The organism is Campylobacter corcagiensis (assembly GCF_013201645.1).
GTDB lineage: Bacteria > Campylobacterota > Campylobacteria > Campylobacterales > Campylobacteraceae > Campylobacter_B > Campylobacter_B corcagiensis.
On the sequence record NZ_CP053842.1, the window covers coordinates 458292 to 515962 of the forward strand.

A 57671-nucleotide genomic window follows, 5' to 3' on the forward strand; every position below is an offset into this window, starting at 1 on the left:
AAGAAAAGTTTCAACCAATTTTATATTTATAAAATCATCATCAATTACAAGTACATTCATTTTTTCATCCTAAATATATTTTTTAGCTAATTTTTCTAGCTCTGATTTGCTGATCTTGTTTTCGATCACCTGAGTTGCTCTACCTTCAAATAAGGATGCTTCTTCGCTCTTGGCAAAAACAACTATATTTGTTGTTTCTTTAACAGAGTTTCTTATTTCATCTATATTAAAGTTAGGAACTTTAGAGTCAACTAGTATTAAACTGTAGTCATTAGCTGCTATAAGTTCTTTTAGTTCAGATATAGTTGAAGCTGTATCAACGCTACTAGTAATCTGCCTAAGTATAGTGCCAAATATCTTATTTTCTAAGCTACTTTTTTTAGATATTAAGATATCTTTTTGTGCTAAATTTTTAGACATTTCTATATTTGGGTTAGCTTCTATTTTTGGTTCTATAGTTGCTTCTACCATAGGTTTTTTAGCAACATCTTTTTTAACCACCTTAGGTCTTTGAACGACAACTTGTTTTTTAACAGTAACTGGTTTTTTAACCTTTTTAATAACCGTTTTAGGAACTTTTTTAATGACCTTTCTTTTAACTTTTTGTTTTGTCATTGCTGGCTTATCGCCACTAACCATCTTCTCAGGTATAAACATAGCTAACATATCGCCAAGAATCTCTTTTTTGATAGGTTTTGTGCAATACTCATCAAGACCTTGAGACATAAATCTCTCTCTATCACCCTTAAGAGCATTGGCTGTAACTGCAACTATTGGAACATGTTTATTACCTGTTTCGGCTTCCCATTGTTTAATTTGTTTAGTTGCTTCCACTCCATCCATAACAGGCATTGCGATATCCATAAATATAATATCAAAGTCTTTTTCTTTTCTTTGTTCAAGAGCTAATTGACCATTTTCAACTATTGTTAGGGTTAGACCAAAACTACTTAGGGTGTGTTTAATTAGTTTTTGGTTAATCTCATTGTCTTCAGCTACTAACACGTTTGCATTGTAGGTAACCTGTCCAGGTTTAGCTGTTATTGTAGTAGTAGATGGAACCTCTATCTCTTCTTCTATCTCTACTTCTTGATCTTCATACTCAGTAACTTCCTCATCAACTTCAACATATTCAGTAACCTCTTGCTCTACAATCTCATCAACCATTATAGTTTCTTCTTCTTGACTATCTTGAGGCTCATCAATAGTATCCATTGTAACAGATGGTGTGTTGTCTAAAATAATCCTATTATCTATTGTATCATCTTCTAAAGCAATGCTACTATCTGGAGTGATTGTATCATCTAAAGCTACAGTATCATCAAGAGTTATAGTTTCTAACTCTTCAGGCTCAGCTAGGGCTATTTCATCATCTAATTTTATTGTAGAATAAGGCTCCTCTTTTGGTGCTTCTACTACAGGCTCTTGAGTTGCTTTCTCAGTTATCTTTAGTCCAGTATCAGGCTCTTTTATTTCCTCAACTATCTCTTTAGATACAGGCTCCTCTTCTAAAATCACCTCCTCTTCTTTAGGTATTAAAGTTTCCTCAGCTGGTTGTTGATGTGATTTTTGTTGAAGTATAGCTCTTAAATCGCTTATTGAATCGCTATTTGTTTCTACTTTTGGGGCTTCTTTTACTGCTGGTTTTGGTGTATCAGCTACTGCGTTGTTTATTTGTGCAGGTTGAACCTGTTTTATATTTCCCTGCTTTGAAATTCTATCAACTAGTTTGATAATTTTAGAAGAGTTAACAGGTTTTGCCATAGTAAATATATTTTCACTATTTTCTATATTTAGGGCCTGCAGCTCTCTTAGATCAGCAATTATTACCGTTGGTATAATTCCACTTCTTTCAACTAGTGGATAGTTCTTAAGTCTTACAAGCGTTATATCAAATTTATCAGCTGAAATTTGAGAATCATTTGGCAGCATTGTAAGATCTGCTTCCATGTATGTTAGATAGCTCTTTATTATTTGGTTAAAAGCACTATTGCTATCGTCAGTAACTAGAGCAAATCTTTTTCCTTTAATTGGGGCATATATCGCGTGTCCATTAAGTTTTTTGGTCTCTTTAAATGATAGTGTAAAGAAGAACTCTGTGCCTTCTCCAACATTTGATGTAACTTCAAGTTGTCCACCCATCATAGATACATATTTAGATGAAATTGTAAGACCTAGACCCGTACCACCATACTGCCTTGTAACGGTTGAATCAGCTTGTGAGAATGCACTAAAAATTTTACCCAGTTTATCTTTTTCAATACCAACACCAGTATCTTTTACGCTAAAGTGAATAATAGCTTCGCCTTCTATATCAGATGGTTTTCTTCTAATATCAACAAGAATACTCTGTCCTTCCGGTGTAAATTTAACAGCATTGCTTAGAAGGTTAATTATAACTTCTTTGATTTTAGTAATATCGCCATATAGATGGTTAACAAGACTTGGATCGATATATGATAAAAACTCAATACTCTTTTCACTTGCTTTAGCAGCATAAACTTCTATGGCGCCCTCAAAGTCATTAATTGGTTCAAATAATATATCTTCAAGCTCAACTTTGTTGCTCTCAATCTTAGAAACATCAAGAATGTTATTAATAATTGTTAAAAGGTTTTCAGAGCTTTTTTCTATTGTCTCTACATAGTCTCTTTTTTCATCATCAAGTTCTGTATTTTTAAGAAGTTCTGTAAAGCCTATAATACCATTTAATGGTGTTCTGATTTCGTGTGACATATTTGCAAGGAAGATAGATTTAGCTTTATTTGCCTCTTCAGCACTTTCCTTTTGTGTAGCAATAACGTCAATCGCATCTTGAATAACAGAGTAAGCTCTTGTAATACCATCGCTTGTGTTAAGATCGATATCAAGGTTTTGACCAGAAATTTGACCAATTCCACCAAGAACACTATCAAGTTCTTTAATATTTTGTTGAAAATTCCTAATGATTCTTGAAGCAACAACAAATAACAGTATTGCAATTATAGTTACTAAAGCAGCAATACCAAGTTGTCTTTGGATAACGCTTTTATATTCATTTGTTATATTAGCAAGTTCTGCATCGATAATTTTTGTAAGCTCACCAGATAGTTTAACTTTATCACTAGCCACAGCAAACCACTCCATAACACTTGCTGTAAAATCACCAGTAATAGCTTCTTGTTGCAACTTAACATTTAAAAAGTTAGAATTTGTGATAATGTATTGAGAGTCTGGGTTATTTAAAAGAGCTAATACTTTACTTTTTGCTTCAGACTCTGGAAGAGTAGTAAATGATGGTAAACTACTCTTAGCACTAATCTTATACCACTGCTCCATATTTGCTGGTGGAACAGCTCCACCTTTTGATAGTGCCATAAGAACGTAATCACGCTCGTAAGCTGACGCCTGGTCTGAGTCATGGGATAATATAAGGTTGGAGGCGATGGCAGCGATTTGAGGAGTTGTTGAGTATGATTGTAAATTTTGTAGATATTGTGAATATAGATTATCTATCTTTAAAAAATACTCTTCAAAAATTTGATCAAATGGAACGCTAATGCTGTCAATATTTGCCCTTACTTGACCTATTTGATTAGCAAGAGTTTGAATTTGTAAAATTTCGCTTGGAAATTCGTTTTTAGATATAAAAGATAGCATTTTATCTACAAAGCCTCCACGGCTACTGTAGTTTGCAATATAACTATTTAGATTTTTTATCTCTGAATCTGTTTTTTCTCTTTGAATTTTTAGAATTTCTTGGATATTAAATCTTCCTTCACTTGAAGCATATATGGAACTAATGCCTCTTTCGCTTCCAAGTTGACGAACAAATTCTTGTGCAGCTTTGTTTATCTCAAGTCTTGTGGTAAGTTCGTTAGCATCTTGATAGCTTTTTAAAGAGCTATAAAAATACAGTGAAACAACTAGTATGATTATAAAAATCGGTATATATGCTATAAGCTTTAGCAATGTAGTGGTAGTTAACCTCATGACGCATTCCTTTTATCTATAATTTTTTTAATTTCTGTAATAATACCTTGATACTCTCTAAAATTTGCTGAAATTTCAGAAATTTGAGAATTTTCAAGTTTGTATACACTTCTAGCTAGTGGTTTTATACCTAGACTTTTAGAAGTATCTTTTATTTTATCTAATATATTTGAGTATGATGATCTATCACCAAAGACCAGTGATTCGTGTAAAAATTCACTATTTTCATCTGTGTATTTGACAAGTTCATCTAGCATCTGTAAAAAACTATCCTCTTTTACACCAAGCTTATTGATGGTATATAAAAACCACTCCATGTCAACACTATCCTTGTTTGCGTTATTATGAAAGCTCTCTTCTTCAAGTCTTTTTACTTCTGAGCTGAAAGATTGCCTAAAGATGTTTGATATCAAAAAAGAATTGCTATATTTTCTATCTAAAGTTAGTGTTTGTAAGGCTTTTGGAAGCTCTTTTTTATAGCTAGGTGATAAAAAAACAACATAGTAATTTTCTATTTTTTCTACATACATCTGTGCTTTTATAACTTTATTATCTCTATCTCTTAGTTCGACATTTAAAGGTTTTTTACTATTTAACATAGACTCTATGTAAAAAGTTTCATCTCCTTTTTTGTTTACAAAAAGATCAGATATATCGCTATAAGATGAACAAAAACTACCAAAGCTCGGATAACCTACTAAATCTAGAACGCTCTTAGACATACCTAAGAGTTCAAAATTTGAGCTGTAAAGTAACATCTTATCCTTTCTATAAGAAATTTACGCCATATTTTACCATATATTTTTAGAATTTGTTGTTAAAAAGTTTATTTGTGGCTGTTTTTCCTATTAAATTTCTAATTTCTTCAGGCTCTGCGCTGTGAATTTTATCAAAAGTTCCATAAAAATTTAATAGTTTCTTAATCTTTCCTTCGCTAAGACCTAGTTTTAAAAGCTTTGATTTTTCTAAATCTGCTTTTGTTTTGCTTTTTCTATGAAAACTTATGGCAAAGCGGTGTGCTTCATCGCGAAGTTTTTGAAAAAACTGTAGTTTCTTATCATCAGGATTTAGGTTAAATACACCGTTTTTAGTATAAATTTTATCTTTAGCACTGCCTTTTGCTCTATAAGCTTTTGCATCAACTTTTTCTTTTGAGATCGCTATAACATCGCTATTTGCACCACTACTTTCAATGATGCTTATTGCTAAATCAAGAAGTGCTTTTCCCCCATCTATAACCCATAAATCTGGCGGACTTAACTTTGTAAAACGCTTAGCTCTTAGCGTTAAAAACTCACTCATTTGATCATAATCATTCTTTGATTTAAGGTAAGCATGGCGATAATTTTGCTTTAAAAAACCACTTTCATTATAAGCAATCATCGCTCCAACAATGGCTTCTCCCATCATATGAGAGTTATCAAAAGCTTCTATATTTACAGGTAAATTTGATAGATTAAAGTACTCTTTTATCTCGGCTAAAAGGCTAAAATCATGAGTTTTGATGTGTTTTAGTATATTAATTTCTGCGTTTTTCATTGCAATTTCACAAATTTTTCTTTTTTCACCTATTTTAGGGGTGATTATCTCAAATTTCTTATCGTGACGATTAGTTAAAATTTCAGTTAAAACATCGCTATCATCAATAGCGTGATAAGTATAAATTTTTGATGAAGCAACGGGCGAATTTAGAGGAAAAGCATCTAAAATAACTTGCCTATAAATTTCATTAATTTCACTAAAATCATTAGTTTTAGAGTTTGTTATCCTAAAATTTGAATTTGAAATTTTACCATCTCTAACGCTAAATCTAACCGCACAAATAAAGCCCTTTAAAACATTTATAGCAATAACTTCAAAGTCTTCAAGCCTAGCTAAATCAACTTCAACTTTAACATCAATCTCTTTTAGAAGCGTTATATTATCCCTAACTTTAGCAGCTTGCTCAAAATTCTCACTATTAGCAAGAGCAAACATCTTTTTTTCTAAATTTGGTACGAGAGTTGTTGGATTTTTAAGGGCTTTTATTGCGTTATTAACTATCTGTTTATAATCATCAGATGAAATTTTATTTTCACAAGGAGCAAGGCAGCGACTGATTTGATAGTAAAGACAGGCTTTTTTATCTTTGATGCAGTTTTTTCGCTGAACTAGAGGAAATTCTGTATATAAAATCTCTAAAATTTCTCTCCCACCTCTAAAATAAGGTCCAAAATATTTAATGTTAGAGCCTTTTATTACCTTTCTGGTAAGTTCAAAACGCGGAAATTCATCGTTTAAATTTATGTAAATATATGGATATGTTTTATCATCACGAAGCAAGATGTTGTATTTTGGGTTAAGCTGTTTGATAAAGGAATTTTCAAGTATTAAAGCATCACTTTCGCTTTTTGTAACTATATACTCAAGATGAACTGCCTCGTTTAGCATTTTTGAAATTCTAGAACTAACTCTAGGGCTTGAGCCAAATTCTGGTGTAAAACTAAAGTAGCTTTTAATGCGGTTTTTTAAATTTTTAGCTTTTCCAACATATAAAAGTTTACCGCTACTGTCAAAATACTGATAAACTCCTGGTAAATTTGGAAGAGTTTTTACCTCATTTTCTAGCAATTATTAGCTCCCTTATCTCTTCAAAAAGCTTAGAATTTTCCTCGTTTTTGATATTGTTTTGAAATTTGCCATCACTTTTTTCAATGTATGGCTGAATTTGAAGGCTCAATTTAACTCTTTGCTTAAATTTCTCCTTTTTCTTCATATATTCGGTTGCTACAAAGAATTTTATATCTGAAATTTCGCTTAAATTTGAGTTTGGTCTAAATTTTACAAAAGTTTTTAATAACTCTTTGATGATTTTTATGTTACTATCTTTTTTTAGTTCTAAAAGACCAAGTGGATGCTTACAAGCTATCATTAAAAGGTTATCTTTTTTATATATAAAAGCGATAACTTGTTTATGAGTAGGACTAAATAGCCCAAGCAGGTCTTGAAGATCAGCATTTTGACAATATAAAGGAAGATTATGAATTTCTCTAATGATATCTTTGGTGCTTTTCATAAAGTAATTATAGCAGTTTTACTCTTAATTTTTGTTGTAGGTTGTGGATATAAAGGACCGCCTGTTTATACTCCAAGAGATGTAAACACAACTACTTCTAGATAAATTTTAGTTAAATTTGATATAATAAGCGAAATTTTTTAAGGACGGATATGAAAACAGCAGACATCATTATACTTGATTTTGGATCACAATACACTCAGCTTATCGCAAGACGCTTAAGAGAACAAGGCGTTTACGCAGAGCTTTTACCATATAATGTTTCTATTGATACTATAAAGACAAAAAGCCCAAAAGGCATTATTTTAAGTGGTGGGCCAGCTAGCGTTTATGCAAAAGATGCTTATCTTCCTGATGAGGGGATTTTTGATCTAAATTTGCCAATTTTAGGAATTTGTTATGGCATGCAGTTAATCGCCCAGCATTTCAATGGCGAAGTAGTTCCAGCAAATGAAAAAGAGTATGGTAAGGCTACTTTAAATTTAGTCGGTAAAAGTGAGCTTTTTGCTGATACTTCGGATTCTCAAACTGTTTGGATGAGCCACTCTGATAAGGTAGAAAAACTTCCAGAAAATTTTAAAGAGCTTGCAAATTCTGAGAATTCGCCATTTTGTGCTTTTGGCGATGAAGAGCTTAAAATTTATGCTTTACAGTTTCACCCAGAAGTTGCACACACTGAATTTGGCGATAAAATTTTAAAGAATTTTGCTAAGCATATTTGTGGTTGTGAAAGCACTTGGAACATGGGAAGTTTTGCTAAAAACGAGTGCGAGAAAATAAAATCGCAAGTTGGAAATGATAAAATTTTATGTGCTGTAAGTGGCGGGGTGGATAGTTCGGTTGTTGCGGCACTTTTAGCTCACGCTGTACCTGAGAATTTAATCGTAGTTTTTGTTGATAACGGACTTTTAAGAGAAGGTGAAGCAAAACAAGTAAGCGATACTTTTAAGACAAAACTTGGAATAAATTTAATAAGCATAGATGCAAGTGAGATTTTCCTTACGCTTTTAAAAGGTGTAATTGATCCTGAGAAAAAAAGAAAAATAATAGGCAATACTTTTATAAGAATTTTTGAAAAAGTTGCTGCGAAGTTTGAGGATGTAAAATACCTCGCTCAAGGAACGCTTTATAGTGATGTTATAGAAAGTAGTAGTTTTGGAGGGGCTAGTAAGACTATAAAAAGTCATCACAATGTTGGCGGACTTCCTGAAAATATGAAATTTGAGCTAATTGAGCCACTGCGTGAAATTTTTAAAGATGAAGTTAGGGCTTTGGGACTTGAGCTTGGATTAAGTCGTGATTTAGTTTTTCGCCATCCTTTTCCAGGACCAGGTCTAGCAATTAGAATAATGGGCGAAGTTACAAATGAAAGACTTGAGTTACTAAGAAAAGCTGATGTTGTTTTAAGGCAAGAGCTTAAATCAAGTGGTTGGTATGAGAAAACTTGGCAGGCATTTTGCGTTTTATTAAATGTAAGCTCAGTTGGTGTTATGGGCGATAATAGAACTTATGAAAATGCCGTGTGTGTAAGAGTTGTGGATGCAAGCGATGGAATGACGGCAAGTTTTTCAAGGTTGCCTTATGATTTACTAGAAAATGTAAGTCGCAGAATTATCAACGAGGTTGATGGTATAAACAGAGTTGTTTATGACATTTCAAGCAAGCCACCTGCAACGATTGAGTGGGAATAAGCTTTATAAATGAGTGAAATTTATCTAATCTCTCACACGCCAGATGAAAGCGTTAAAAACTTAAAGGTGTGTGAGATTGAGTTTTGTAAATTTAGTGTGGATTTAAGCAAATTTGAAGCTTTGGTAATAACTTCAAAAAACTCTATAAAAGCTTTAAAATTTAACCAAATTCCATTAGCAAATTTAGAAGTTTTTAGTATAGGCGAAGGCACCACAAAAGAGGCTTTAAATTTTGGATTTAAAGGTATTTATACCGCTAAAAACTCTCACGGAAATGAGTTTGCTTATGAAATTTTACCATTTCTTAAAAACAAAAAAACTCTATTTTTAAAAGCAAAAAAAACAGTTTCTGATGTTGCTGGAATTTTAGCTACTAATGGCATAAATTTAACGCTAGTAGTAGCATATGAAAACACCTTTTTGGATTTAGATAGCTCACTTAAACCACCTTTAAAAAGCACTCTTATCTTTACTTCGCCATCAAATGTTGAAGGGTTTTTAAGAAATTTTAGCATCGATGAGAGCTATAAACTTATAGCTATTGGAAATGCTACCGCAAAACTTCTAGAAAAATACCAAAATCTAACCATCTCAAAGACTCAAAATATTAAAGAGTGCATAAAACTTGCTAAAATTTAGCCTAAAAGCTAAAAAATCTTCTCATACACTAAGTAGTTTAAGCAAATTTAGGTATAATTCTAAAAGCCTGAGTGATTTGGTAGCGTCATTATGATGGTCCAACACATTTAGTAAGGCGGTGATGTGGGCTTCTGGTGAGACGTGGCTTAAGTTGCGACCTAAAGGAAGTCTCTAACTGCAAGATTGGCTTTATTAGGGCCGATTCAAACACGCACCGCTCACTCGGGTCTTAACTTATAAAATTTGGAGCTTTTTTTGAACATTTTGATAATAGGAAATGGTGGAAGAGAGTACGCGATTGGACGCAAACTTAGAAGCGAAAATAGCGTAAACAAGCTTTATTTTGCACCAGGAAATGGTGCAACGCTCAATCTAGGTGAAAATTTAGATATCAAAGATTATAATAAATTAGCGTATTTTGCTAAACAAAATATGGTTGATTTAACTATCGTAGGTCCTGAAGCACCTTTAACTGATGGTGTTGTAGATATATTTAAAGCTAACGGTCTTGTTGTCTTTGGTCCTACAAAACAAGCAGCGAAATTAGAAAGCAGTAAGGCTTTTATGAAGGATTTCTTAGCTAAAAATAGTATAAAAACAGCTTCTTATTTAAGTAGTAGTAATATAGAAGAAATTTCAAATTTTATAGATAAAATTTCAAGCGATAAGATTGTTGTAAAAGCTGATGGACTTTGTGGTGGTAAGGGAGTTATTATAGCTACTAGCAAAGATGAAGCTAAAAAGGCAGCAAAAGATATGTTAAGTGGAGCTAGTTTTGGAGAAGCTGGATCAACTGTGGTTGTAGAGGAGTTTTTAGATGGTTTTGAGCTAAGTTTTTTTGCGATTTGTGATGGTAAGAATTTTGTAAGTTTACCAGTAGCACAAGATCATAAAAAGCTTCTTGATAAAGACGAGGGACCAAACACTGGCGGGATGGGAGCTTACGCACCAACACCACTTGCTAGTAAAGAATTGATTGAAAAAATAGAAAATGATATCGTAAAGCCAACATTAAAAGGAATGCAAGATGAAAATACTCCATTTTGCGGAGTGCTTTTCGTAGGCGTTATGGTTGTTGATAATGAGCCTTATGTCTTGGAGTTTAACACTAGATTTGGCGATCCAGAGTGTGAGGTTATAATGCCTTTGATTGATGATAATTTAGGTGAAATTTTGTTTGATGCGGCAAACGGTAGGTTAAAAAATATCCAAATAAAAAATAAATTTGCTGTTGGTGTTGTTATTGCTAGTAAAAATTATCCATATAAAAGCTCTTTAAAAGTTCCTATAAAAGTAAGAGAAATTCCAGTGAAATCTCATATATGCTATGCTGGAGTAAGTCATAGTGGAGTGGAAATTTTTGCTGATGGTGGTAGAGTTTTAGTTTGTGTTGGCGTTGGAAAAGATGTCAAAGAGGCTAGAGATAATGCATATAAACTCTGTGAAAATGTAGAGTTTGAAGGTATGCAATATAGAAAAGATATAGCTTATCAGGCACTTAGATGAATTTTGATGATATAAAGCTTGCAAGTATCCAAAAAAGATCGTTTGCTTTTTTAATAGATGAAATTTTGCTAAGTTTTTTACTTGTTTTGGCTTATTCGGCTCAAATCACACAAGTAGCAGGAGATAAGGAGGCACTAGTCTTAGTTATGGCTAGTATGAGTCTTCCATATATGATTTTAAAATTTTTATATCATACTCTTTTTATTTATACTTATGGTGCAACACTTGGAAAACTAGCTGTTAAAATAAGGTGCGTGAATTATCAAAATCAAAGACCAAATTTTAACTCCTCATTACTAAGATCAGTAGTTAGAATTTTAAGTGAAGCGGTATTTTATATCGGCTTTTTATGGGCTCTTTTTAACCCAGCTCTTCAAACATGGCATGATAAATTAGCTAAAACTTTGGTGGTAGATGTTGCTTAAGAATATACTATTTTTATTAATTTTTGTAGGATTTTTATATGCTAAGGTGCAGCATGTTGAGCTTTTGGCTGATGAAGCACATAGAGAAGGTGATATCGTAAAAGCTACTGGAAATGTCATTATGTACTCTCAGGAGTATCTAATAACAGCCGATGAAGCCACTTATGATCAAAAAAATGAAATTGCTGAATTTTTTGGTAATGTCAACGCTCTTAGGGGTCCAAATGAGACATCTAAAACAAACTATCTCAAACTAGATCTTAAAAACGAGAAAAATTTCGCTACAGAAAATTTTATGATGGATAAAGATAGTGAACTTTGGATGCAAAATAATCAAAGTTGTAGTGATGTTAAGTATTATAGAACCAAAGGCTCAGTCGTATCGAGTTGTAATATTCAAAATCCTGATTGGAAGATAAAATATAGCAGCGGAAAGCTAAACAAAGATAGCAAATTTTTACATCTTTACAATCCACTCTTTTTTATAGGAAATGTACCTGTTTTGTATCTTCCTTACTTTGGAATTCCTACTGATGATACAAGAAGAACTGGACTTTTATTTCCTGAAGCAGGTTATATTGATAAGCAAGGACTTTATTATAAACAGCCTATTTATTTTGCTCCTTATAATAGCTGGGATTTAGAACTTCAGCCACAAATTAGAACTCGTCGTGGAGTGGGACTATACTCTATTTTTAGGTTTGCTGATTCGCCTTTTTCATATGGAGAAATTCGCGGAGGAGTTTTTGATAACTATAAATCCGATCAACAAAGACTTGAGTATAAAAATGAAAAGCATACAGGATTTGAGTTTGAGTATGATAGAAGTAAGCTTTTAGGGTATTTTATAGATACTAAATTTAAAGAATATCTTTGGATTGATTTTATTAAACTAAGAGATGTTGAGTATTTTGATTTGATTACAAAGGGTGGGGGGGATAATGCTGATTCTCTTCAGACTTCAAAGTTAAACTACTATTTAACGACAGATGAGCATTATATGGGGCTTTACTCAAGATACTATATAGACACATATAAGCTAAATGGCGACAACTATTTTCAAAACGACGATACAGTTCAAAAACTTCCAACTCTTCAATATCATAAATTTACAAATAGTGCATTTTTAGATAATCTTCTTTACTCTTTTGACACTAAAGCTACTAATTATACAAGGGGTGATGGCGTTACAGCTAGGCAGTTTGAGTTTAATATGCCACTAAGTTTTTCAATGCCACTTCTAAATGACTGGATAAATTTTAAATTTACAGAAGGAATCTATGCTACAAACATAAACTATAGTGATAACTTTATCTATAAAGATGGAAATTTTTATGAAGATAAGAGTAGTAACTATGTAAATAACTATCATCAAATTTCACTTGGAAGCGATATTGCGAAGCCATATGAGAGCTTTTTTCATACGATGAGTTTTGAAGCTAGCTATTTGATTCCTGGGTATCAAAGTGGTGGTGTTGAAAAAAGACTTTTTAAAAATCATCAATATGAGTATGATAAAGGTAGAAATAGAGTTAATAAATGGGCTTTAGAAAATATTCTTAATAACTACTACTATGAAGATAACTTTTTAGGTGAGCTTGGAAAAGAGTATACACAAGAAAATCTTTCTTTAAAATTTACTCAGTATCTATTTGATAAAGATGGCAATAAAAGAGTAAGGCATAGTGTAAGGCAAAGATATGATTTTGATGATGATGAGCTTGGAAATTTGATCCACAGGCTTGATTTATATTTTAAAAATGGTTTAAGTTTGGGAAATAAATTTGAGTATAACCATGAAGAAAATAATATGGAGAAATTTCAAAGCTATGCAAGATATGCAAAAGAAAACTTTAATGTGGGTGTAACTCATACTTATGAACACACTAAAAGAAATAAAGCTACTATAAATAAAGAGAACTATTCTATACTAAATTTTGCAGTTAAACTACCTAATTATTATAAGCTTTTTGCTGCTTGGGAGTATGATTGGGAGCTTGAGTATAATAAAATGTGGAGAGTAGGGCTTACTAAAAATCGAAAATGTTGGAACTATACAATAGTTTATCAAGAAGATATTGAACCAAAAACTAGAAGTAGAGATAATTTTGAAAAAGCCAGTAAAGAAAGAGGAATATATTTCTTTGTAAATTTCTATCCTTTTGGTGGAGTAAGAGCAGCTAGATCTTACGATACAGACTATGCAGCGGCAGGCAATTAGTGTTAAAAAAAGATAACCTTATGTTTGAAGACCAACAAGATGCAGCTTTAAAGCTATATGAGATTTTACCAACAGATGAGATTATATCCACAAAGCCACTTATTATAGCTTCATCACTAGTTGCTGTGCCTTTAGTAGATATAATAGCTTCAAGGCTAAATTTAAACTATGAAGTTATGTTTACTGAGAAAATCTACTCGCCAGTTAATAAAGAGTGTTTAATTGCTATGGTTAGCGAAACAAAAGAGTTAGTTTTTATAGAAGAACTTGTAAAATCTTTTGATATTAGTTTAGACTATATTTATGGTGAAGCAGATAGAAAGTATGAAGAGGGAGTTTTAAAAAAAATTTATAAATACCGAAAGGGTGCTTTGCTTCAAAGTTTTGAAGGCAGGGATATTTTGCTAGTTGATGAAGGGTGCGAGACTGGTATAACAGCCATGGTTTGCTTAAAATCCATCATTAGTTTAAATCCAAGATCAGTTAGTTATGCTACACCGCTAATTGCTAGCGATACAGCAGAAATTTTAAAAACAGTCGCAGATCAGATATTTTGTGTTAGAACTATAGCAGATTTTGTTGGGGTTGATTTTTATTACAAAAACAAAGTAGAACCAACACCAGAACTTGTTCTTAACACACTTGAGGCAAGTCCACACTATCTGCCACTTATAAAAGAAGGAGAGATATGCAGTACCGAGTCGAAATCAACAACCAAGTAGAAATTTATGATATAAATTATGTAGCAAAACAAGCAGCTGGCGCTGTTTTATTAAGGGTAAAAAACACTGTTGTCTTAGCTACAGTTTCAAGAGATGATGTAAAAGCAGATGGGGATTTTTTGCCTTTAACTGTTCAATATGTAGAAAAAGCCTACGCAGCTGGGAAAATTCCAGGCGGATATATTAAGCGTGAGACAAAACCAGGGGACTTTGAAACCTTAACTTCAAGAATAATTGATAGAAGCTTAAGACCACTTTTTCCAAAAGGATATACATATCCAACTCAAATAGTAGTATTTGTACTTTCAGCTGATGCGGAAGTTGATCTTCAAGTTGTAAGTTTAAATGCTGCTAGTATGGCACTTTTTTTGAGTGATATTCCTGTTGATGAACCAGTTTGTGGTGTAAGAGTTGGAAGGCTAAATGATGAGTTTATAATAAACCCAACTAATAGTGAACTTGAAAAAAGCACTCTTGATCTTTATGTAGCAGGTGTTAGAGATGAACTACTTATGATAGAGATGAGAAGTATTCCAAGCCTAAACCAAACTAGTAAAATTTCAAACCCAATTGATAGCTTAAATGAAATTCCACAAAAGCAAAATATGAACGAATTTGATGAAGAACTTATGCTTGAAGCTATTGAATTTGCAAAAAATGCTATTGAAAAAGGAAGCAAAGCTTACTATGAGACATTTAAAGATTATATAAAACCTCACGCTAAAATCGAGCTAAATGAAGAGTTTAAAGACGATGATTTAGCTAATTTTATAAAAGAAAATTATCTTGAAAAGACTAAGTTAGCTATAAATAGCATGGCAAAAAGCGAAAGAGCAAGTGAGCTAAATTTAATAGTTAAAGAGATTTTACAAAGTAGTGAAGCTATAGATAAAGAGTGGGAAGAAGCGTTAGTTTTTGATACTCTTAATAAATTTAAAAGAAAGATCGTTAGAGAGCAGATCATATTTGATAAAGTTAGAGCTGATGGTAGGGGTTTAAAAGATGTTAGACCAATAAGCATTGATACAAATATCTTACCAATGGCACATGGAAGTTGTCTTTTTACAAGGGGTCAAACTCAAGCTTTGGTGGTGGCAACTTTAGGTGGTGAGAGCGATGCTCAACTTAGTGAGAGCTTAACTGAAAAGGGCGTAGTTAGCGAAAGATTTATGGTTAATTATAACTTTCCAGGATTTAGCGTTGGCGAAGCAAGCCCACTAAGAAGTCCAGGTAGAAGAGAGTTAGGTCATGGAAATTTAGCTAAAAGAGCCCTTACTCCAAGTGTTGATATAAATAATCCTGAAGTTATTAGATTAGTTAGTGAAATTTTAGAGAGTAATGGTTCAAGTTCTATGGCTACAGTTTGTGGTGGATCTTTAGCTTTAAGAGCTGCTGGAGTTAATACTTATAAGCTTATAGCAGGTGTTGCTATGGGGCTTGTTTTTGAAGGTGATAAGCATGCTGTTTTAACTGATATAATGGGACTAGAAGATCACGATGGAGATATGGACTTTAAAGTTGCTGGTAGCAGAGATGGCATCACTGCACTTCAAATGGATATCAAACTTGGCGGCATTAGTTTAGAGGTTTTAAAAGAGGCTCTTTATCAAGCAAAAGAAGCAAGAGAGCATATTCTTTTTATAATGGAAGAAGCGGATATAAAAATAAGGGTAAATGAGTCAATACTTCCAAAAACTGAGATTTTCTTAGTCGATTCAAATCGTATAGTTGATATCATTGGTCAAGGCGGAAAAACCATAAAAGAGATAATAGATAACTTTGGTGTTACAATAGACCTTGATAGAGATAAAGGTGAAGTTAAGATTATAGGAGAAAATTCTCAAAAGGTTGAAGGCGCAAAAGCTACTATCTTAGATATTGTAAACACTCCAAAAGGTGGCTTTAAGAAAAATGGTAAAAAAGAGCATAAAGATGTAAATTTTGAAGAGAATGAAATTTTTGAAAGTGAGATTAAAAATATAACCAAATTCGGAGCATTTATTCCTTTAAGGGACGGAGTAGATGGGCTACTGCATATATCTAAATTTAGAGGTCAGTTAAAAGAGGGAGATAAGGTAAAAGTAAAGGTAGTTGAGCAAAAAGGTAACAGAATTTCACTTGAGCTAATAGATTAGGCTAAAATAAGCTTATTATTAGTTAATGTAAGTAAAATCTAGTAACATCAATAAAAGGATAAATAATGGTTGAAGCAAAACTACAGGTTAAAAAACTGTTTTTTCCAATAGGTGGTGGCGAAGAGCTTGAGGAGAGAATCCACGCAGCTTTGCTTGTTAATAAATTCTTTGGCACTCATATGAGTATCATGTCGTGCCAACTTGATCCTGAGACTGTTTATAATGTTAGAATGACGCTTCGTGGTGGAATTATGCTAAATGAGTTTTTAGAAAGTGCAAAAGAAGAGCTTGAAACAGAGCAGAAGCATATAACTCATATAGTAAAAGATGAGTGCGCTAAGCTTGGTATTGAGTATAACGAAGATCAACATACTCCAAATAGTGCATTTGTAAGAAATATGCTAGGCACTAGATCTGAGCTGGTTGAGAAGCACTCAAAATACACAGATGCTGTTGTGGCAGCAGTTCCACCAAATGGCGTTATAACAGGGACTTTTGAGGCTGCTGTTGTAAAAAGTGGAAAGCCAGCGATTGTTATTCCAAGAAAGATGAAGGAATTTAAACTTGATAAAATTCTTGTCTCTCTTACAGGAAGTACCTCAAGTTCAAGAGCTTTAAGTAATGCTTTACCAGCTATTATGAATGCAAAAGAAGTTCATTGCATCACGGCTGAACACTACTTACAAGAAGATATTGCCGAAACAAAGGGAAGGATTTTAAACTATCTTGATCTGCACGGTATAAAAGCAGATCTTGAGCTTTTAAGAACTGAGGGTAAAATTCCAGGTCAAGTTCTACTTGAAAAGGCTAAAGAATTTGGAGCAGATGCTATTGTTGCTGGGATTGATACAGATAGTGGCTTAAGGGAGATATTCTTAGGTGGTGGATCAAAGTATTTCCTAGCAAATACACAAATTCCTATACTTTTATAGTTAAATTTGGTGGCAAATGCCACCAAATTTTTAGTTTTTAACCCAAAAATTCTTCTAAAATCTCTATCTGTTTTAAAACACTTGAGTTTGCAGTTCCGCCATAAGAATTTCTAGTCTCTTTTGAATTCTCAAGGCTTAGTACTTTGGTATTATCTATGTTTTTATCTATTTTTGAGAGTTCATCTAAACTCATTTGGCTTAAGTCTAAGCCCATTTCTTCAGCTTTTGCCACGCACTCTCCAACGATGTGGTGAGCTTTTCTAAAAGGAGTTCCTTTTTTGCTAACCAAATAATCAGCCAAATCAGTTGCTGTAAGGTGACCTTTTTGGCAAGCTTTTAACATATTTGAGCTATTAAATTTGGTAGTTTTTAGCATCTCATTTAAAATAACAAGACTATTTTTAGCACTATTAACACTATCAAAAACGCCTTCTTTATCTTCTTGTGTATCTTTATTGTAAGCTAAAGGAAGGGACTTCATAACCGTTAAAAGCCCAACTAAATTTCCATAAACTCTACCAGTTTTACCTCGTATTAGCTCAGCAACATCTGGATTTTTCTTTTGTGGCATTATGCTTGAACCAGTTGAGAATTTATCACTCATCGTAACAAACCCAAACTCACTACTGCTCCACAAAACTAGCTCTTCGGATATTCTTGAAGTATGCATAAATAAAACGCTTATGTTAAATAGAATTTCTAATGCAAAATCACGATCACTTACGCTATCCATTGCATTAAAAGTTGGAGCTTTAAAACCAAGTTCTAAAGCTGTAAATTCACGGTCTATATTGTGTGGCGTTCCAGCAAGAGCAGCTGAACCAAGTGGGCTAAAGTTATTTCTTTCAAAACTTGATATAAATCTCTCATAATCACGCATAAACATAAAAGAGTAAGCCATTAAATGATAAGCTAAGCTTACAGGTTGAGCATGTTGAAGGTGAGTAAATCCAGGCATTAAGGTGTTTAAGTGATCTTTGGCGATATTAGTTAGTGTTTTCATAAGCTCTTTAATAAGAGTAGAAATTTCTAAATTTGCACTCATAACGTATTGCCTAAAATCAACCGCGACTTGATCATTTCTGCTTCTTGCTGTGTGGAGTTTTCCGCCTATATCTTTGCCTATTATCTCACTAAGCCTACTTTCAATCGCCATATGAATATCTTCATCGCTTATTTTAAACTCAAAACTACCACTATCAATCTCGCTAGAAATTTGTTCTAAACCTTTACAAATTTGATCTTTTTCATAATTTGATAAAATTCCTTGCTTTGCTAGCATTTTAGCATGAGCAATTGAGCCTTTTATGTCAAATTTATATAAATTTTTATCAAAGCCAATAGAAGCATTAAACTCTTCTAAAAGCTTGCTTGCTTCTTGAGTAAATCTTCCACCCCAAAGTTTTTTATTCTCTGTCATATCTCATCCTTATCTTCTACTTTTTAAAAGGATAATTATAGCTAAAAACGCAATTACTACGCCAAGAATTATAAATTTAAAGTCAAAAGCACTAGCAGTTGGAGATGTTTGTGTAAGAATAAGATCTATTTTTTTATTAGAATCTGTTTTTATAGTTAGTTTTGAGCCTTTTATGCCACTTAGTTTTACTCTTATTGTGTTTGTATCTGTGGTTAAAACTTCAGGTTTATTCATAAAGCGATAACTCATCTCATATCTATTAAAAATATCATTACAATCATTAGGATAGAAAAAAATTTCATACCAAATATCAGGTTTTAAGGCTAATCTTTCGCCACCTTTTACGACAAAGTAAGGAACATCTGGAGTTATGGTTTTAAATTTCCAAGATATCTCTTTATCTTCGTTTCCATCTTTGTAACTAAATTTAGCCTCATACTCGGTATCAAATTTAAACGGACTAAGAATAAAATTTGCAAATTGATACTCATTAAAGCGTCTGTTTGGATCGTTTGCTGAAGTTAAAATTTTACTATTTTTAAGTTCTACGCCATTTTCAAAAATTTTAAAACTTTTCATATTGACTTTAGTTTTAGAGTTGGTAAAATCAATACTTACAGGATTTGCTGTGATTTTACACTCAGGCATGGGATCAGGAATTTCTTTGCTAAAAAATGGCTTTGAATACTGACTATTTGGATAGTAGACAAATTTTGTGTAGTTTAAATTTTTATAGCTATCAAATTTAGCCTCTGAAATTCTAAGAGCCTTATCTTTACAAAAATCTCCATAAAATTTTCCATATCCACCATCACTAATGCCGCTTTTACAAAATCTCTCAAGCTTAGAATTTCCCATATTGTAGACAAAATTTCTATTTTTGTCATCACTCCACTCGCCCCAGCCAATCTCATCAATGGTTGCATCTAAAAAGCCAAAACGGTGATAAATCGCACTCATTAAATTTGTTATTGATGATATCTCATCATTTGCATTGATTGCGATATTTTCGCTAACTGGCGAGTTATATCCTACAAAAAACCCTCTATCAGTTGGCGAAACGCCTGTGAAATTTGATGCTCCTTGAGTTTGAAAATGAGCCTCAGAGTTGTTTATGACTGTGTATTTTGCGTGGTTTAAAGATGATGCGTTTAAGATTTGGTTTATTTTTAGTGTATTTAAATTTGACCCACTTCTAATGCTATTTAGATATCTTATGGGATCTGTGTAGGTTATTGTTGTGGCTGGGTTTTTAGCTTGTGTTAAATTTGTGGTATCACTACACGATACCACAAAAAAACTTACTAAAAAAAGATTAAATAGCTGGACCAGCTTTTGCAAACTCAATTCCTTCAGGTACATCTTCATATCTTTTGAAATTTTCTACAAAGCGTTTTGCAAGGTTAGCTTTTAAATTTTTATATCTTTCTTTATCGCTCCAAGCATTTATGGGGTTTAAAAGGTTTGTCTCAACTCCTTTTAGGGTTTTAGGTATGGCTAAGTTAAATGTATCAAAATTTTCAAATTCGCACTCTTTGATACTTCCATCAAGTATTGCATTTATGCAAGCTCTTGTTGCTTTTATACTCATTCTTTTACCAACTCCATACTCTCCACCGCTCCAACCGGTATTAACTAAATAAACATTTGAGCCATGTTTGTCAATCTTTTGACCTAAAAGTCTAGCATAAACTGTAGGGTGAAGTGGTAAAAATGCCTCTCCAAAGCACGCACTAAATGTAGCAACAGGCTCAGTTATCCCACGCTCAGTTCCTGCAACTTTGGCTGTATATCCACTTAAGAAAAAGTACATTGCTTGTTCTTTTGTAAGTTTTGAAACAGGAGGAAGTACTCCAAAAGCATCAGCTGTTAAAAAGATTATATTTTTAGGATGACCACCTTTTGAATCAGGAACTCTGTTTTCGATGTGCTCTAAAGGGTAGCTTACGCGGGTATTTTCAGTTTTGCTTCCATCATCATAATCAACAACTCCATTTTCATCTGCGACTACATTTTCTAAAAGAGCATCTCTTTTTATAGCATTATAAATTTCAGGTTCATTTTCTTTGCTTAAATTTATGGTTTTTGCGTAGCAGCCACCTTCGAAGTTAAATATCCCTTCATCGTCCCAGCCATGCTCATCATCGCCAATCAAAGCTCTGTTTGGATCTGTTGAAAGAGTTGTTTTGCCAGTACCACTTAGCCCAAAAAATAGCGCCGTATCGCCGTCTTTTCCTAAATTTGCAGAACAATGCATAGAAAGCTTATTTTCAAGCGGAAGCCAGTAGTTCATCATTGAAAAAATTCCTTTTTTCATCTCTCCGCCATACCATGTTCCACCAATTACAGCAACATTGTCTTCAATGTTAAATATAACAAAAACTTCGCTATTTAGCCCATCTTCTTTCCACTCTTCATTTACGCATTTACAAGCATTATAAACTACAAAATCAGGCTTAAAGTCTTTAAGTTCACTTTGGTTTGGTCTTATAAACATATTTTTAACAAAGTGTGCTTGCCACGCTACTTCTGTGACAAATCTAACGCTTTTTTGACTAGCTTTGCTTGAGCCACAATATGCATCTTGTATGTAGATGTCTTTGCCGCTAAGTTGGTTTTTAGCTTTTTTTAGAAGTTTATCAAAAAGCTCTTTTGAGATCGGTTTATTTATATTTCCCCATGCTATATATTTTTGACTTGGGTCTTGCTTTACGAAGTACTTATCCTTAGGGCTTCTACCAGTAAAAATACCTGTATCAACCATAAATGTACCATTGCTACTAACCCTTCCTTCACCATTTTTAACCTCGTGATTAAAAAGTTCATCATAACTTAGGTTGTAATAGACATTTTTAATATCTCTTAAACCTAGTTTATCAATTTCGTTTATCATAACCTATCCTTAATAATTTTCATAAAATCAAATAATCATCATTATATCTTAATTAAAATATGAAAATATTTAAAAAAAGAATTTTTATCCAAATTTAAGCTAAATTTGTAAATTTAAGTTAGGATTTCAAAAATTTTTAAAAAAAGGATATAAATGAAAAAAATTTTAGCTATTTTATGTGTCGCTTTGGTTTCACTGCTAAATGCTCAGGTTTTAAGGGGTGTTCACTATGAAATTTTACCATTTAGTGTAAATGCTCCAGAAAAATCAGTCATAAAAGTTTCAAGGTATAATTGCCAGTTTTGTTATAAATATGACGAACTTGTGGTTGATAAGGTTATTTCACAACTTAGTGAGTTTGAGTATATTCCATACCATAGTGCTTATGGGGCCCAGTTTGGCAAGCTTGCAAGTAGTGTTTTGGCTGTAATGATAGCAAAAGATAAGGAAGATAATGTTAGCCTTATAGATGAAAAATCATCTTACCATACTACAAATATGGCAATTTACAAAGCTTATCACAGCGATAGAAATGACTTTGGTGGAGATTCTACGAAAAAGAAAAATGTAAATAAATTTTTAAAAATAGCACTAAAGCCAACTGGTATGAGTATAAAAGAGTATGAAGAGCGTTTACAAACTCCAAAAGTAAAAGAAATTTTAGATATTTGGGGAGTTGATGAAAGTGGTATGGCAGCAAAACTAGCAAATATCCAAGGAGTTCCAAGCTTTATAGTTGATGGAAAGTATATTATAAATCCAAGAGCTATACAAAATCCTACTCAGTTTGCACAGATGATAAAAGAGATATCAGATTTGGATTGAAATTTAAATTTTAAACAAATTAAAAGTTTAGTTTGTGTAAAATTGTATGTTTAAAATTTAGTAGGGGTATTGATCCGAAAGATTTTAAAAAATTTATTTTTAAAGGATAACTTATGAAAAAAGTTATGTTTCTTATGTTTGCTTTGGCAACACTTTCATTTGGTGCTGAGGACGGTGCTTTAGGTTCATACACAACTATAGCTTCTTACTCGCTTTTAGCTGCTGCTATTGTTTTAGGTATTGCTGCTTTTGGTGGTGCTGTTGGTATGGGTAATGCTGCTTCTGCAACTATTACAGGTATTGCTAGAAACCCAAGTGTTGCAAGCAAGCTTTCAACTACAATGTATATCTCTTTGGCGATGATTGAAGCTCAAGTTATATATGCTCTTGTTATAGCATTTATTATGCTATTTGCAAACCCACTTATTACTGACGCTATATCAGCTGCAGCTAATTAATACTTTCCCTGCTTTTAGCAGGGCTTAAGCGATCATGGTGGAATTGGTAGACACGCTATCTTGAGGGGGTAGTGCCAGTAGGTGTGCGAGTTCAAATCTCGCTGATCGCACCATAATTATGCAATGAATTTAGATCAAAAACTTTCAAATAAAACATTTTTAACCTGTAAAGAGGCTTTAGAAATTTCAAATGAGATTAATGCAAATCCAAAAATAGTGGGCGAAAAAGCAACTTCAAAAAGCATAAAAATAACTGATTGTGAATTTGGAGAATTTGGTAAATTTAATTCTCTAAACGATACCCAAAATAGCATAGAAATTTTTGAAGCGATTAAGCCATATATTGATATCCACCAAAGAATAAACTGTGAAAAACTTTTAGAAATTTCTAAAATTTATAGCACCCAAAGTATTAGATCTTGCTTAAAGGAATTTGACATTAAAGTTAAAAACTGCTCTTTAGGACTTTTTAAAGAAAAAAGTGAAAAAAAGCTATTTTTAAAAGTTAAAACTTGGGTTGAAAATGAAAATGGCAAGGTTGTTTTTAGTAAAGAAAATAACGAATCTTTGGATATGATAGCAAAAAGCGGCTCTATTAAAAGAGCTTCTGAAATTTTAGATATTAATTATAAAAAATGCTGGACTCATCTTAAAATTTTTGAAAAGTCAATGGGTGAGAAAATTGCTCTTTCAAGAAGAGGAACTGGCGATGACTCTGGAACTAGGATAAATAAAAAAGCTCTGTCTTGGGTAGATAAATATAAAAAATTTCAAAAATCAGTTGATGAGTTTGCAAATAAAGAATTTGAAAGAATTTTCTTTGATGAAAAATAATTTGGACTAAAACTAGTCCAAATTTTAGGATTAAAACTCATCTTTAGCGTTGTGTCCTTCGCCATGCCCCCATGGAAGTTTTGCGCCAGCTAGTAGGTGTATATGAAGATGCATAACCTCTTGACCACCGCCTTCTCCACAGTTTGTTACAAGTCTATAGCCACTCTTATCAACGCCCATTTTAACAGCAACTTCTTGAATAAATTTTGTCATTTCGCTCATTAAATTTGGATCAACACTTTGGAAATTTTCATAAAATTTCTTTGGTACAATTAAGATATGAATTGGTGCTTTTGGATTTATATCATGAAATGCTAAAAAGTTATCATTTTCTAGGACCTTATTGCTTGGAAGTTCGCCATCTATTATCTTTTGAAAAACATTTTTCATATTTTACTCCTACAAAAATTTGAAATATTATAGCTAAAATTGCCAAATTTAGCTATATTTTATCTTGTTTTAACAAAAATTGATTAAAATATCAAGATTAATTTTCAAAGGATTTAAGTGAATGAAATATTAAAGAGTATAAGCTCGGCAAAAACGCTTAACGAGCTTGATAAAGTAAGAGTGAGCTTACTTGGTAAAAATGGCACAATTACGCAAGAATTTTCTAAACTAAAAAATCTTAGTGGTGATGAGAAAAAAGAGTTTGCAGCATCTTTAAATTCCAAAAGAGATGAGATCTCAAAGGCTTTAGAGCTTAAAAAAACAGAGCTTGAAATTCTAGAACTTAAAGAGCGTATGAGAGCTGAAGCTATTGATGTTACTATGTTTGATGAAAGTGGCAGTGTTGGAGCACTTCACCCAATAACTATAACGATGAATAAAATTATTGAGTACTTTTTATCTCAAAATTTTAGCATTGAAAATGGACCTTTAATAGAAGATGACTTTCACAACTTTGAAGCACTAAATTTACCAAAATACCATCCAGCAAGAGATATGCAAGATACATTTTACACAGATGATGCTAGACTTTTAAGAACCCATACAAGTCCAGTTCAAATTCGCACAATGGAAAATTCTAAACCACCTATTAGAATGATTGCACCAGGAGCTGTTTTTAGAAGGGATTTTGATCTAACTCATACGCCTATGTTTCACCAAGTCGAAGGTCTTGTGGTTGAAGAAGGAAACAAAGTAAGTTTTGCAAATTTAAAGTATATTTTAGAGGATTTTTTAAAGTATATGTTTGGCGATGTTAAGGTTAGATTTCGCCCAAGCTTCTTTCCTTTTACTGAACCATCAACAGAAGTTGATATAAGTTGCGTGTTTTGCGGTGGCAAAGGCTGTAGAGTGTGTTCTCAAACTGGCTGGTTGGAGGTTTTAGGAAGTGGAGTTGTAGATCCAAATGTATTTAAATTTGTTGGCTATAAAGATGTAAGTGGATATGCTTTTGGGTTAGGAGTTGAGCGTTTTGCGATGCTACTTCATGGGGTGCCTGATTTAAGGTCTATGTTTGAAGGAGATTTAAGAGTGTTGGAGCAGTTTAGATGATAATTACTAGAAAATGGCTAGAAGAGTGGATAGATATAAGTGAAATCAGTAGTCAAAAAATCGTAAACACATTAAATTCCATCGGCCTTGAAGTTGATAGTCTTACAGAAGTTAAAATTCCTAGTAAGGTTGTAGTTGGATATGTTAAGAGTAAGAAAAAACATGAAAATGCTGAAAAACTTAGCGTTTGTGAAGTTGATGTTGGAAGTGAGGTTTTACAAATTGTTTGTGGTGCAAAAAATGTTCAAACAGGACAGTTTGTAGCTGTTGCGTTAATCGGTGCTGAACTTCCTGGCGGACTCAAGATAAAAAAGGCAAAGCTTAGAGGTGTTGAAAGTAACGGAATGATATGCTCATCAGTAGAACTAGGACTTCCTAAGATAAATGATGGAATTATGGTTCTTGATGATAGTATTGGCAAATCAGTTTTAGGTAAAGAACTTAGTGAATATGAGTTTTTCAGCGATGATATTATAGAGATAGAACTTACACCAAATAGGGGTGATTGCTTAAGTATTTATGGTGTTGCTAGGGATTTAAGTGCTGCTTTAGACCTTCATCTTAGAAGCATTAGTTACAGCGAAGGCGATGCACTTTTAGGTATTGGCAGACTTCTTAGCATACACTCAAGTGAAAATACAAAAAGCTTTTTTCAGTTTAGGGCATTTTCTATAAAACAAAAGCCAAATTTAAAGCTTTCAACAAAAATCAGAGTTGGATATGCTGGTATAATGCAAAAAAATGATCTTGATACTCTTTTAGCTTACGCAACTTACGCAACAGGCGTTCTTTTAAGAGCATATGATGCTAACAAACTTAACGGTGATAGGATAACTTTAAGTATAAAAGATGATGAGTATGGTAACTCATCTGTTTTTGATGGTGAAAATTTCTTATCTATGGCTGGAATTTTGCAAAGTGATTATGCAAGAGTTGATGATGATTCAAAAACTATGATAATAGAAGCAAGCTATACAGATCCTAAAACTATATCAGTAGCAATGAATGATAATAAAGAGCTAAAAGTTGGCGAACATGTTTACCGTTCAAGTCGTGGTAGCGAGCCAAATTTAGAGCTTGGTCAGAACTATTTTTTCAACATTATTTCAGGTATTGATGGACTTAGCCCGTATAGCGGTTCACAGCAAGTTAGCCCGCGAAAAGATCCAAAGACGGTTAGCTTTGGTATTGATCAAATAAATGCTATTGTTGGTAGAAAAATAGATAGAAACGAAGTTGTTAAAATACTTAAAAAACTAGGCTTTGAAGTTGGCATAGAACAAGATCTCATAAACACAAAAGTGCCAGCTTTTAGGCATGACATTGAAAATTGCTCCGATATAGCTGAAGAGATTGTTAGAATGATAGGAATAGATAATATTCCATCAAAACCTCTAAATTTCAGTGAAAAAAACCGCCTAAATGAGAGCTATAAAAATTTTATACATAAAAGAGATCTTAAATTTAGAGCTGTGGGAGCTGAATTTTTTGAGTGTATACACTATGTTTTTGATAGCTCATCTGAACTTAAAAATTTAGGATTTAAAGAGTGTAGTGTAAAAATAGTAAACCCTATCACAAGTGAACTTGACACTTTTAGACCAACTCTTATAAATCACCTTTTAAAATCAGCCGCTAGAAACTATAAAAATTCTAAAAAAAGCATAAAGCTTTTTGAAATTGGCAAAGTTTTTGATGAGAACGCAAATGAAAGTGAAAATTTGGCATTTTTAGCAAGTGGTTTGGTTGCTGAGGCAAGTATTTTAAACTCAGCTAAGCCAAAAGAGATTGATTTTATTAAATTTGCTACGATGATTAAGGATGCGATTGGAGCATTTAAGTGTGAGATTCCAGCTAAATTTATACCGTATTTAAGCGAATTTGAACAAGCTAATGTTATCGTGGATGGTAAGGTTATAGGTTATATTGGAAGAGTTAATTTAGAGCTTGAAAATTTGCTTGATCTTCCAAAAACTTATATTTGTGAGATTAAATTTGATGAGTTAAAACCAAAACATATAGTCGCAAAAGCCTTTTCTAAATTTCCAAGCGTAAGTAGGGATTTAAGCATTATCGCACCAAAAGATATGAGATATGCTACTATAAAAAGCGTACTTGAAAGTGTAAATATAGAAAATTTAAAGAAATTTAATGTAGTTGATATCTATACCGATGAAAAGCTAGGTGATAACAACAGCATAACTATAAATTTTACATTTCAAAGTGATGAAAAAACCCTAGAAGAGAGTGAAATTTCACCTGCCATGGATGAAATTCTAAAGGTTTTAAATGATAAGCTAGGTATTGGTATAAGATGAAAGTCTACCTTCATACACAGCCACTAAAATCTGAAATTTCAGATATAGCCCCTGATAAATCAGTATCTCATAGAAGTGCGATATTTTCACTGCTTAGCGATAAGCCATCACATATAAAAAACTATCTTTTAGCTGATGATACGCTTTCAACTTTAGAGATTTTAAAAACTCTTGGAGCAAAAGTAGAGCAAAATAAAGATGAAATTTCTATAGTTCCACCTACTAAATTTAACGAACCAAATAGAGTTTTAGATTGTGGAAATTCTGGAACAACAATGAGAATATTTACAGGGCTACTTTCTAGTAAAGATGGCTTTTTTGTTTTAAGTGGTGATAAATATCTAAATGAACGACCAATGAAAAGAGTTTGTGAGCCACTAAGAAGTATAGGGGCTAAGATAGATGGCAGAGCAGGTGGTGATAAAGCCCCACTTTCTATAAGAGGTGGGAATTTAGATTATTTTGAGTATGAAAGTAAAATCGCATCTGCTCAGGTAAAAACAGCTCTTATCTTAGCCGCTCTTAACTCAAAAGGGTGTAAGTACAGTGAGCCTGAGTTAAGCCGAGATCATAGTGAGAGAATTTTAAAAGGAATGGGAGCTGAAATTTCAAATGATGGTCTAAATTTGGTTGTATCTGCTTTAAAAAAACCACTTGAGCCATTAGAAATTTATGTGCCAAATGATCCAAGTTCTGGCTTTTTCTTCGCTGTTGGGGCTATGCTTATACCTGGATCAAAGATAGTTTTAAAAGATATGCTGATTAACAAAACAAGAGTTGAGGCTTATAATGTTTTAGCCAAAATGGGTGCAAAGATAGAATTTATCAAAAAAGATTCTAAGTATGAAGATATTGGCGATATCGTAGTTGAGTACTCAAAGTTAAAAGGCGTAGAAGTTACTCAAAACATATCATGGCTAATAGATGAAGCCCCAGCTTTAGCAGTAGCTTTTAGCGTAGCAGAAGGTAAAAGTGTTATAAGAAACGCTTCTGAACTAAGAGTAAAAGAGTGTGATAGAATATCAGTAACTGTTGAGGCTTTAAAAGCTTGTGGAGTTAATGCTAAAGAGCTTGATGATGGCTTTGAAATAGTTGGTGGAAATACTCTTAATCCAGCCATAATAGATTCTCATGGAGATCATAGAATTGCTATGAGTTTTGCTATTTTGGGATTAAAGTGCGGGATGATTATAGAAGGAAGTGAGTGTATAAATGTCTCTTTTCCAAATTTTGCTAATGTTTTAAAACGCTTAGGGGTGAGTGTTGAAGATTGAACTAGCTAGTAGCTATGGGTTTTGTTTTGGAGTAAAAAGAGCCATTAAAATAGCTGAAGGAAGCAGTGATAGCGCAACATATGGTGAGCTTATCCATAATGCTGATGAGATAAGTCGCTTAAAAGATAACTTTAATGTTAAAACTTTAACTACTATGAGTGAGTTAAAAGATGAAAATAATATTATCATACGAACTCACGGCATTACTAAAAATGATCTTAAGAGCTTACAGGATAGTGGAAAAAAGATAATTGATGCCACTTGTCCTTTTGTAACAAAACCTCAAAACATAGTTGAAAAAATGAGCTCTGAAGGGTATGATATTGTTATATTTGGAGATAAAAATCACCCTGAGATAAAAGGCGTGATGAGTTATTCAAAAAGGGCTGTTTTTGTTGTATTAAGTAGCGATGAGTTAAAAGGGGTTAAAATTTCTAAAAAAGTAGCTTTAATATCTCAAACTACTAAAAAAATCGAAGATTATCAAAAAATAGCGGCTTATCTTATGTCAAGATGCAATGAAGTTAGGGTTTTTAACACAATTTGTAATGCAACTTTAGAAAACCAAGAAGCAGCTAGAGAGCTTGCTAATAGAGCTGATGTGATGATAATAATAGGTGGTAAAAATTCATCAAACACAAAGCAACTTTACTTGATATGCAAACAGTACTGCTTTGATAGTTACCATGTAGAAAATGAAACTGAACTGAAAAAAGAGTGGTTTGTTGGGAAAAAACTGTGCGGAATCTCAGCTGGAGCAAGTACGCCTGATTGGATTATTCAAAATGTTGTAGATGAGATAGAGAAATTTGAAGTTAAAGATTAAGTTACAAACCCCAACAAATAGTGCTAATTTTTTATATTTTTAAAGCAAATTTAAAGCTAAAATTAGTTAGAATGTACCACAATTTTATTTTATACAAAGGACACAAATGGCTGAGGTGAACACTGAAGTTCAAAACGGAAGCGAGTTTGAAGATTTAGATTTTGAGACTCTGCTTGAGGAATCATTTAAAGCAAAAGAAGACGATGTTACTACAACAGGTGTGGTAGTAGCCATCAAGGGCGATGAGGTTTTTATCGATGTTGATAGAAAAATCGAAGGCGTTTTACAAGCTAGCGAGGTAACCGATAAGGACGGCAATCTTACAGTTAAAGAGGGCGATACAATTGAGGTTATTATAACTGGTAACAGGGGTGGAAAACCCATTCTTTCATATAAACAAGCTCAAAGAAAGATTAAAGTTTTAGAATTTATAGAAAATTACGATGAAAACTCAGATACAACTGTTAATGTAAAGATAATATCTAAAAATAGAGGCGGATATATCTGTGTAGATGAAGATGGTGTAGAGTATTTTATGCCAAGATCTCAGAGTGCTTTGAGGGATTCAAATAACATTATCGGAAGATCATATAAGGCTAAAATTTTTAAAATTGACAAAGAGAATAACTCTATTTTAATATCAAGAAAGAAAATTCTTGATGATGAAAGAAAGATAAAAAAAGAGTTGGTTTCTAAACTAGCTCAAAGTAGCGATATCATTGAAGGTGTTGTTAAAAAAATTACAACTTATGGTATGTTTGTAGATGTTGGTGGAGTAGATGGACTAGTTCACTACAGTGAGATAAGCTACAAAGGACCAGTTAATCCAAGTACCATGTTTAAAGAAGGCGATAAGGTTCCTGTAAAAGTTATAAGTTACGATGATGAGAAAAGACATCTTTCTTTATCTATAAAAGCAGCTCTGCCAGATCCATGGAAAGAGATAGCAGAAAATGGCTTAGAAGTTGGTGATGTTATTGAGGTTACTATTAATAATATCGAGCCGTATGGAGCGTTTGTTGATCTTGGAAATGATATAGAGGGCTTTTTACATATAAGTGAAATTTCTTGGGATAAAAATATTAAAAATCCAAAAGATTATATAAGTGAAGGTGAGCAGATAGCTGTTGAAGTTATTGAAATCGATACTAAAGAAAGACGCCTTAGAGTAAGTCTTAAAAATCTAAAAGAGAAGCCATTTGATGAGTTTAAAAAAGAATTTAAAGTTGGAGATGTAGCCGAAGGTGAAGTCACAACACTTACAAATTTTGGTGCATTTATTAAAATAGGCTCAGTAGAAGGTCTACTTCATAACGAAGATGCATCTTGGGATAGAAATTCAAGATGTAAAGATATGTTTAAAGTAGGCGATAAGGTTGAGGTTAAGATAATTAGAATAGATCCAACTGAGGAAAAAATTTCACTAAGCAAAAAAGAGCTAGAAGATAGCCCAATAAGTCAATATACAAAAGAGCATAAAGTTGGTGATATTGTAACTGGTAAGGTTAGAGATATAAAAGACTTTGGTGTATTTGTTCAGCTTGAAGATAATGTAGATGCTCTTATTAGGAAAGAAGATCTTGGAAATACTAATATGGAAGATCTAAAAATTGGTGACACGATAGAAGCAGCGCTTGATTTTATTGACAATAGAAGAAACCGCATCAGATTAAGTATTCGCAGGTTATCAAGACAGAAGGAAAGAGCTGTGTTAAATGAGATAAATAGTGAAAATGATGATAAACTAACTCTTGGCGATATCATAAAAGAACAACTTTCAGATAATTAATTTAATCCCCCACTTTGGGGGAGCTACAAAATAAGGACACTAACTATGGGTAAAATTATAGTATGCGATGCAATCAATGAGGCAGGTTTTGATATTTTAAATTTAGAAAAAGATATAGAGGTAATAGACGCATCTAAGACTCCAAAAAGTGAGCTTTTATCTTTAATGGGTGATGCTGATGTTGCTATTACTAGAAGTCCAACTCCAGTAGATGAGAAATTTTTAAATGCTGCAAAAAAATTAAAAGCAGTAGTTAGAGCTGGTGTTGGGGTTGATAATGTTGATATGGATGCTTGTTCAAAACGCGGAATAATAGCAATGAATGTACCAACAGCTAACACTATAGCAGCAGTTGAACTTACAATGTGTCATCTTTTAAATGCTGCTAGAAAATTTGTCTTATCTTGTAATGACTTAAAAGAAAATAGAGTTTGGAATCGTGAAAAATGGTACGGAAGCGAACTTTATGAAAAAACACTTGGAATAATTGGCTTTGGAAATATTGGTTCAAGAGTTGGAGTTAGAGCAAAAGCTTTTGGTATGAGCGTTATAGCTTATGATCCATATATCGAGCCATCAAAAGCGACTGATTGTGGTGTAAAATACACTAAAAATTTAGATGATATCTTAGCATGTGATTTTATAACTATCCATACTCCAAAGACAAAAGAGACCATAGGTATGATTGGAGCTGATGAGATAGCTAAGATGAAAGATGGTGTTAGATTAGTAAACTGTGCAAGAGGTGGTTTAATAGATGAAAAAGCCTTAGAAGATGGCTTAAAAAGTGGAAAAGTAGCCTATGCGAGTATAGATGTTTTTATAAAAGAACCAGCTACAGACCACCCACTGCTTGATATTACAAATTTAAGTGCTACACCGCACCTTGGAGCAAATACAAATGAATCTCAAAGAAACATCGCAGTTCAAGCAGCAGAAGCAGCTATATCTGCATGTAGGGGAATTTACTATCCAAATGCACTAAATTTACCTATTAATACTGATAAAATTCCAGCTAATGTTAGAACATATCTTGAGATGACTTCAAAGTTAGCTCACCTTGCAACTCAGATGAATAATAACTCTGCCATAAAAGGTATAAGAGTAGAGGTTGATTCTAAGATGGAAGAGTATCTTGAACCACTTCTTACTTTTGCTTTAGTTGGGGCTTTAAAAGAACAGCTTGGAGATAGCATAAACTATGTAAATGCTAAATTTAAAGCTGAAGAAAGAGGCATAAAAACTGAAGCTGTTATAGTTCCTGGTGATTTTAAAAATTTATTCACAGTAAAAGTTATAACTGATGATGATATATCAAGTGTTAGTGGCGTAGTATATGGTGAAAGTGAAGGTAGAGTTGTAAATATTAACGGCTTTAAAACTGACTTTAAGCCAAAAGGCAAGATGATACTACTTAAAAACCGCGATATTCCTGGATTTATCCGTGATATTAGTGCTATTTTAGCTGATGAAGAGATAAATATAGCTGACTTTAGACTTGGTAGAGGAAATGATGGCACGGCTTTAGCAGTTGTACTTGTAGATGAACATATAAGCAAAGATATCCTAGATAGGCTTAACCGCGTTAAAGCTTGCATCTGGGCGAGGTATGCAGCCCTTTAAAATTATAGGCATAGACTTAGGGTCTAATACCCTAAGGGCTGCCTTAATGAACTCAAATTTCAAAACAGAAATCTCAAAAGAATTTATCGTAGGTAGTGCTAGAAATTTGCGTCCTGGCGGGAAGTTAGATGCTTTTGCTAAGGAGCGAATTTTAAATGCTTTAGATGAAATTTCTACTATATTTGATTTTAAATCCTACCCTTGCGTTGCAGTTGCAACGGAAGCTTTTCGTTTAGCTAGTGATAGTGCTGAGTTTTTTAGTGAAATTTTATCTAGATTTGGTATAAAATTTAGCATAATTAACGGCGAAGATGAGAGTAAATTTATAGAAATTGCAGTTAAAAAACGCCTTGAAATTTTAAAGCTAAATATCAAAAATCCACTCATAATTGACCTTGGTGGAGCATCTACAGAGATATCTTTTAATGGCATTTACAAAAGCTTTAAATTTGGTATTGTAAGGTTTTTTAACGAATTTAATGCCCAAAATTTACAAAGCAAAAATGCAGCGTTTATAACAAAATATGCAAAAGAATTTATTACTCATTTAAGCAGTGGTGGTATCATCTTGACTTCTGGAGTTCCAACGACTTTGGCTGCTTTGAAATTTGGTTTAGATTATCAAAACTATGATCCAAATTTGGTTAATGGCAAAATTATAAAATTTGATGAATTTGCTAAATTTAGAGATTTTCTAACAAATTTAAGCTCTTTAGAAGCTGAGAAAAAAGTTGGTAAAAACCGTCAAGAGCTTATAATTGCTGGTCTATTTTTGCTTGAAAATTTATTAGAAGGTAATGATAAGTTTATTGTGATTGATGATGGGCTAAGAGAAGGAATTATGATAAGTGAAATTTTAAGGAGATTAAATGATAACAAATAGCGTAAAAGATGATATTAAATCAGCAATGAAGTCAGGCGATACTTTTAAGCGAGATACTTTAAGGATGCTATCTTCAGCTTTTAAGCAAGTTGAAGTTGATAAAAGAGTTGAGATAGATGATAAAATAGCATGCGAAATAATCCAAAGCGAGATTAAAAAACGAAATGACTCAGCCACTCAGTATAAAGCTGCAAACAGAGATGAGTTGGCACAAAAAGAGCTAAAAGAGATAGAAATTCTAAGTTCATATCTACCAAAGCAGTTAAATGAATCAGAATTAGAAGCTGAAATTTCAGCTGTTATTAAAAGTTTAAATGCAAATTCTTTAAAAGATTTAGGCGAAGTGATTAAAGTTTCAAGAGAGAAAATTGGTGCAAAAAGCGATGGAAAAAGCATTAGTCAAATGGCTAAAAAGCTTTTATCTTAGGTGAAAAAATGAAGAGAATTTTAATACTTTTACTTCTTAGTTTATCACCACTTTTTTGCCTTAATTTAGATGAAAATTTAAGCGTTAAAAAACTTGATAATGGACTAACATATTATCTTTATGAAAATAGTGCATTAAAAGATAGCGTAAGTTTGATACTTCATATTAAAGCTGGATCAAGTGATGAAAAAGATAACGAAAGAGGTATTGCTCATTTTGTGGAGCATATGGCATTTAATGGCACAAAAGATTTTAGCAAAAACGAACTTATAAAAGCACTTGAGAGTCTTGGGGTAAAATTTGGACCAGATTTAAATGCTATGACGGGCTTTGATAAGACTATTTATAAGATTGATATTAAAAATGAAGGAGATAACCTTAATACCGCTTTAAAAGTGCTAGCAAATTTAGGTTTTAAGGTTAAATTTGAACCAAAGGACTTAGAAGCTGAAAAGGGTGTTATAGTAGCTGAAGATAAAAATCGCCAAAGTGGAATGCAGCGTGTTTTTGAACAAAGCTTACCTTACTATTATAAAGATAGTATCTATGAAAAGCGTCTGCCAATAGGCGATATGGATATCGTAAGATCAGCTACTTCAGAGCTTATGCGTGGTTTTTATGAGAGATATTATCAGCCAGATAATGCTAGTTTGATAGTGGTTGGTGATTTTAATAAAACTCAAATTTCAGATTTCATAAAAGTAAATTTTGGAGATATAAATGGTACTTCTGTTAAGAAAGATGATAAGCCTATCGGGTATTTTAATGAGATGGTTGTATTTAACGCTTTTGATAAAGATATAACAAATCAGAGTGTTAACTTTATGTTTGAAGGAAATTTCATACCAGAAAACTCATATGAAAATATTAAAGAGATGACCAAGGTTTATTATATTAGTACGCTTATTTCACTTATTAGTAACAAGCGTCAATCAAATGGCGATTCGCTAATAAAAAGTGCCTTTTATCCAATGGACCTTTATAATAAAAAATCTCTTAATACATTTAGCCTTTCAGTAGTTGATGGAAATTTCACAGCTTCGGTTGCTGAGTTTTCTACTATTTTAAAAGGCCTTAGAGAAAATGGTTTTAGCCAAAATCTTTTTGAAAATGCTAAAACAGACCTAAAAGCTCTAAATTTAACCTCTTTTAAAACAAGTTCATCAAGAAAAAACCAAAGCTATATAAATGAAATTTTAAACTATATAGATAGTAACACCACTTTTTTATCTCCAAAAGATAGCTATGAGATAAATGAGAAAATCTTAAATGAGCTAACGCTTGATGATATAAATGAGAAATTTTTAGACATTACTAAAAGCACTGGAGTTATAGTTAGTATCATCTCAAAAGATGAGCAAAATATCACAAAAGATGAAATTTTAGAAATTTATAAAAATGTAAAACCTTTAAATACTAGCGAAAAAGTTCTACCTAAAACTTTACTAGATGCAAATTTAAGCAAAGTTGATCCTATAAAAACTGAATTTGATGATAAGAATTTAATACACACTTATGAGTTTGAAAACGGTGCAAAAGTACACTTTAAAGAGATGGATACAGATAAAGAAACCGTTTATTTTAACGCATTTAAAAAGGGTGGTTATACAAATATTCCAAATATAAATGAGGCAATTTTTGCTGTAAATATCTCAAATGGAAGTGGTATTGGCGAATTTAACGACTATGAAGTTAGAACAATAACAGCTGGAGAGGTATTTAATTTTAGTAAATTTATAAATAGAGTTAGCCGTGGATATAGTGGAAGCTTTTTGGCTAAGGATATGGAGAGCTTTTTTAAGGCATTTTTTGTGGATTTTCACGCTCCAAAGATAGATGATAACTACTTTAAAAACTATATCACACTTAGCCTTGATACTTTAAAGAGAAATCTACTTCAGCCTGATTATAAATTTGCTTTAGAATTTAATGATTTTTATTACGCTGGAAATGAAAAGATGAAATTCGCAGATGAGAAATTTATAAACTCACTCGATAAAAACAGGCTTGAAATTTTGCTTAATGAGCTTTTTAGCAATGCTGGTGAGTATGAGTTTATCTTTGTTGGTGATATAAAAGCAGATAAATTTCTAGATATGGCTAGTAGATATATAGGAAATTTAAACGGTGATAAAAAACCTACTTCTATAAAAGATGATGGTATAAGAGAGATTGATGGGACTCATAAATTTGAGCGTAACTACTTAAGTGAAAATGTTTCAAAAAACACAATCATAGTAAAAAGCTATGATCTAAACTATACAGCTAAAAATGATATTGCACTTGAGCTTACCACAGCAGTTTTAAACACTCTTATGAGAGAGAAGATTCGCGAAGATGATGGAAAAGTTTATGGCATAAGTGCTTATCCAAGTCTAAGTGTTTTGCCTTATCAAAGAGCGATAACTTCAGTTTATTTTACAAGCGAAGTAAATCAAAAAGATGAAATTTATAGTGATGTAAAAGCTATAATGGAGAATTTAAAAGCTGGATATAAAGATGAAAAAGAGCTAAATAGTGCCAAAACAGTTAAAAAAGTAGAACTTGAAAAGAATTTTCAACAACCAGGTTTTTGGCTTATGAAAATGGTAAATTCGAAGCTTTTTGGCATAGAGTTTTTAAATTTTGACGAAAGTATAAAGCTTGTAGATAGCATAACTCTTGATGATATTAAAGAGATTTCAAATAAAGCTTTTGATTTTGAAAATGTAGTCATTAGTTCAAATATATATAAAGACTCAAATTTGACTAACTAAATTTATCTAAATTTAGGCTAAGTTTGGATATAATCAGCCTTTAAGAAACCAGTTTGGTTTATAAAATTTAAAGGCTTTTTATGAGTAAAAATCTAACTCTTTTTATCATTACAGGTGCAGTTTTAGGGGCTTTTGCAGCACTTTTAGTTAAGCTAGGAAATCCTGGCAATATGGGAATTTGTGCAGCTTGCTTTTTGCGTGATACAACTGGAGCACTTGGTTTTCACAATAATCAAGCTCTTCAATATGTTCGCCCAGAAATCATAGGTATTATTCTTGGTGGACTTTTAGCTTCTATAGTTTCTAAGGATTTTAAAGGCGTAAGCGGTTCATCACCATTTTCAAGATTTACACTTGGTGTTTTTGCTATGATTGGCTGCCTTGTGTTTTTAGGTTGTCCTTGGAGAGCGTTTTTAAGACTTGGTGGTGGCGATATGACGGCTATTTTTGGAGTTTTAGGTCTTGTAGCTGGAGTTTTTATAGGCAGAACTTTTAAGAAAAATGGCTATAAGTTAAATGAGACAAATAGCACTTCAGCAACCCTTGCAGCCCTTCCGATAATCTTAAGTGTTTTACTTTTAATAGCAGCTGTTGTAGGGCTTAAATTTGGCGAAAATGGTGCGATATTTAAGTCTGTAAAGGGTGTAGCAGCTCAACATGCAAGCGTTTTAGCCTCTTTAATTCTAGCGATTTGTGTTGGCTTTTTTGTTAAAAAATCTGGATTTTGCTCTGTCGGTGCTATATCTAGAGTGTTTGATAAGAAATTTGATATGATATGGGGCGTTATTGCGATAATTCTAGCAGCAACCATTTTAAATTTAGCTTTTGGAAACTATAAATTTGGTTTTGAAAATCAACCAATAGCGCATAATAATGTTATTTGGAATTTTTTAGGCATGACTTTGGCTGGGCTTTGCTTTTCTTTGAGTGAAGGTTGTCCTGGTAAGCACTTAGCACTAAGTGGTGGTGGAAATTTAAACTCAGTTATCTTTATCTTTGGAATGATGGCTGGAGCTGGAATTTCTCACAACTTTACTTTAGCTAGTTCTGGAGCAGGCATTACAAATTTTGCACCGTATGCTGTGATTTTTGGCTTTATCGTAGTTAGCTATATTGGATTTTCAAATATTAAAAAGTCTAACTTTTAAATAAACTTATATAAAACTCACGCTTTAAATTTAATAAAGCATGAGTTTTAAATACTATCTTTTATAAGCCCCAAATAGCGTTATAGCTGCTCCTATAAAAACTCCAGATATACTAAAGATTTTAACTCCACTTAAAGCACCAATTACACCAAAAATTCCACCAACTATCATGGCTGTAATGCCAAATTTCTCTATGACTTTACCATTTAAAATCATCGCTACAAAAACTGGAGCTACAACTCCACTTACATATATATCATTTGCCATAAGCAAAAATCCAAGTATACTTTTGCCCCAAAATGTTAGCACAACTCCAATAAATCCAAAGATAAGTGTAAAAATTCTAAAAGTTTTAAGTGAGCTACTTTTTAATATATCATTACAAAAAACACTGCTTGCTGTAATAAGACATGAATCGGCTGAAGAGATGATAGCTGATAGAAGTGCAACTAAAAGAAACAGTCCTAAAAATGGTGGAAGGATTGAGTAAATTCCAGTTGTAAGAGCAGTATCAGGTAAAATTTCACTATTTAAAAATGGCTTAGAAATCAAAGCTATTATTACTATTAAAACTGCACCAATAACTATCCCAGCCACCCCAAAAATAGCTCCAGCTTTAGCGTGACTCTCATCTTTGGCGCTTAAAATTCTACCAAAAAGCATAGGGCAAACTACATAGCTACCACCTAGGATTATCATAAAATAACTAAGTCTATCAAGGTTAAAGCTTTCATTTATAAGTTCAAATTTAATCCCTTCAAAACTAGCGCCTTTACTAAAAATAAGCCATAAAAATACCAAAATAAAAGCACTATAAATAACAAAAGTTTGAATTAAATCACTTCTTAAAACACTAGCTTGACCACCTAAAACCGTATATCCTACTATCATAAAAGCTGATATAAAAATAGAAATTTCAAAGCTAACTCCAGCCATAGTGCTAATTATCCGTCCACCTGCTGAAATTTGAGCTGCTAATATAGAAGCCCAAGCTATGGTAATGATTATAGCTGATAAGACTCTAGCTTTTTTGCCGATATAATACTCAAGCATTTGTGGCATGGTTAAAGCACCGCTTTGTGAGACTTTTTTAGCTAAAAAGATAGTTAGGATAATAAGCCCGCTTGCGCCACTTAGCAGCCACCAAACAGCAGGAAATCCAACTTCAAGTGATAAGCCAACCATTCCAATAGTTGCACTTCCGCCCACACAAGATGCTATTATTGAGCCACCTACTAAAAGATAGCTAGCATTTTTATTTGAGATGACATATGAGTTTAAAGAGCTTTTTTTAAACTGCCAAATTCCAATCCCAAATAAAAACGCTGTGTAAATTAATAAAACTATCATTTGTAAGACCTAGTTTTTATAGACTCATATATGGCATCACATAGCTTTTTTAATTCATCTTTTGTTACATTAAATTGTGGCATGGTGTAGATATTTTTACCAAAAGGCCTTATCCATACTCCATTTTCTACAAAAAATTCTTGAATTTTTTCTACATTTACTTCGCTATCTATCTCAACAACACCTATTGCGCCAAATACCCTAACATCTACTACTTCAGGAAGTTTTTTGCACTTTTCTAGCTCAAATTTAAGCTCTTTTTCAATATCCTTAACTCTATTTTTAAAATTTATACTTTGCAAATACTCTATACTTGCAAGTGCTACACTACAAGCTAAAGGGTTTGCCATAAATGTTGGTCCGTGCATAAAAACTCTTTTGTTTTGACAGATCGTATCTGCTACATCTTTGGTGCAAATAGTTGCTGCAAAGCTCATATATCCTGCGGTTAAGGCTTTTCCAATGCACATAATATCTGGAGTTACGCCTGCTACACTACTAGCAAAATACTCACCAAGTCTGCCAAATCCAGTTGCAACTTCATCAAAAATTAAAAGCGCACCTATCTCATCGCACTTTTTACGAAGAAATTTAAGATAATTTTCATGGTAAAACCACATTCCACCAGCACCTTGAACGAGTGGTTCAACGATGATGGCAGCTATTTTATCAGAGTTTTTAGAAATTATCTCTTCGTAAGGTTTTAATGTTTTTTCATCAAAAATTTCACCAAATTTACACTTTGGTTTTGGAGCAAATATCTGTTTAGATAAAATTCCACCAAACATAGAGTGCATGCCAGTGGTAGGATCGCACACGCCCATAGCACCAAAAGTATCGCCATGATATCCACCAAGGATAGTTAGAATTTTGTTTTTATTAGGATCTTTGTTTTGCTGATACTGAATCGCCATTTTAAGAGCCACTTCAACACTAACTGAACCACTATCACAGTAGAAAATTTTATCCATTCCTTTTGGTAAAATTTCAAGCAGTTTTTTGCCTAAATTTATAGCTGGAGCGTGAGTAAAACCGCCAAACATTATGTGAGAAAGCGAGTTGATTTGCTTTATGATAGAACTATTTATGCTAGGAATATTGTATCCACCATACGCACACCACCAAGAACACATTCCATCAAGCAAAGTTTTACCTTCAACTTCTATGTAGCTACCATTTGCACTTTTTACGCCGTAACTTTTAAGGGGCGATATGCTAGAAGTGTAGGGGTGAAAAAGGTGGTTTTTATCAAATTCAAGGTCTATTTTTTGCGTATTAGGCTTAAAATTTTTAACAAAATTTAGAAGTTTTTTAGAAGCACTATCAATACTTTCGCCGCTATTTATAACAACTATTTCACCTTTAAAATTTAGACGCAAATACTCTATGTTTGATCTAGAAATTTCACTTTTTTCATCGCTAAGATTTAAAACTAGAAGCGGGGTTTTAATACCATAATTTTTTAAAGTTTTGAGTGATAAAATTGTGTGATTGATGGCACCAAGCTTGTTTGAAGCTACTAAAACAGTTGGTAAATCTAGCCTTTTGATAAGATCAATCATGGTTTGATTATCATTTAACGGAACAAAAAGCCCACCCGCTCCTTCAACTAAAACTTCTTTGTGATTACTCAAAAATTCATTGCAGTAGTTAACGCACTTTTCTAACTCTATTTCTACTCCATCAGCTTTTGCTGCAAGGTGCGGGGAAGTGGCTAAATTTAGAGCGTAAAGTGGAGAAAAATTGTTGTTAGGATTTACGCTTTTATAGACTTTGGTATCTAAAGCATCGCTATTTTCGCATCCGCTTTGGACAGGCTTTATTGCTACAGCATCTTTACCTAAGTCAAGATAAGCTTTTAAAAGTGAAGCTGTTATAAATGTTTTACCAACATCAGTATCGGTTCCGGTTATAAATAAACTCATTTTAAATGCTCCTAATGATTGTAATTTTATTTTGAAATTTTAGTATATCATATGGTAGATTTGCTCATAAGCTCTAATTTAAGAGCTTATGAGTTATCATGTTAATTTTAACAAGAGTAGCATGTTTTAAATTCAAAAGCTGTAGGTCTTGACTCATAAGGCCAAACTTGAGTTTTGAATTTAAAGATCTGATAAGCTTGAACAAACTCATCACTCATTACAGGTTTTAAGTAAGCATTGTCTCTAATAAGAGCTTCAAGCGAGCCACGAAGTGTGTGTGGGAGTTGCTCGATGCCTTTTTGTCTTATCTCATCAAGAGTTAGTTCAAAAAGATCTATATCCATAGGGCCAACTGGCTCGATTTTGTTTTTTATGCCATCTATTCCAGCCATAAGTAGTCCAGCAAAAGCTAAGTAAGGACAAGATGTTGAGTCAGGGAAACGAATCTCAACTCTAGTTGATTTCTCGCCTGCACCATAAGGAATTCTAATGCTTGCAGAGCGGTTTTGACTAGAATATGTAAGTATAGAAGGTGCTTCAAAGCCAGGTATTAAGCGTTTAAAGCTATTTGTGCTTGCATTTGTTAAAGCTGTTAGACTTCTAGCATGTCTTAAAACACCGCCGATATAGTGTCTTGCCATATCGCTTAGGTTTGCGTAATTGCCTTTTTGATAAAATAAATTTACACCATCTTTCCAGATACTTTGATGTACATGCATACCGCTTCCATTATCACCATATAGTGGTTTTGGCATAAAGGTTGCAGTTTTGCCATTTAAATGAGCTACCATTTTTACAACATATTTATACTTTTGGACATTATCAGCAGCTTCAACTAGTGTGCCAAATTTAACGCCTATTTCGCCTTGAGCTTGACCTGCTTCATGGTGGTTGATAAATGTTTCAAGACCAATTTGTTCTAAAACTTGCACCATCTCAGCTCTTAAATCAACCATTGTATCAACTGGCTGAACTGGAGCGTAAGCACCTTTTGGACCTGCGTGGTGACCTGTATTGTACCCATCAATATACTCTTTATCACTATTCCAAGAGCCTTCCTCACTATCTACTTGATACATCGCGTAGTTTGGATTATCATTAAACTTTACATTATCAAAGATAAAAAACTCATTTTCAGGACCAAAATAACAAGTATCACCCAAACCGCTTTCTTTTAAAAACTCCTCAGCTTTTTTAGCGATTGAGCGAGGACATTTTTCATACATTTGCTCTTTGTAAATATCATAAATATCACAAATTACAACAGCAGTAACATCAGCAGTAAAAGGATCTAAAAAAGTAGTTGTTATATCAGGAATGAAAATCATATCTGATTTATGTATCGGTTGCCACGCTGGAATGCTACTTCCATCAAAAGGAATGCCTTTATGAAAATCATCAGCAAGGCGTTTGTAGTTATAGCTCATATGGTGCCAAGTACCAGCCATATCAGTAAAGCGAAAGTCTATAAATTCTACTTCATTTTCAGTACAAAATTTATGAAACTCATCTATATTTTTTACAAATTTACCCATTATATCTCCTTAGGTTTAAAAGCCTTTATTTTAGCATTAAAGAGATAAAATTTGGGTAAAATTTAGCTAAAATATATATTTTTTTACAAACTTTAAAATATCAGTATCGCTAGTTTTTATATCAATAACCTCTACACCATCTAAATCTACATCTTTTGGATTATCAGATATTACTACAACTTTAGCTATTGGGTTTGTGTTTTTAATAACCTTTTTAAATATTTTTGCTTGAGTTAGACCTGTTATTATTACTCTATATAGATTGTTTTGTAAAAGATTTTCTATCTCTAAAGAGTTTTGAGCAGTGTCTATTTTTTGTGATACATTTTGTAAGGTATCTTTGTAAAAGTTGTTTTCAACGCCACTATCTTTGCATATTAAAATATCTTTGTAATTTACAAATTCTCCATTGATAAGTGAGTTTTTATTTACCATTTTTCTGAATTTAACAGGCTCTTTTTTTACTATATTTTTAAGCACTTTTGTTGGTTCTTTGAAGGTTTTTAGTAGAGTTTTAGGGACTTGTTTAATTATAGTTTTTGTTTTTTGTTTTTTACCTTTTAGCTCTTTTGGTAAAAAGATTTTTAACATTTGATATATTGTTGTTTTCTTGACTGGTTTTGTGCAGTATTCATCTAAACCTTGCGACATAAAGCGTTCTCTATCTCCTTTTAGGGCATTTGCAGTAACTGCAATTATTGGTATAGCTTTTAGTTTATTTTGTCTTTCATAGGCTTTTATCTGTCTAGTTGCTTCAATTCCATCCATAACAGGCATTGCTATATCCATAAATATAAGATCAAAATTTTTCTCTCTTCTTTGCTGTATGGCTAATTCTCCATTTTCTACAATAGTTAGTTCAATTCCAGGGTCTGTTAGAATATGCTTCATAAGTTTTTGATTTATTGGATTGTCTTCTACCACCATAATTTTTACATTGTTAAAAACAATATTTTCTTCTTCATTAGGATTTGTTGGTATGATTTCTGTAACTTCTTCTTCAACATACTCAGTAACTCTTCTCATAACCTCTTTATACTCTGTTGTATATATTTTTGTTAGCTCTTTTGTCTCAGTGCTAATTTCTACTTCAACTAAATCATCTTTTGGTTTTTGAAAATTGCTTAAGTTTTGATCTGATTTTGTATCTTCTTTAGGAGGAATTTTTTTCTGTTCATCTGAAAAATTTATATTTGGTTCGTCATTAAGGCTGATTATTGTATCTCCATCCATTTTTAAAACAACATCTTCTATGTCTAATTTGTTATTTTTTAAATTTTGGATCTCAAATATATGGCTACTTTTGGTGCTAGGTTTTTTAATACCATCTTCTTTGGTTATTTTTTCTGTAGTTGGAATTTCTACTTCTTTTTTAATTTCTTTGGTTTTTTTTGGAAGATTATTTATTTTCTTCTTTTTTAGTTCTGATATATCTCTTAGTTTTATATCTTTTTTAAGTTTTACCAAAGCCTCTAAAACATCCAAAAAATCCTTATCAACATTATCTAAAAGTAAAGTCATTTTTTTTCCTTGCTAAAGATATACTTTGTGATTTTATCTAAAGTAAACTTTAAATAAATTTAATCTTTATATTACACTTTTTAATACCTTCATTAATGTATCAATTTCTATGCTTAAGAAGTCCAGAATTGCCGAACTTTTACTAGGTTTGTCTTGATTTGTATCTACCCAATAATAATCCCCTGTAAAATTTATCTTATATCCTAAATTTTTAAAAATTTCTCTTATCTTATCATCTGATTTTTTAAAATTGATTAGTATAGCCGATCCGCTATTGATATTTCTTATGCTAAATTTATCTTCAAATTTTGTTAATTTTATTAAAAGTTCAGCTTTTTTAGTTTTGTATAGTTTTTTTAGGCGGTTAAGATATCTCTCAAAATAGCCATCATCTATAAATTTAGCTAAGGTAAGTTGTTCAAAAATCGGCACAGTTGATGAGTAAAAACTAAGTCTTTTTTCAAATTCACTCATTAAATTTTCTGGTAAAACCATATAGCTAATTCTTAAGGTTGGAAGTAGAGTTTTAGAAAATGTACTCATATATATAACTCCATTGGGTGCTAGGTTTTTAAGGGGTGAAATTGCTCGTCCGCTTAAATTTATCTCGCCTAAAAAGTTATCTTCTATGATAAATTTGTTCTCTTTATTAGCCCAATTTACAAGTTTTAGGCGAGTTTTTATACTTAAAGTTTTACCAGTTGGAAAGTGGTTTGTTGGCGAAATGTGAAGATAGCTAACTTGCTTTAAATTTGACTCGTCTAATGTGTTAAGACTTAAACATTTAGCACCAAGACTTTCATAAATTTGCCTGATTTTAAGGTGATTTGGATCTTCTGTAGCGTAAATTTTATCAGTTCCTAAAAGTTGAGCGATAAGCGTATATAAATATTCCGTTCCAGCACCAACTATAACTAAATCTGGCTTAGTTTTTAGCCCAAGATAAGCATTTAGGTGTTTACAAATAGCAGCTCTTAGCTCAAAAGAACCCTTATATGGCACGCTTTGTAAAAATCTTAAACTGTTTTCACGCATGAGTTTTCGCCAAGTTGAAAATGGAAAATTTAAAAACTCTAAATTTGGTGAGCTTAAATTTATAAGCTCTTTTTGTCTGTTTTTTAATTTTAATGGCTTTTGAGATTTTTGATTTTCTAAAACTAAAACTCCACTACTTACAAAGTAGCCTTTTTTAGGAACTGAATATATAAAACCTTGAGCTAAAAGCTCACTATAAGCACTCATAACAGTTGTAACACTTATGTTTAAGTGATTTGCTAAAGCTCTTTTGGATGGGAGTTTTCCTGAAATTTTACCACTTAAAATATCATCTTTTAAGCACTCAAAAAGCTCTTCATAAAGAGCTAAATTTTTGTTTCCTAACTCATAAGTTATCACTATCTGGTATCCTTAAATTTTCTAAAAATGGGTATTTACATGGTACCAGATTTTATGTAAGATAGCCCTTAAATTTTTAAGGAGATTAAATGGTAGAATTTATAAAAAGAGCAAACGAAGCTACAAAAAGCTTTATGGGTGGGGTTATAATGGATGTTGTAACACCTGATCAAGCAAAAATTGCTGAAGATAGCGGTGCTGTTGCTGTTATGGCACTAGAGCGAGTTCCAGCTGATATAAGAGCTGCTGGTGGGGTTTCAAGGATGAGTGATCCAAAGATGATAAAAAGCATAATAGACGCTGTAAAAATCCCAGTTATGGCAAAGTGTAGAATCGGTCACATCGTAGAAGCTAGAGTTTTAGAAAGCATTGGCATTGATTTTATCGATGAGAGCGAGGTTTTAAGCCCAGCTGATAATGTATATCATGTAAATAAAAGAGAATTTAAAACGCCTTTTGTTTGTGGTGCTAGAAATTTAGGTGAAGCACTTAGGAGAATTAGCGAAGGTGCGATGATGATAAGAACAAAAGGCGAGGCTGGAACTGGCGATGTAGTCCAAGCTGTAACTCACCTAAGAGCCATAATGAGCGATATTAGACGCATTTCAAATTTAAATTTAGACGAGCTTTTTAATGAAGCTAAAAATTTAGGCGTAAGCTACGAACTACTTTTATATGTGCATAAAAACGCCTCTTTACCAGTAGCAAATTTTAGCGCTGGAGGAGTTGCCACGCCAGCAGATGCTGCTTTAATGAGAGTTTTAGGAGCCCAGGGCGTTTTTGTTGGAAGTGGAATTTTCAAATCAGGAAATCCGCAAAAAAGAGCAAAAGCTATCGTAAAAGCTACTCAAAACTACGATAATCCTGATATTATTGCTGAAGTTAGCGAGGATTTAGGTGAAGCGATGGTTGGCATAAATGAAGATGAGATAAAAACGATAATGGCAAATAGAGGAAATTGATAATTTAGATATAACTTAAAATTTGCTATTTGTTTTGGTAAAACTTCTACTTTTAAAGATATTTTGGTTTTATAGTAAATTTTATCTTAAAACTTTTTTGATATAATCCGTCCATTTGAAATTTAAGGATTACTTTGAAAAAACCAGAATTATTAGCCCCAGCAGGAAATTTAACTAAGCTTAAAATCGCTCTTGCTTACGGGGCAGACGCTGTTTATGCAAGTGTTGGAAGTTTTTCTTTAAGGCAGCGCTCAGCTAGGGAATTTACGATTGAAACTTTTACTGAGGGCATAAAACTTGCTCATAAAAAGGGTGCTAAATTTTACGCTACAGTAAATGGTTTTCCAGTAAATGTCCAGATAGAAAACATTAAAAAACATCTTAAAATGCTCGGTGATTTGGGAGTTGATGGCATTATAATCGCAACTCCTGGAGTTATAAATTTAGCAAAAGAATTTGCACCAAATGCCCAAATTCATCTCTCAACTCAAGCAAATGTAATGAACTATCTTGATGCAAATATCTATCATCAAATGGGCGCAAGTAGAATAGTAGCAGCAAGAGAGATGAATCTAAAAGATGCTGTTAAGATAAAAGAGATGGTGCCAAATTTAGAGATTGAAATTTTTATACATGGTTCTATGTGTTTTGCTTATAGTGGGCGTTGTTTGATATCAGCTGTTCAAAGTGGGAGATTTTCAAATCGTGGGGCGTGCGCTAATGATTGTCGTTTCAACTACGAACTTTACGCTAAAAACGAAGAAAAAGGCACGCTTTTTAGAATAGAAGAAGATAGCTCTGGAACCTACATTATGAACTCAAAAGATCTAAATTTAAGCTCGTATGTAGAACAAATCATAAAAACTAACGCCATTGATAGCTTTAAAATAGAAGGTCGAACAAAAAGTGAGTACTATGTAGCTTGTACGACAAATGCGTATAGAATGGCAATTGATGATGCAATGGCTGGCAAATTTGATGCTAGTATTTATGAAAAAGAGTTAGCAACTTTAAACAACCGTGGCTTTACTGATGGATATTTGGTAAGTCGTCCATTTGAGAAAAATAGCACTCAAAATTTAGATGAGGTTTTAGAACAAGGCACTCACAAAACTCACGCTATAACTGAAGATGGACTTAGTTTTAAGAGCAAAGGCATGCTTAAAAAAGGTGTATCTTATGAGATTTTTGCACCACAAAATGCTGAAATTTTGGAAGTAGATAATGAAATAGGGCGAATTTATAAACAAAACAGCAAATTTTGGCTAGAATTTAAGAGTTTAAAAAATGAAAATGCTAAGGAATTTGATGAAGTTCATAGCGGGAATTTAAATGCTATTTTATCTCCTGCTAAGCTTCCAGAATTTAGCTTTTTAAGAAAGGAAAACTAGATGTTTGTATCTATTATAATGGGAAGTAAAAGCGATATTGATATCGTAAATGAAGCAGTTAAGGTGCTTGAGAATTTTGGAGTAAAGCACGAAGTTATAGTTAGTTCAGCTCATAGAAGTGGCGAAAGAACAGCAAAATATGTAAAAGAATCAGAAGCAAAAGGAGCTGGAGTATTTATTTGTGTAGCGGGTATGGCAGCGCATTTAGCAGGTGTTGTGGCAAGTTTAACCACTAAACCAGTTCTTGGTGTTCCTGCAACAGGTGGGGCATTAAATGGGCTTGATGCTTTGTATTCAACTGTTCAGATGCCAGGTGGGATTCCAGTTGGAACATTTGCTATTGGCAAAGCTGGAGCGAAAAATGCAGCTTATCAAGCAGTTCAAATTCTAGCTCTTAACTCAAATGAGCTTACTTTAAAGCTTAAAAGTGATCGTGAAAATATGGCTAAAAAAGTAGCTGAAGATTCAGCTAGTGTTGAAATTTTACTTCCAAAAGAGTAGTTATGGCAAAAACTTTTTCAGAGATTATTTTAACACTTCAAAACTATTGGGCAGCTCAAGGTTGCGTTATTATCCAGCCTTATGATATGCCCTCAGGTGCTGGTACTTATCATCCTGCTACTTTTCTAAGAAGTCTTGGAAAAAAGCCGTGGAAAGCAGCTTATGTAGCTCCGAGCCGCCGCCCAACAGATGGCAGATATGGTGAAAATCCAAACCGTTTAGGAGCTTACTATCAGTTTCAAGTTTTACTTAAGCCAAGTCCTGATAACATTCAAGAGCTATATTTAAAGAGCCTAGAAGCTTTAGGGCTTGATCTAAAAGCTCACGATATTCGTTTTGTAGAAGATAACTGGGAAAGCCCAACTTTAGGAGCGTGGGGGCTAGGATGGGAAGTTTGGCTTGATGGTATGGAAGTAACTCAGTTTACATATTTTCAACAAGTTGGTGGCATAACTTGTAATCCTGTAAGTGGCGAGATAACTTATGGTTTAGAACGCCTTGCTATGTATTTACAAGATAAAGAAAATGTTTATGATCTGATTTGGACTAGTTATGGCGATGAAGTTGTAACTTATGGTGATGTTTATAAAAAAAGAGAGTTTGAAAATTCTAAATATAGCTTTGAAGTAGCAAATAGCGATATGCTTTTTGAAAATTTCGAGAGTTATTTTAAAGAGTGTAAAAGCATCTTAGAGGCAAATTTAGCTCTTCCTGCGTATGATTACTGTATGCTTGCAGCTCACACATTTAACGAACTTGATGCAAGAGGAGCTATAAGCGTTACTCAAAGACAAGAGTATATTTTAAGAATTAGAGAACTTGCTAAGGGGTGTGCTATGGTTTATGCTGGAGAAGATAGAGCGTGAAAGTAGCTGAAATTTATAAAATTTTAGATCAAATTGCACCTTTTGAAGCTGGGGAAAGCTGGGATAACTCAGGACTTTTAGTTGGTTCGATGAGTGATGAGTTTGATAAAATTTATGCTAGTTTGGATATTGATTCAAATTTAGTTAATAACTTAGAGCCAAATTCACTTTTAATAACTCATCATCCTTTGATTTTTAGTGGGCTTAAAAAACTTGATTTTAGTAGATATCCAGCAAATTTGATTAAGGTTTTAATCAAAAAAGATATAAAACTTATCTCAATGCATACAAATTTTGATAAATTTGTACTAAATAAATTTGTGATGAGTGAAATTTTAGGGCTTGAGAGTTTTAAAAGCGTTGATTTTTTAGAGTATGCTAAATTTGATGGAAAATTTAGCGATTTTTGTGATTTTTTAAAAGATAAGCTATGTTTAGATAGTCTTAAAGTTGTTAAAGCAAAAGATGAAATTTCAACATTTTCACTATGTACAGGAAGCGGTATGAGTATGGTTGATATGGTAGAAGCTGATGCTTTTATCACAGGCGATATTAAGTATCATGATGCATTAACGGCAAAAGAAAACGGGCTAAATTTGGTTGATATTACGCATTTTGAAAGTGAGAAATATTTTAGCAAAGCACTTGTAAAAAATTTGCAAAAATTTAGCATTAGTGCTATAATCACAAATTCAACTAACCCATTTAGCAAAATTTGAAGGAAAATTTTATGAACAAAGACCTACAAGATTTAGTAGAACTAAGTAAATTTGATGCTAGTATTGATGCTTTTTTACCAAAACTTGAAGCACTTAATGAAAAACTAAACTCAAAAGCTGATGAAATTTCAGCAACAAATGAGCAAATCGATGCAATACAAGCTGATATAGAAGATATTGCAACTCAAATCAAAGCTACAAATGCTCATATAGCTGAATTTTCAGCTAAGATCAAAGATGTTAGTAAAAAATCATCTTCTATAAAAACAGAAAGAGAGATGAAGTCTTTAAATTTAGAAGAAGATTTAGCAAAAGAGCAACTTAGTGTAGCAAATGATGATATTGTAAAATATGAAAAACTCATTGATACAAAAAATGGCATAAAAAAAGATCTAGAAGATAAAAAAAGTTCTTTAGAATATGAACTTACTGCTTTAGAGGATAGTGTTGGAAGCCAAAAAGAGAAGATAGAAAAAGATAGAGCTACACTTTATACAAAAAAAGATAAGCTTTTAAACAGTATGGATAGTAAAATAATCTCATTTTATGAAAAAATTCGTAAATGGGCTGGAAATTCAGCAGTTGTTAAAGTTAGAAAACAGGCTTGTTATGGTTGTTTTATGAAGATAAATGATAAAACCTACTCTTCTGTTATAAAGGGTGATGATATAGTAACTTGTCCACATTGTGGTAGAATTTTATACAAAGATAGTGAGTGATTTACACACTTTTTAGTTTTTTAGTTTGGCTTTTAGCTCTACCTTTTGTGGCTTTTTTAAGCTTAAAGGATAAATACAAAAAGAGCTTACCAGCTAGATTTTTTTTATACAATAATCCCCCTTGTAAAAAGGCAGATATACATTTCCATGCTTGTAGTTTTGGGGAAGTTTCTGCCTTAGAGAGTTTAGCTTCAAATTTCAATGACTTTAGTTTTACCACCATAACGGCAACAGGTTTTCAAAAGGCAAAAACTTTTACTGAAAATTCTCGTTTTTTACCTTTTGAAAACTTTGTTCCTTTTTGGCTTGTAAAGTCAAATGTTGTTGTGATTTTTGAAGCAGAACTTTGGCTAAATTTAGTAAGAACTGCTAAAAAAAATGGCTCATTTGTGGTTTTGCTAAATGCTAGAATAAGCGATAAAAGCTATAAAAATTATAAAAAATTTAGATTTTACTATAAGATGATTTTTAAAAATATCGATCTTGTTTTAGCTCAAAGTGAAGTTGATATGCAAAGACTAAAAGAGCTTGGTGCTAAAAATATAAAAGTTGTTGGAAATATAAAAAGTGCAAATTTCAAACGCCTAACAAAAAGTTATTCTAAATTTAATCAAAAATTTGTAGTCATCGCTTCAACTCATGAGGGTGAAGAAGAGATAATTTTAAATGCTATAAAACCAACTTCAAATACTAAGTATATGATAGCTCCAAGGCATCCTGAGAGGTTTACTAGAGCTGGTGAGATATGTGCTAAATTTGCTAAGGTTAACTCTTTGAGTTTTGAGAAATTTAGCTGGAATTTGGGTTTGAAATCAGATATAATCTTGCTTGATACTTTAAATGAACTAGTAAATTTCTATGCCATAGCAGATGTTGTGATACTTGCAGGAAGCTTTATCAAAGGCATCGGCGGACATAATCCAATTGAAGTTGCCCAGTTTAAAACTCCTTTGATTAATGGAAAATTCTACCATAATCAAAATGCTCTTTTTGAGTTGGTTGATGGAGTAAAATTTAGCGATTTAAGTGATATAAATGAGCTTTTAAATTCTAATTTAAGCCCAACAAAGATAAAAAAAAGTTGCGATTTAGACGCTATAGTAGATCTATTAAAGGATAAAATTGAAGAAAGAAAAAGCTTATAAACTCCTTGCTATTCAGGAGAAAATTTCAAATAATGCCGCAAAAGAGCTCATTGACTCAGGACTGGTTTATGCTCATGGCAAAAAGCTTAGTATTGCGCGTGGCGAGATAGATGCTAATACTATTTTTAAGGTTTTAAAGATTCCTAAACCAAAGATTATTTTTGAAGATGATAAAATTTTAGCTATCAATAAACCACCATTTTTAGTAAGCGATAAAGTAGCTGAAATTTATAAAGCTACTCTTTTAAACCGCTTAGACAGGGAAACAAGTGGAGTTTTGCTTATGAGTAAGGATGAGGAATTTAGAACAAAAGCTATACAAGAATTTATAAATTTAAAGGTTAAAAAAATCTATTTTGCTATGGTTAAAGGCGTTGTTAGCGAAGAATTAGTAATTGATAGCCCAATTCTTACTATAAAATCAAAAGGCTTAGCATTTTCAAAAATTTCACCAAATGGAAAAAGTGCGATAACTAGAGTTTATCCATTTATGGTAAGTGGTAAAAAAAGTATAGTTAGAGTTGAGATTGACACAGGAAGAACTCACCAAATAAGAGTTCATTTAGCCAGTCAAAACTTACCTATAATAGGCGATGAAAAATATGCTAAAAATTCGGCAAAAAGGATGTATCTTCACTCATATAAAACAGAAATTTTAGGCTATAAATTTATAGCTCCACTTGACGATAGTTTTAGTGAATTTGGTTTTGAAATTCCAAAGAATTTAGTTTTTTAATGAAATTTAAAGATTATTATTGTAAAATAACAGCTTTGATTATACTTGAAAGGAAGTTTTGTGTTTGAACAAATTGGCGAATCATTTAGATCTGCAGTAAACAAACTTAGAATTGTTGATGATGAAAAAGCTCTCAAAAATGCCCTTGATACGCTTAGAAAAGCTCTTCTTAGAGCTGATGTTCATCACAAAGTTACTAAAGATTTAGTCTCTAAAATAGAAGCTAGTGTTAAGGAAAATGGTATCGGTCAAAAGCAGTTTTTAGATGCTATAAAAAACAGTCTTGAAGAGATCCTAACAGCTCCTGGAAATCAGGGTTTTGTTTATGCTAATAAGCCACCAACAGTAGTGCTTATGGCAGGACTTCAAGGAAGTGGTAAGACAACTACAACAGTTAAACTTGCTAACAATATCAAGCAGAAAAAAAGAAAAGTTTTAATAGCAGCTTGTGACCTTCAAAGATTAGCCGCTGTTGAACAGCTTAAGCAACTTTGCGAGACAAATGAGATTGATCTTTTTTATATAGATGGTGAGACAAATCCACTAAATGTAGCAAAAGGTGCGCTTGAAAAAGCTAAAAAAGAGCTTTATGATGTGCTTTTTGTTGATACAGCAGGTCGTCTTGCTATAGATGAAGAGCTTATGAATGAGATTAAAGAGATAAAAAAAGCTCTTGATCCTGATGAAATTTTCTATGTCGCTGATGCAATGAGTGGACAAGATGGCGTAAGAAGTGCTGATACATTTAACCAAAATTTAGGAATTACTGGAGTAGTTCTAAGCAAATTTGACGCTGATGCAAAAGGCGGAGTAGCTATTGGTATAGCTCACCAAATAGGAATTCCATTAAGATTTATAGGTGTTGGTGAAAAAGTAGCTGATATAGAAGGTTTTATACCAGATAGAATTGTCGGACGTATAATGGGCGAGGGTGACCTTGCTACTTTAGTAGAAAAAACAGCGGCTGTTTTTGATGAACAAGATATTAAAAAGATAAATAAAAAGATAAAAAAGGGTGAGTTTACATTTAATGACTTTTTAGAACAACTTGAGAGTGTAAAAAAGCTTGGAAATATGAAAAATTTAATCGGTATGCTTCCAGGAATGGGAAATATCGCAAATCAGATTAAAGATATTGACCTTGAAAACTCAAAAGAGATAGTTCATATAAAAGCTATGATTAGCTCTATGACGCCAAAAGAAAGAGAAAATCCTAATCTTTTAAATAACTCAAGAAAACGCCGTATAGCGTCTGGTTCAGGACTTTCTCAGATGGAAGTAAACCGCTTTTTAAAGCAGTTTAGCAACGCTTCTAAGATAGCTAAAAAGATGTCATCAAAAGGCGCTATGAAAAATATGATGCAAGGCTTTCCTAGATAACTAGGGGGCTTTCTTATGGATAAATCTTATCTATAATAAAGCTTTTAAAATTTAAGGAGAAAAAATGGCAACAGTTGTAAGACTAACAAGAGTAGGTCGTAAGAAAAAACCTTTCTATAGAATAGTAGTTACAGATAGTAGAAAAAGAAGAGATGGCGGATATATAGAAAGCATTGGTTATTATAACCCAATGGTTGATCCAGAAGTAGTTAAATTTGACGAAGAAAGACTTAACTATTGGAAAAGCGTTGGAGCAAAACTAAGCGATAGAGTAGCAAGAATCACAAAATAATGGTTGAAAATTTTATAAAAGAGTATGCAAAGCTCATAGCAGATTATCCTGATAAGATAACTACCCAAAGAGTAAGTGGTTTAGAAGAAGGGGTTGATGAGCTTATTATATTTGCTGATAAAAGTGATACAGGCAAACTAATCGGTAGAGATGGAAAGATGATTAACTCCATTAAAACCGTTATAAATGGCTATAAAGCAAAAGATGGCATCTCATATAAAGTCACAGTAAAAGCTATAGAAGAGTAGTGTGTGCTTGAAGTAGCAAAGATAGGTAAGACTGTCGGGCTTAAGGGTGTTCTTAAGCTCCATAATAGAAGTGACTTTCCAGCTCAATTTAAAAAAGGGGCTAAATTTCATCTAAAAAATGGTGAAATTCTAGAAATTCTAAATTTTAACTCACAAAATTCACAAGTTATATTTAAGGGATATGAAGATATAAATTTAGCTAAAGATTTAGTAAATTTAACGATTTATTCTACTATTGAAGAGACCAGAAAGAGTTGTAAGCTAAAAAAAGATGAGTTTTTTTATTTTGATATCATCGGGCTTAAGGTTGTAGAAAATGGTGAAATTTTAGGCGTTGTTGATAGTATTAGTGAAGTTGGAAGTGGGTTTTTATTTCAGATAAAGACAAGCGAGCATTTAAAAGAGCTTGCCCCAGTTTTTTTTATTCCATATATCGATGAGTATGTAAGCGAAATTTCTTTAGAAAATAAAGAGATTTTAACAAAAGGTGCTAAACTAATTCTTGAAAACTCATGAAATTTAACTTTATAACTCTTTTTCCAAATCTAATCAAGCCTTATTTTAGTGATAGCATTCTAAAAAGGGCGGTTGAAACTAATCTTCTAGAGCTAAATTTTATAAATCCAAGAGATTTTACTAAAGACAGACATAAAAAAGTTGATGATTATATGATAGGTGGTGGAGCTGGGCTTCTTATACAGGTAGAACCACTAGAATTAGCACTTAGAAGTATAAGTGAAAAAACTAGAGTGATATATTTAACGCCAAATGGTAAGCTTTTTAAACAAAATGATGCTAAAAGATTAGCAAAATTTGATAGTATAACTTTAGTTTGTGGTAGATATGAAGGCATTGATGAGAGATTTATAGAGCGAAATGTAAATGAGTGTTTTTGTATCGGAGATTTTATATTAACAGGTGGCGAACTTGGAGCTTTATGCGTGGCAGATGCTATAAGTAGGCAGGTTAGTGGTGTTTTAGGAAATAGTGATAGCTTAGTGGATGAAAGCTTTGAAAATGGTTTTTTAGAAGCACCAAATTTTACAAAACCAAATGTTTTTGAAAATTCTTGTGTGGTTTCAGAGTTTTTAAAGGGAAATCACGCTAAAATATCAGCTTTGAAATTTAGTATGTCAAAGCTTAGGACGAATTACTACCGTCCAGATTTGTATTATCAAAGGAAAAGTTATGAGAAATAAATATATTGAAGCGTTTGAAAACGCTCAGGTAGCAGAGAAAAGTATACCTGATTTTAGAGCAGGTGATACTTTAAGAGTTGCTGTTAAGATAGAAGAAGGCGGTAAAACAAGAATTCAAAATTTTGAAGGTGTTTGTATAGCTAGAAGAGGTCAAGGTACAGGCGAGACTTTCATCATTAGAAAAATTGGTGCTAATAGCATTGGCGTAGAGAGAATTTTCCCACTTTATAGTGATAGCTTAGAAGAAATTCAAGTTTTAAGAAAAGGAAAAGTTAGAAGAGCAAAACTATTCTATCTAAGAAATAGAAGAGGTAAGGCTGCTAAAATTAGAGAGCTTAGAAAATAGATATTTAATTCAATCTCAGATTTGCTCCAAATTTGAGATTACTCTTTATTTAAATTTAAAAAGGTCTAAATTTTCTACTTTAAAATTTATCATTTTAACTAAAAACTGTAAAATTTAAAAACTATTGATTCTATTTTATTAATATAATGTCATCAAAATATATTAAAGGAGAGATGGTGAAATTTAGTTCAGATTTAGCACATTCTAATGTAAGTTTTAAAGTTAAACACTTAGGTATTGCAAATATTAAAGGTGGATTTAATAAATTTAATGCTGATTTTGAGTTTAATAAAGATACAAAAACATTTAAAACCCTCAAGGCAGATATAGATGTTAACTCCATTTATACTTCAGTAGAAAAAAGAGATGAGCATTTAAGGAGTGCTGATTTCTTTGAAGTAGAGAAATTTCCAAAGATGAAATTTGTAGGTAAGAAATTTAGCGATGATCAAATAGTTGGAGAACTAACTATTAAAGATGTTACTGAAGATATAACTCTTGATTATAAATTTGGTGGAATTTTTCATGATGAAGAAAATAGTAGCTACAAACTCGGATTTTCTTTAAGAGGCAAGCTTGATAGAGTCAAATTTAATGTTGGCAAATCAACACCTATGATTGGAGATACTATCAAAATAAATATAGATATAGAAGCTATATCATAATTATAAAGGCTGAAATTTCAGCCTTGCTATTAATTTTATTTTTATCACTTCTGTTTTTAAATTTCTTAAAATCGCAATAATAATTTATTTACCCCTTATATAATCAAAACAGTTAAAATACCCAAAATTTTTAATAGGTAGAAAATGAGTCAAGTTATAGAAAATATCAAAAATGAAGTTAAAAAAGTCATTGTTGGTCAAGAAGAACTTATAAACTCTCTTCTTATAGGACTTGTTGCAAACGGTCATATTTTAGTTGAAGGTGTTCCAGGACTAGCTAAAACTACAGCTATTAACTCCTTAGCAAAAGCTATAGGTCTTAGTTTTAAGCGTGTTCAGTTTACTCCAGATCTTTTACCAAGTGATATAGTTGGTAGTGAAATTTATAATATGAAAACAGGAAATTTTGAGATAAAAAAAGGTCCTGCTTTTACAAATTTGCTTTTAGCTGATGAGATAAACCGTGCTCCATCAAAGGTTCAGTCTGCACTTTTAGAGGTTATG

51 protein-coding genes and 1 tRNA gene (2 of these 52 cut by a window edge) are annotated in these 57671 nt (G+C 32.5%); 38 read left to right on the forward strand and 14 right to left on the reverse strand.

Annotated features, from left to right (window positions below):
- The 5 genes in view from CCORG_RS02460 to CCORG_RS02480 are tightly spaced (at most 46 nt apart) and all read right to left on the reverse strand, a layout consistent with a single transcriptional unit that may run on beyond the window.
- Window positions 1-60: the start of a response regulator gene (locus CCORG_RS02460; protein WP_025803014.1), read on the reverse strand. It extends 303 nt beyond the left edge of the window; only the first 60 of its 363 coding nucleotides appear in the window; the start codon lies at window positions 58-60; the stop codon falls past the left edge of the window.
- Between the two features lie 9 nt (window positions 61-69).
- Window positions 70-3972 (reverse strand): ATP-binding protein, encoded by a 3903-nt coding sequence (locus tag CCORG_RS02465; protein WP_025803013.1) that lies wholly within the window; start codon window positions 3970-3972, stop codon window positions 70-72.
- A complete protein-coding gene (locus CCORG_RS02470) occupies window positions 3969-4730 on the reverse strand; it encodes a hypothetical protein (RefSeq protein WP_025803012.1) in 762 nt (253 codons plus the stop codon). The genes CCORG_RS02465 and CCORG_RS02470 overlap by 4 nt, the downstream gene beginning before the upstream one ends.
- A 46-nt stretch (window positions 4731-4776) precedes the next feature.
- The gene (gene uvrC, locus CCORG_RS02475) at window positions 4777-6582 is read right to left on the reverse strand and encodes an excinuclease ABC subunit UvrC (protein WP_025803011.1); all 1806 of its coding nucleotides are present in this window, start codon (window positions 6580-6582) and stop codon (window positions 4777-4779) included.
- On the reverse strand, window positions 6569-7027 hold the full coding sequence (locus CCORG_RS02480) for a hypothetical protein (RefSeq protein WP_025803010.1): 459 nt from the start codon (window positions 7025-7027) through the stop codon (window positions 6569-6571). The genes uvrC and CCORG_RS02480 overlap by 14 nt, the downstream gene beginning before the upstream one ends.
- A gap of 152 nt (window positions 7028-7179) precedes the next feature.
- Between CCORG_RS02480 and guaA the strand changes: the two genes are divergently transcribed.
- The 8 genes from guaA to CCORG_RS02520 all read left to right on the forward strand — a co-directional run bounded on the left by guaA (window position 7180) and on the right by CCORG_RS02520 (window position 17298).
- On the forward strand, window positions 7180-8718 hold the full coding sequence (gene guaA, locus CCORG_RS02485; RefSeq protein ID WP_025803009.1) for a glutamine-hydrolyzing GMP synthase: 1539 nt from the start codon (window positions 7180-7182) through the stop codon (window positions 8716-8718).
- A gap of 9 nt (window positions 8719-8727) precedes the next feature.
- Window positions 8728-9357, forward strand: a complete 630-nt coding sequence (locus tag CCORG_RS02490) for a uroporphyrinogen-III synthase (protein ID WP_025803008.1) — start codon at window positions 8728-8730, stop codon at window positions 9355-9357.
- A 255-nt stretch (window positions 9358-9612) separates the two neighbouring features.
- Window positions 9613-10863 carry a phosphoribosylamine--glycine ligase gene (purD, locus tag CCORG_RS02495; protein ID WP_025803007.1) on the forward strand — a complete coding sequence of 417 codons (1251 nt, stop codon included), beginning with the start codon at window positions 9613-9615 and terminating at the stop codon, window positions 10861-10863.
- Complete coding sequence (locus tag CCORG_RS02500; protein ID WP_025803006.1) at window positions 10860-11288, forward strand: RDD family protein; 429 nt, start codon at window positions 10860-10862, stop codon at window positions 11286-11288. The genes purD and CCORG_RS02500 overlap by 4 nt, the downstream gene beginning before the upstream one ends.
- Window positions 11278-13509, forward strand: a complete 2232-nt coding sequence (locus CCORG_RS02505) for an LPS-assembly protein LptD (protein ID WP_025803005.1) — start codon at window positions 11278-11280, stop codon at window positions 13507-13509. The genes CCORG_RS02500 and CCORG_RS02505 overlap by 11 nt, the downstream gene beginning before the upstream one ends.
- On the forward strand, window positions 13509-14231 hold the full coding sequence (locus tag CCORG_RS02510) for a phosphoribosyltransferase family protein (RefSeq protein WP_025803004.1): 723 nt from the start codon (window positions 13509-13511) through the stop codon (window positions 14229-14231). The genes CCORG_RS02505 and CCORG_RS02510 overlap by 1 nt, the downstream gene beginning before the upstream one ends.
- Window positions 14198-16366 (forward strand): polyribonucleotide nucleotidyltransferase, encoded by a 2169-nt coding sequence (locus CCORG_RS02515; RefSeq protein ID WP_025803003.1) that lies wholly within the window; start codon window positions 14198-14200, stop codon window positions 16364-16366. Before CCORG_RS02510 ends, CCORG_RS02515 begins: the two co-directional genes overlap by 34 nt.
- A gap of 65 nt (window positions 16367-16431) precedes the next feature.
- Window positions 16432-17298, forward strand: a complete 867-nt coding sequence (locus CCORG_RS02520) for a universal stress protein (protein WP_025803002.1) — start codon at window positions 16432-16434, stop codon at window positions 17296-17298.
- A gap of 37 nt (window positions 17299-17335) precedes the next feature.
- Here CCORG_RS02520 and argH read toward each other — a convergent pair whose 3' ends face one another.
- Genes argH through pckA form a run of 3 tightly spaced genes read right to left on the reverse strand, consistent with a single transcriptional unit; the run spans window position 17336 to window position 21608 of the window.
- The gene (gene argH / locus CCORG_RS02525; RefSeq protein WP_025803001.1) at window positions 17336-18718 is read right to left on the reverse strand and encodes an argininosuccinate lyase; all 1383 of its coding nucleotides are present in this window, start codon (window positions 18716-18718) and stop codon (window positions 17336-17338) included.
- Window positions 18719-18727: 9 nt separating this feature from the next.
- Window positions 18728-20059, reverse strand: a complete 1332-nt coding sequence (locus CCORG_RS02530) for a CAP domain-containing protein (protein ID WP_025803000.1) — start codon at window positions 20057-20059, stop codon at window positions 18728-18730.
- Complete coding sequence (pckA, locus tag CCORG_RS02535; protein ID WP_025802999.1) at window positions 20034-21608, reverse strand: phosphoenolpyruvate carboxykinase (ATP); 1575 nt, start codon at window positions 21606-21608, stop codon at window positions 20034-20036. The genes CCORG_RS02530 and pckA overlap by 26 nt, the downstream gene beginning before the upstream one ends.
- A 156-nt stretch (window positions 21609-21764) precedes the next feature.
- Between pckA and CCORG_RS02540 the strand changes: the two genes are divergently transcribed.
- From CCORG_RS02540 to CCORG_RS02555, 4 genes are all read left to right on the forward strand, one after another.
- The gene (locus CCORG_RS02540; protein ID WP_025802998.1) at window positions 21765-22436 is read left to right on the forward strand and encodes a thioredoxin domain-containing protein; all 672 of its coding nucleotides are present in this window, start codon (window positions 21765-21767) and stop codon (window positions 22434-22436) included.
- Window positions 22437-22549: 113 nt separating this feature from the next.
- On the forward strand, window positions 22550-22894 hold the full coding sequence (locus CCORG_RS02545) for a F0F1 ATP synthase subunit C (protein ID WP_025802997.1): 345 nt from the start codon (window positions 22550-22552) through the stop codon (window positions 22892-22894).
- Window positions 22895-22922: 28 nt separating this feature from the next.
- Window positions 22923-23007, forward strand: a tRNA-Leu gene (locus CCORG_RS02550).
- Between the two features lie 10 nt (window positions 23008-23017).
- On the forward strand, window positions 23018-23728 hold the full coding sequence (locus CCORG_RS02555) for a winged helix-turn-helix domain-containing protein (protein ID WP_025802996.1): 711 nt from the start codon (window positions 23018-23020) through the stop codon (window positions 23726-23728).
- A gap of 30 nt (window positions 23729-23758) precedes the next feature.
- On the opposite strand, the gene CCORG_RS02560 is transcribed toward CCORG_RS02555, so the two are convergent.
- Window positions 23759-24118: a histidine triad nucleotide-binding protein gene (locus tag CCORG_RS02560; protein WP_025802995.1), complete on the reverse strand. Its 360-nt coding sequence runs from the start codon at window positions 24116-24118 to the stop codon at window positions 23759-23761.
- A 117-nt stretch (window positions 24119-24235) separates the two neighbouring features.
- Between CCORG_RS02560 and pheS the strand changes: the two genes are divergently transcribed.
- From pheS to yedE, 10 genes are all read left to right on the forward strand, one after another.
- Window positions 24236-25228 carry a phenylalanine--tRNA ligase subunit alpha gene (pheS, locus tag CCORG_RS02565; protein ID WP_025802994.1) on the forward strand — a complete coding sequence of 331 codons (993 nt, stop codon included), beginning with the start codon at window positions 24236-24238 and terminating at the stop codon, window positions 25226-25228.
- On the forward strand, window positions 25225-27546 hold the full coding sequence (pheT, locus tag CCORG_RS02570; protein ID WP_025802993.1) for a phenylalanine--tRNA ligase subunit beta: 2322 nt from the start codon (window positions 25225-25227) through the stop codon (window positions 27544-27546). The genes pheS and pheT overlap by 4 nt, the downstream gene beginning before the upstream one ends.
- Complete coding sequence (gene aroA, locus CCORG_RS02575; RefSeq protein WP_025802992.1) at window positions 27543-28820, forward strand: 3-phosphoshikimate 1-carboxyvinyltransferase; 1278 nt, start codon at window positions 27543-27545, stop codon at window positions 28818-28820. The genes pheT and aroA overlap by 4 nt, the downstream gene beginning before the upstream one ends.
- Window positions 28810-29646 carry a 4-hydroxy-3-methylbut-2-enyl diphosphate reductase gene (locus CCORG_RS02580; RefSeq protein ID WP_025802991.1) on the forward strand — a complete coding sequence of 279 codons (837 nt, stop codon included), beginning with the start codon at window positions 28810-28812 and terminating at the stop codon, window positions 29644-29646. The genes aroA and CCORG_RS02580 overlap by 11 nt, the downstream gene beginning before the upstream one ends.
- Window positions 29647-29752: 106 nt before the next feature.
- Window positions 29753-31435 (forward strand): 30S ribosomal protein S1, encoded by a 1683-nt coding sequence (locus CCORG_RS02585; RefSeq protein WP_025802990.1) that lies wholly within the window; start codon window positions 29753-29755, stop codon window positions 31433-31435.
- A gap of 45 nt (window positions 31436-31480) precedes the next feature.
- A complete protein-coding gene (gene serA / locus CCORG_RS02590) occupies window positions 31481-33058 on the forward strand; it encodes a phosphoglycerate dehydrogenase (RefSeq protein ID WP_025802989.1) in 1578 nt (525 codons plus the stop codon).
- Window positions 33045-33941 carry a Ppx/GppA phosphatase family protein gene (locus tag CCORG_RS02595; protein WP_034971451.1) on the forward strand — a complete coding sequence of 299 codons (897 nt, stop codon included), beginning with the start codon at window positions 33045-33047 and terminating at the stop codon, window positions 33939-33941. The genes serA and CCORG_RS02595 overlap by 14 nt, the downstream gene beginning before the upstream one ends.
- On the forward strand, window positions 33928-34368 hold the full coding sequence (locus CCORG_RS02600) for a GatB/YqeY domain-containing protein (RefSeq protein ID WP_025802987.1): 441 nt from the start codon (window positions 33928-33930) through the stop codon (window positions 34366-34368). Before CCORG_RS02595 ends, CCORG_RS02600 begins: the two co-directional genes overlap by 14 nt.
- An 8-nt stretch (window positions 34369-34376) precedes the next feature.
- Entirely contained in the window at window positions 34377-37124 is a 2748-nt protein-coding gene (locus CCORG_RS02605) for a M16 family metallopeptidase (protein WP_025802986.1), read from the forward strand.
- An 80-nt stretch (window positions 37125-37204) separates the two neighbouring features.
- A complete protein-coding gene (gene yedE / locus CCORG_RS02610) occupies window positions 37205-38272 on the forward strand; it encodes a YedE family putative selenium transporter (RefSeq protein ID WP_025802985.1) in 1068 nt (355 codons plus the stop codon).
- Between the two features lie 54 nt (window positions 38273-38326).
- Here the strand turns inward: yedE and CCORG_RS02615 are convergent, their stop codons facing one another.
- From CCORG_RS02615 to pdxR, 5 genes are all read right to left on the reverse strand, one after another.
- The gene (locus CCORG_RS02615) at window positions 38327-39622 is read right to left on the reverse strand and encodes a sodium:solute symporter family protein (RefSeq protein ID WP_034971449.1); all 1296 of its coding nucleotides are present in this window, start codon (window positions 39620-39622) and stop codon (window positions 38327-38329) included.
- Window positions 39619-41547, reverse strand: coding sequence for an adenosylmethionine--8-amino-7-oxononanoate transaminase (bioA, locus tag CCORG_RS02620; RefSeq protein ID WP_025802984.1), 1929 nt, complete (start codon window positions 41545-41547; stop codon window positions 39619-39621). The genes CCORG_RS02615 and bioA overlap by 4 nt, the downstream gene beginning before the upstream one ends.
- Before the next feature lie 107 nt (window positions 41548-41654).
- Window positions 41655-43082 (reverse strand): type I glutamate--ammonia ligase, encoded by a 1428-nt coding sequence (gene glnA, locus CCORG_RS02625; RefSeq protein ID WP_025802983.1) that lies wholly within the window; start codon window positions 43080-43082, stop codon window positions 41655-41657.
- Window positions 43083-43148: 66 nt separating this feature from the next.
- Window positions 43149-44603, reverse strand: a complete 1455-nt coding sequence (locus CCORG_RS02630) for a response regulator (protein ID WP_025802982.1) — start codon at window positions 44601-44603, stop codon at window positions 43149-43151.
- Between the two features lie 66 nt (window positions 44604-44669).
- A complete protein-coding gene (gene pdxR / locus CCORG_RS02635) occupies window positions 44670-45998 on the reverse strand; it encodes a MocR-like pyridoxine biosynthesis transcription factor PdxR (RefSeq protein ID WP_025802981.1) in 1329 nt (442 codons plus the stop codon).
- 89 nt (window positions 45999-46087) lie between these two features.
- Here pdxR and pdxS point away from each other — a divergent pair, with 89 nt between their 5' ends.
- The 16 genes from pdxS to CCORG_RS02715 all read left to right on the forward strand — a co-directional run.
- Window positions 46088-46960 carry a pyridoxal 5'-phosphate synthase lyase subunit PdxS gene (gene pdxS, locus CCORG_RS02640; protein WP_051487257.1) on the forward strand — a complete coding sequence of 291 codons (873 nt, stop codon included), beginning with the start codon at window positions 46088-46090 and terminating at the stop codon, window positions 46958-46960.
- Between the two features lie 134 nt (window positions 46961-47094).
- On the forward strand, window positions 47095-48351 hold the full coding sequence (locus tag CCORG_RS02645; RefSeq protein ID WP_025802979.1) for a peptidase U32 family protein: 1257 nt from the start codon (window positions 47095-47097) through the stop codon (window positions 48349-48351).
- Window positions 48352-48852, forward strand: a complete 501-nt coding sequence (gene purE, locus CCORG_RS02650) for a 5-(carboxyamino)imidazole ribonucleotide mutase (protein WP_025802978.1) — start codon at window positions 48352-48354, stop codon at window positions 48850-48852. It begins immediately after the preceding gene.
- 2 nt (window positions 48853-48854) lie between these two features.
- On the forward strand, window positions 48855-49718 hold the full coding sequence (glyQ, locus tag CCORG_RS02655; protein WP_025802977.1) for a glycine--tRNA ligase subunit alpha: 864 nt from the start codon (window positions 48855-48857) through the stop codon (window positions 49716-49718).
- Window positions 49715-50437, forward strand: a complete 723-nt coding sequence (locus CCORG_RS02660) for a Nif3-like dinuclear metal center hexameric protein (RefSeq protein ID WP_025802976.1) — start codon at window positions 49715-49717, stop codon at window positions 50435-50437. The genes glyQ and CCORG_RS02660 overlap by 4 nt, the downstream gene beginning before the upstream one ends.
- Before the next feature lie 11 nt (window positions 50438-50448).
- The gene (locus CCORG_RS02665) at window positions 50449-51156 is read left to right on the forward strand and encodes a zinc ribbon domain-containing protein (protein WP_025802975.1); all 708 of its coding nucleotides are present in this window, start codon (window positions 50449-50451) and stop codon (window positions 51154-51156) included.
- The gene (gene waaA, locus CCORG_RS02670; RefSeq protein ID WP_025802974.1) at window positions 51153-52301 is read left to right on the forward strand and encodes a lipid IV(A) 3-deoxy-D-manno-octulosonic acid transferase; all 1149 of its coding nucleotides are present in this window, start codon (window positions 51153-51155) and stop codon (window positions 52299-52301) included. Before CCORG_RS02665 ends, waaA begins: the two co-directional genes overlap by 4 nt.
- Window positions 52279-53037, forward strand: coding sequence for an RluA family pseudouridine synthase (locus CCORG_RS02675; protein ID WP_025802973.1), 759 nt, complete (start codon window positions 52279-52281; stop codon window positions 53035-53037). Before waaA ends, CCORG_RS02675 begins: the two co-directional genes overlap by 23 nt.
- A 60-nt stretch (window positions 53038-53097) precedes the next feature.
- Window positions 53098-54417, forward strand: a complete 1320-nt coding sequence (ffh, locus tag CCORG_RS02680; protein ID WP_025802972.1) for a signal recognition particle protein — start codon at window positions 53098-53100, stop codon at window positions 54415-54417.
- Between the two features lie 64 nt (window positions 54418-54481).
- On the forward strand, window positions 54482-54709 hold the full coding sequence (gene rpsP, locus CCORG_RS02685; protein ID WP_025802971.1) for a 30S ribosomal protein S16: 228 nt from the start codon (window positions 54482-54484) through the stop codon (window positions 54707-54709).
- The gene (locus CCORG_RS02690; protein WP_025802970.1) at window positions 54709-54957 is read left to right on the forward strand and encodes a KH domain-containing protein; all 249 of its coding nucleotides are present in this window, start codon (window positions 54709-54711) and stop codon (window positions 54955-54957) included. The genes rpsP and CCORG_RS02690 overlap by 1 nt, the downstream gene beginning before the upstream one ends.
- 3 nt (window positions 54958-54960) lie before the next feature.
- Complete coding sequence (rimM, locus tag CCORG_RS02695) at window positions 54961-55473, forward strand: ribosome maturation factor RimM (protein WP_025802969.1); 513 nt, start codon at window positions 54961-54963, stop codon at window positions 55471-55473.
- Window positions 55470-56156 carry a tRNA (guanosine(37)-N1)-methyltransferase TrmD gene (trmD, locus tag CCORG_RS02700; protein WP_025802968.1) on the forward strand — a complete coding sequence of 229 codons (687 nt, stop codon included), beginning with the start codon at window positions 55470-55472 and terminating at the stop codon, window positions 56154-56156. Before rimM ends, trmD begins: the two co-directional genes overlap by 4 nt.
- Window positions 56146-56502, forward strand: a complete 357-nt coding sequence (gene rplS / locus CCORG_RS02705; RefSeq protein WP_025802967.1) for a 50S ribosomal protein L19 — start codon at window positions 56146-56148, stop codon at window positions 56500-56502. Before trmD ends, rplS begins: the two co-directional genes overlap by 11 nt.
- A 176-nt stretch (window positions 56503-56678) precedes the next feature.
- Window positions 56679-57167, forward strand: coding sequence for a YceI family protein (locus CCORG_RS02710; protein WP_025802966.1), 489 nt, complete (start codon window positions 56679-56681; stop codon window positions 57165-57167).
- Window positions 57168-57311: 144 nt separating this feature from the next.
- Window positions 57312-57671, forward strand: the 5' end (the start) of a protein-coding gene (locus CCORG_RS02715; RefSeq protein WP_025802965.1) for an AAA family ATPase. It continues 588 nt past the right edge of the window; the window shows 360 of its 948 coding nt (coding positions 1-360); the start codon lies at window positions 57312-57314; its stop codon lies off the right edge, out of view.

Excerpts from the sequence above, each read along its gene's own strand:
- CCORG_RS02465 (WP_025803013.1), bottom strand. The coding sequence starts at position 3,972 with ATGAGGTTAACTACCACTACATTGCTAAAGCTTATAGCATATATACCG.
- CCORG_RS02470 (WP_025803012.1), bottom strand. The coding sequence starts at position 4,730 with ATGTTACTTTACAGCTCAAATTTTGAACTCTTAGGTATGTCTAAGAGC.
- CCORG_RS02480 (WP_025803010.1), bottom strand. The coding sequence starts at position 7,027 with ATGAAAAGCACCAAAGATATCATTAGAGAAATTCATAATCTTCCTTTA.
- guaA (WP_025803009.1), top strand. The coding sequence starts at position 7,180 with ATGAAAACAGCAGACATCATTATACTTGATTTTGGATCACAATACACT.
- CCORG_RS02490 (WP_025803008.1), top strand. The coding sequence starts at position 8,728 with ATGAGTGAAATTTATCTAATCTCTCACACGCCAGATGAAAGCGTTAAA.
- CCORG_RS02500 (WP_025803006.1), top strand. The coding sequence starts at position 10,860 with ATGAATTTTGATGATATAAAGCTTGCAAGTATCCAAAAAAGATCGTTT.
- CCORG_RS02505 (WP_025803005.1), top strand. The coding sequence starts at position 11,278 with ATGTTGCTTAAGAATATACTATTTTTATTAATTTTTGTAGGATTTTTA.
- CCORG_RS02515 (WP_025803003.1), top strand. The coding sequence starts at position 14,198 with ATGCAGTACCGAGTCGAAATCAACAACCAAGTAGAAATTTATGATATA.
- CCORG_RS02520 (WP_025803002.1), top strand. The coding sequence starts at position 16,432 with ATGGTTGAAGCAAAACTACAGGTTAAAAAACTGTTTTTTCCAATAGGT.
- argH (WP_025803001.1), bottom strand. The coding sequence starts at position 18,718 with ATGACAGAGAATAAAAAACTTTGGGGTGGAAGATTTACTCAAGAAGCA.
- CCORG_RS02540 (WP_025802998.1), top strand. The coding sequence starts at position 21,765 with ATGAAAAAAATTTTAGCTATTTTATGTGTCGCTTTGGTTTCACTGCTA.
- CCORG_RS02545 (WP_025802997.1), top strand. The coding sequence starts at position 22,550 with ATGAAAAAAGTTATGTTTCTTATGTTTGCTTTGGCAACACTTTCATTT.
- CCORG_RS02555 (WP_025802996.1), top strand. The coding sequence starts at position 23,018 with ATGAATTTAGATCAAAAACTTTCAAATAAAACATTTTTAACCTGTAAA.
- CCORG_RS02560 (WP_025802995.1), bottom strand. The coding sequence starts at position 24,118 with ATGAAAAATGTTTTTCAAAAGATAATAGATGGCGAACTTCCAAGCAAT.
- pheT (WP_025802993.1), top strand. The coding sequence starts at position 25,225 with ATGATAATTACTAGAAAATGGCTAGAAGAGTGGATAGATATAAGTGAA.
- aroA (WP_025802992.1), top strand. The coding sequence starts at position 27,543 with ATGAAAGTCTACCTTCATACACAGCCACTAAAATCTGAAATTTCAGAT.
- CCORG_RS02585 (WP_025802990.1), top strand. The coding sequence starts at position 29,753 with ATGGCTGAGGTGAACACTGAAGTTCAAAACGGAAGCGAGTTTGAAGAT.
- serA (WP_025802989.1), top strand. The coding sequence starts at position 31,481 with ATGGGTAAAATTATAGTATGCGATGCAATCAATGAGGCAGGTTTTGAT.
- CCORG_RS02595 (WP_034971451.1), top strand. The coding sequence starts at position 33,045 with ATGCAGCCCTTTAAAATTATAGGCATAGACTTAGGGTCTAATACCCTA.
- CCORG_RS02600 (WP_025802987.1), top strand. The coding sequence starts at position 33,928 with ATGATAACAAATAGCGTAAAAGATGATATTAAATCAGCAATGAAGTCA.
- CCORG_RS02605 (WP_025802986.1), top strand. The coding sequence starts at position 34,377 with ATGAAGAGAATTTTAATACTTTTACTTCTTAGTTTATCACCACTTTTT.
- yedE (WP_025802985.1), top strand. The coding sequence starts at position 37,205 with ATGAGTAAAAATCTAACTCTTTTTATCATTACAGGTGCAGTTTTAGGG.
- CCORG_RS02615 (WP_034971449.1), bottom strand. The coding sequence starts at position 39,622 with ATGATAGTTTTATTAATTTACACAGCGTTTTTATTTGGGATTGGAATT.
- bioA (WP_025802984.1), bottom strand. The coding sequence starts at position 41,547 with ATGAGTTTATTTATAACCGGAACCGATACTGATGTTGGTAAAACATTT.
- glnA (WP_025802983.1), bottom strand. The coding sequence starts at position 43,082 with ATGGGTAAATTTGTAAAAAATATAGATGAGTTTCATAAATTTTGTACT.
- CCORG_RS02630 (WP_025802982.1), bottom strand. The coding sequence starts at position 44,603 with ATGACTTTACTTTTAGATAATGTTGATAAGGATTTTTTGGATGTTTTA.
- pdxS (WP_051487257.1), top strand. The coding sequence starts at position 46,088 with ATGGTAGAATTTATAAAAAGAGCAAACGAAGCTACAAAAAGCTTTATG.
- purE (WP_025802978.1), top strand. The coding sequence starts at position 48,352 with ATGTTTGTATCTATTATAATGGGAAGTAAAAGCGATATTGATATCGTA.
- glyQ (WP_025802977.1), top strand. The coding sequence starts at position 48,855 with ATGGCAAAAACTTTTTCAGAGATTATTTTAACACTTCAAAACTATTGG.
- CCORG_RS02665 (WP_025802975.1), top strand. The coding sequence starts at position 50,449 with ATGAACAAAGACCTACAAGATTTAGTAGAACTAAGTAAATTTGATGCT.
- rpsP (WP_025802971.1), top strand. The coding sequence starts at position 54,482 with ATGGCAACAGTTGTAAGACTAACAAGAGTAGGTCGTAAGAAAAAACCT.
- CCORG_RS02690 (WP_025802970.1), top strand. The coding sequence starts at position 54,709 with ATGGTTGAAAATTTTATAAAAGAGTATGCAAAGCTCATAGCAGATTAT.
- trmD (WP_025802968.1), top strand. The coding sequence starts at position 55,470 with ATGAAATTTAACTTTATAACTCTTTTTCCAAATCTAATCAAGCCTTAT.
- rplS (WP_025802967.1), top strand. The coding sequence starts at position 56,146 with ATGAGAAATAAATATATTGAAGCGTTTGAAAACGCTCAGGTAGCAGAG.